The organism is Mycobacterium sp. 852002-51163_SCH5372311, from assembly GCF_001667115.1.
In the GTDB taxonomy this organism is placed as follows: domain Bacteria; phylum Actinomycetota; class Actinomycetes; order Mycobacteriales; family Mycobacteriaceae; genus Mycobacterium.
The window spans coordinates 1-42,876 of sequence record NZ_LZIJ01000029.1; the positions used below are offsets into that span (position 1 = coordinate 1).

A 42,876-nucleotide genomic window follows, 5' to 3' on the forward strand; every position below is an offset into this window, starting at 1 on the left:
ACATGGTCCTCGTCACCAAGACGGAAAAGTGTTGCCCGCAACGGGATCTCACACGCCAAATCAAAACTGTGCCGCGCCGCCGCGCCGATCGCCTCATCCAGCCGGCTAACCGGCCAGGCACTGGCATCAACCACATCGCGCAAGAAGTCGACCCGCTCTACAGGGACAACTACCTGTTGAGGTATCCCTTCGGGTGCGACGAACAGCGTGCGCAGGCTCTCATGGCGGCCCACCACATCACCGAGCGCAGCACCCAAGGCCTCGACGTCCAACTCGCCGACGAGCCGCAACGCGGTGGCCATGTTGTACACCGGGGAGGGCCCCTGCAACTGGTCGATAAACCACAACCGCTGCTGGGCATACGACAACGGCACCACCGCCGGCCGCGCCACCGCTACCAGCGGCTCACGCCGCCGCGAACCCACACCGACACGACACGCCAATTGGGCCACAGTGGGCGCCTCGAACACGGTGGGTACCGAAAGGTCGGCGTCCAGTGCGGTGTTGATCGCCGCGAACAGGCGCATCGCCAAGAGCGAATCCCCACCCAGGTCGAAGAACGAGTCATCGATCCCGACCCGCTCCAGTCCCAGCACGTCGCAGTAGATGCCGGCCAGGATTTCCTCAACGGCGCTGCCAGGGGCCCGGTAACCAGCAACATCCTGGGACTCTGGTGCCGGCAGGGCGCGGGTGTCCAGTTTGCCGTTGGGTGTCAATGGCAGCGCCTCGATGGCCACCACCGCGGCCGGAACCATATACGGCGGGAGCCGCTCGCCCAGCTGTGCGCGTATCTCGCTCGGGTCCGCCGTGCCGGTGACATAACCGACCAGGCGTTTGTCGCCGGGGCGGTCCTCACGGGCGATCACCACCGCCTGCGCCACCCCGTCCAGCCCGGCCAAGGCGGTCTGCACCTCCCCCAGTTCGATGCGATACCCGCGGATCTTGACCTGCTCATCGGCGCGCCCCAGATACTGCAGCTGCCCGTCAGCGCCCCAACGCACCAAATCGCCGGTGCGATACATGCGCTGTCCCGGTGCCCCCGCACCGGTGAACGGACACGCCACAAACCGCGACCCGGTCAACCCCGACCTACCCACATACCCCACGCCCACGCCGTGACCGGCCACATACAGCTCACCGACCCCACCGGCAGGTACCGCGCGCAACCAGCCGTCCATCACAAACAGCGCCGCCCCGGGTACCGGGGCGCCAACCGGCACCAACTCCGCGCCCGCCGTCAACGGCGCACTGATTGCCACGCACATCGTGGTCTCGGTGGGGCCGTAGGCGTTGACCATCACCCGTCCCGGCGCCCACCGATCCACCACCTCGACCGGGCACGCCTCACCGGCCATGACCAACGCCGCCGACTCCAACCCTTGCGGGGAGAGCGCCGCCACCGCCGACGGCGTCTGGGTCAGCACGCTGACCTGTTCGGCGACCAGCACCTCGCGGAAGTCCTCCGGTGAGCCCGCGACCGATTCGGGCACCACCACCAGCCGCCCACCGCGCAGCAGCGCACCGAAGATCTCCCACACGGACACGTCGAAGGCCAACGAATGACACAGCGCCCACACCCCCGCCGCCGGCAAGCCGGCATCCAACGATGCCAGCAACTGGGTCACGTTGTGGTGGGTGATGGCCACCCCCTTCGGCACACCGGTGGTGCCCGAGGTGTAGATCAGGTAGGCAATGTCATCGGGGGCCGGCGCCGGCAACGCGGTGCTGGGCTGAGTCTCAATGCGGGGATCGCTGAGATCGACGACGGTCAGCCCGGCGCTATCGAGCCGGCTGGCCAGCCCGGTGCTCGTGAGAGCGGTGGTCGGCGCGGCATCCTCGAGCACGAACCGCATACGGGCCGTCGGCACCGCAGGGTCGATCGGCAGATATGCCGCCCCGGTCTTGAGCACCGCCAACGTCCCCACGACCGCCTCGCCCGAACGCTCCGCCAGCAGCGCCACGCAGGCTCCCGGGCCCACACCCTGGCCAGCCAACAGGTGCGCCAACCGATTAGCGGCCTCATCCAGCTCGCGATAGGTCCACGAACACCCCTCGGATATCAGCGCCACCGCATCCGGTGTCTGGGCCATCCGCGCGGCGAACAACACCGGAACCGACACCGGCGCGGTCACCGGCTTGCTCAACACGGCTCGGTTACCGAGCTCATCCAACCGGGCATGGTCAGCCTCATCGAGTGGATCCACCGACGACAGCGGCCGGGTCGGGTCGGCGCTCATCGCCGCCAGCACCCGCTCCAACCGCTTCACTAAATCGCGGATATCACAATTTGAAAACAATTGCCCAGCACCCGCCGTGCTGAGAAAAAGCCGATCTTCGTCCCTATAAAAGAACAGTCCAAGCTGATCGACGAGGTTAGTATGGGTCAGGGTCCCCGATGCCGGAGCACCAGCAAAATCCATCAAATGAGTAGTCGGGATGTAATTGACAATTACGCGATTTGCCGCCTGCCCGGAGCCGCGGAGACGCGCCTCGTTTTCGAGAAGGCGCACCGGGAAACGCTGATGCTGCAGCGCTTCCCGCAGTCGTGTGTCGACATGTTCACAGAAACCAGCAACTGCAGACGCCGGCGAGACTTTCAGCACCAGTGGGACGTCCCCGGAAACCATTCCTGGCACCATCTGTATTTCCGGACGCGCACGCCTGCTTACCGCAAAATCGAGCACCACTTCTGAGCTCTCGTCGTCGAACCCACGCACCAGCAGCGCGCACGCCGCAGTAATCACCGACGAGCGACGCACCCGCAACGCCTGCGACAACTTCTGCATCCCTGCGACGACGACAGGGTCCAATTCAACTGGTACAGAAGACTCATACGGATCACGCTCGTCCGCGGCGGATGCCAACCGATAACGCGGTTCGCTGTCCGAAGGCAGGTTCTTGGTCCAATAAGCCTGATCATCAAGGTAATCGGTGGACGCAAGGTAATCCAACTCGCAAGCAATCAAATCACGCAGGGGCCCAAAAAAAGCAGGCGGAATCGGCGCGCCTGAAGCCATTGCGGAGTAGACATGTGCGATCCTATGACAAACAAGAGCAAGGCCGACCCCGTCTGCCACTATATGATGCCAGCAGACGAACCAATAAAATTCATCCACCCGCGTCTGTAACAACGCAAATTTGAACAGCGGCCCACTAAGCGGCATCAGCGTATGCTGAATCGAAGATGTCAGCCGATGGGCTTCCTGGACAGGATCTTGCGAGCCCGTCAGGTCATGGCAAGCAAGCTCAACTTCCGGGTAATCAACCGCTTTCTGGAAAACGTGGCCGTCCACTTCGAAAAAGGAAACTCTAAACGGTTCGGCTTCGCGCACCACTTGAACGATCGCGCGCTCAAGCAAACCAGGATCTACCCTGCCCTCGATTCGAAAAAGCTCGCCCATCTGCCACCGCGCAGCAAAGCGATCTGTTTCCTGCGCAAGCCAGATGTCTAACTGTGCGCGCGTCAGCGGTAAAGCTTGGCCGTGAGTTTCATCCATCTACCCACCCCGAAGATGAACTTGCCTTTGCCTAGGCTCCCCGCCATCCGCCCCGCGCAGATATGAGTCAGGCGATCCCAACCCTACTGCTGCCAAGGAGGTCGGTCCGGCGTTTCGGCAAACTTCCTGATAAAACCCTGAGATTTCGGACCCCGCCGATGCCACGCCGCAGGATTGTGCCGTTTGCGCTTTCCTCAAACCGCCTCGGGCGACTCGTCGCTGGTAGCGCTGCCCACCCGGGGGACGGAAACCCTTCCGACAGAGGAACATTCGGCGCTCGCTAATGCTGCGCTCGGACATGCCTGCCTTGTGCTGAAGGAGCCGGTCTCACCCGGGTCCTCGGCGCCCGAAGACCCTGCAATAAGCGAATCCCTCAGCGCAGGTGACTTACGCTCGGGGCGTGGAATCCCCGGTGCAAACCGCTCTCAGCCCCGCAATCCATGTCGAGGGTCTGACCAAACGGTTCGGGCGCGTCGTCGCAGTCGAGGACCTGAGTATGACCGTCGCCCCCGGCGAGGTGTTCGGGTTCCTCGGCCCCAACGGCGCAGGCAAGTCGACGACGATTCGCCTGCTGCTCGGATTGATTCGTCCCACCGCAGGCACTGCGGAGATCTTCGGTTGCCCTGCGGGTGACGTCCGTCGGTCCCATCGTCACATCGCATACGTGCCCGCGGATGTCGCACTGTGGCCAAGGATGACGGGCGCCGAAATCCTCGAGCTGCTTGGCTGCGTGGGTCCCGGTATCGACGCGGCGTACCGCGACGAGTTGGTCGACCGTTTCGATCTCGAGCTCAACAAGCCAGCCAAGACATACTCGACCGGCAACCGGCAGAAGGTGGCGCTTGTCGCGGCATTCGCGACACGGGCCCCGCTGCTCGTGCTCGACGAGCCGACAAGCGGCATGGACCCGTTGATGGAGCGAAGGTTTCGCGACTGCGTCGCAGAAGCACGCGAGCGAGGCCAGACGGTTTTCCTCAGCTCTCATCAGCTCGCCGAGGTAGAAGCCGTATGCGACCGCGTTGCGATTTTACGGGCCGGGCGACTCGTCGAAGTTGACAGCATCGCTGACCTACGCCAGTTGCACCAAACGGTGGTCGAGGTGACCTATCACGGCGTTCAACCTCGCCTGGAGCAAGTTGACGGTGTGTCGAGTGTCGAGCGGTTGGACGGCGAACGGTTGCGGTTCAACTTGACTGGTTCGCCGACAGCCGCGTTTCGAGCACTCGCGGCAGCCGACATTGTCGCGATCACTATGCACGAACCGAAACTCGAAGAGATTTTTCTCGCCTATTACGGACAAGCTGCACGATGACAACGGCCTCGCCGCCCGGTTCGCCGCTGGCCGGCGGGCCGCAACTCGGGCCGGGCCGGACTGTGAGCCGGTTAGCTGCGCGCCAGTTTCGCCTTGGTGCCGTGGTGGTCGCCTTGATTTGCGGGGGAATGTCCGTATTGGCCGCCAGCCAATACCGGTTGGTGAACAACTTGCTGGATGCCTCAGGTATGCGCGCCCTTGCCGACAATCCCGCCGTGAGGACGTTGGCGGGCCCGCCAGTCGCTCTCGACGATCCTGGCGGTTTCACCGTCTGGCGCACCGGCACAACTGTTTCGCTACTCGCGAGCGTATGGATCATGTTTGCCGTGACGCGTTTTACCCGCGGTGCGGAGGATGGCGGGCGATGGGATCTGCTTCTTGCGGGACGCCTGCGGAAGGCTGATTTGGTCGTCCGCTACCTGGCCGTCCTCATTGGATCCGCAATGCTGATCGGCGCGGCCGTCGCGGCGGCCCTATTGGCGGCCGGTACTCAACTGACCGGGGCGGTGATACACGCAGCGGGGATCACGGGCGTTGTTTTGACTTTCGCGGCAACAGCTCTGCTCGCCGCACAAGTGATGCCGAGGCAATCCAGTGCCACGGGATTTACGGTCGCGGCAATTGGGGTAGGCGTGCTGCTGCGCATGATCGCCGATGGCTCGCATCAGCTGGCATGGATGGCGTGGGCCACGCCGTTCGGGCTAACAGCACGCTCGGCGCCGTACGCCGACAATCGCATCGCTCCACTGATGGTGTTGGGCGCCTTTCCGATCGTGCTTTCCGCTGCAGCCCTCTTCGCGGCCCATCACCGCGATTTGGGCGACGGGATTGTGGCGTTGCGAAATACCCGAGCTCCACGAACCCGATTGTTGCAGTCGATCGGCGGGTTTGCCGTTCAGCGGACCGCGCGGACCACGCTGGGGTGGGCGGTGGTGATCGCCGCATATTACTTTCTGGTCGGCGCGATGCTCGCCTATCTCCTCGATTTGATCGAAAACAACCGGCGGTTCGCTGAACTCGCCGCGGCCGCCGGACTGCGCGGCCACGAATTGTTTGTCATCGCTGCGGCTCTGTTCGGCCTGCTCGCGGTCCCAACCGGGCTGTACGCCGCAATGCGACTTGCAACCATGGTCTTCGACGAAAGAGCCGGACGGTGGACCCTGCTGTTCGCCCAGCCAGTTTCGCGCGTACGTCTGATGTGCACCGAGACGGCGGCCACGGTTGGCGGGATGGTTGCCCTGCATTGCTCAGGCGCGATCGCCCTTTGGGGCGGTGCCAAAGTCACCGGCACCCCACTGCAGTTGAGCGATTCAGTGGCGGGTGCGCTGAATTCACTTCCGGTGGCATTGCTCGCCGCCGGGGCCACCGCGGTGGGTATCGGGTGGCTACCGTCCGCCGCCGGCGCGATCGGTGCACTGCCGCTGGTGGGCGGATTTCTGGTGAACATGATCATGCAGATCACGAAAGCCCCTCGCTGGATTATGAACCTGTCGCCGTGGGCGCACCTCGCACCCGTACCCGACACACCCCCCAATTGGCCGGCCACCGCCATTCTGTTGCTCATCGCCGCGACCCTGACTGGGCTCGGAGTGTATGGGTACGTCCGGCGCGATTTGGCAGCGTAACCGCGAGGACCGCCGAAATGCGGCGCGCTAGGCGCTGGTGTAGCCGGACTCGGGTTACACCGTCGCGTCCCATGCGTTTCGAGCCGCTATTCCGGTATATGCGCCGAGACGCCTAACATTCCTATTGTCTATTGCTAGGCGATGGAGGCGGATTGAGCGGACTCGAGAACCTCGATTTTTTTACCGACAAGTCCCTCGTCGATGACCCCAACGACTACTACGACGCGATCCATCGTTGCCCAATACGGCGTGAGCCAGCGCATGGCGTGGTGATGGTGTCAGGGTATGACGAGGCTGTCGCCGTCCAACGCGACGCCGAACAGAACTTTTCGGTGTGCAACATAGTCAGCGGACCATGGTCGGGGATTCCGAAGGAAACCGGCAGTGACGACATTTCGGATCTGATCGAACAGCACCGCCACAAGGTTACGTTCGGCGACTACTTCATAACGTTTGATCCCCCGAAGCACACGGCGCACCGCTCGCTGTTGAACAGGTTGTTTACGCCAAAGCAGCTCAAAAAGAACGAGGATTTCCTTTGGCGTCTGGCCGACCAACAACTCGACTGCTTCGTCGCGCAGGGCAAGTGCGAGATCGTCATCGACTACAACTTTCCGTTCACGCTCGTCGCAATCACCAATCTGCTGGGCGTGCCCGAGGCGGACCATGACCGATTCCGCCGCGCTGCGACGGCCAGCAGGCTCGAAGGCGAACGTAGCGGTTTTGTTGGCGTGAAAGAGGAGTGGTTCGTCGAGTACATCGAGGAGCGGCGGCGCACACCGCGCGAGGATGTGCTCACCGAGCTTGCCCTGGCAAAGTTTCCCGACGGCACGACGCCCGCCGCGATTGACGTTGCCCGCGTTGCCACGTTCATGTTCGCTGCCGGCCACGGCACCACGATCGATCTCCTGAGTCTCGCAATGCTAATGCTGGCGGAGCGACCGGACTTGCAAGAGCAGCTGCGCGAGGACCGCTCAAAGATCCCCGCGTTCATCGAGGAAATGCTGCGCTTCGAAAGCCCGATCAAATCGAACTTCCGCATGGCGCGGCGCACCACCAAAATAGGCAACGTCGATGTGCAAGCCGGTACCAGCGTATTGGTAATGAATGGTGCGGCAAACCGCGATCCACGACGGTTCGATGAGCCCAGAGAATTCCGCCTCGAACGCCCAAACATATTGCAACACATCGCATTCGGCCGTGGCATCCACACTTGTCCGGGCGCCCCGATTGCCCGCGCCGAAGCGCGGGTTAGTTTGGAACGAATCCTCGACCGGATGGCCGACATTCGACTTGCAGAAGCCCACCATGGTCCGGTAGGCGATCGTCGACTCAAATGGGACCGCACCTTCTTGTTCAGGCGCCTCAAGGAATTGCATCTCGAGTTCACTCCGGTTCAGTGAGTTGTTCTATTGCGACAACGCGGTTCATCGAATCGGTGTGCGGACACTCAGCATGAGCGCCGTCACGCCGCGACCATCAGATGGTTCGGCCGGGCGCCAGCTTGATCCCACACGCCGGCACTGTCGCTGCCGAGCCGACGGAAAGCAGGAGGCTGATTATCAGCCGCGACCGGTGACCGAAAATGTGTATCTGGTCCGGTTTGTGGCTAAGACTTCTTAAGGTTGCCGTAGGGTACCCGCAAAGCCGACTCTCAACGATGCAGGCAGTACTCCATTGGACGACACGTCGCGCGAAACGACCCCGATGCCGGTCGAACCGACCACGCAAGGCCGTAGCAGCAGAAACTTCTCGATGAGGCTGCCGCCTCGCTGGTTTATAGCCGCGGTTACCGCGATCGGCCTCATGCAGTTGATGGCAACGATGGACGGCATGATCGCGGTCGTCGCGCTTCCTAGGATCCAGAATGAGCTCGGCATCTCCGATGCCGCGCGCAGCTGGGTAATCATCGGCTACGTGCTGACCTTCGGCGGGCTGGTCCTGCTGGGTGGCCGCCTCGGTGACACGATCGGGCGCAAGCGCGCCTTCATCGTCGGCGTCGCGCTGTTCACCATCGTCTCGGCGATATGCGGCATCGCCTGGGACGGGACAGTTCTCGTTTTGGCGCGGCTGCTACAGGGCGTGGCCGCGGCGATCATCGCACCGACCGGTATGGCGCTGGTGGCGACCACGTTCGCGAAGGGGCCTTTGCGCAATGCTGCGATGGCGGTGTTGGGCACGATCGGGGGCCTGAGCTCGGTGCTGGGTCTCGTGGTGGGCGGAGCGCTCACCGAGGTGTCGTGGCGGCTGGTGTTTCTCGTGAACGTGCCGATCGGGCTGCTGGTGCTCTATCTGGCCCACAAGGCGCTGCGGGAAACGCAGAAGGAGCGGATCAAGCTCGACGCGACCGGGGCCGGGTTGGCCACGTTGGTCGTTACCGCGGCGGTGCTCGGCTTCTCGATGGGGCCGGAGAAGGGCTGGCTGTCGCCTACCACGATCGGTTCGGCTGTGGTGGCCCTGGGCGCTTCCGTGGCGTTCGTGGTGGTGGAGCGCAGGGCGGAGAACCCCGTCCTGCCCTTTAGTTTGTTCGTCGACCGCAATCGGGTGGCCATGTTTGCGGCCATCTTTCTGGCCGGTGGGGTTATGTTCACCCTGACCCTGCTGATCGGCCTGTATGTGCAGGACATCGTGGGCTACAGCACGCTGCGCGCCGGCGTTGGCTTCATCCCGTTCGTCATCGCGGTTGGCGTCGGGGCGGGCGCGGCGTCGCGGATGGTGATCTCGTTCCCGCCGCGGGTGGTGGTGATCGTCGGCGGCGTTATCGTGCTGGGCGCCGTGTTGTACGCCTCGACCCTCCACCGCGGCGTCCCGTACTTCCCTAATTTGGTGTTGCCCCTTGTCATCTCCGGTATAGGTATCGGCGTGATCAATGTGCCGCTCGCGCTCGCGTTGATCGCCAGCGTCGGGTTGGACCGGATTGGGCCAATATCGGCGATCTCGCTCATGCTGTCCCGTCTCGGCGGGCCGGTGGTGCTGGCCGTCGTCCAGGCCGCCATCACGTCGCGCGCACTGCACCTGGGCGGCACCATTGGCCCGGTGAAGTCTATGAACGCCGCCCAGTTGCACGCGCTGGACCAGGCGTACACCTACGGCTTCCGATGGCTGGCTGCGGTGGCCGTTCTCGTCTGTGGCGTGGCGCTGCTCATCGGCTACAGTGCGCAGCAGGTGGCGCATGCGGCAGAAGTCAAGAAAGCCTTCGACGCGGGGGAACTGGAGCCAAATACCAACCCGCCCAACAGCACCGACTCCACCGGGTGCCTTTAGCATCCAATTTCACAGTCCGCGGTCACCGGCTCACGGTTGGCAGCGCAACGCCATCGGCGGCACTGTCAGGTCCACGAAGTAACGCATCACCGCGCCGTCGACGCACGGATTGCCGCCCAACACCGCCGTGTGCTGGGTTCCGTCGTAGCTGATCAGGGGGGCGCCCAGCTGCCTTGCCAGGTTCACCCCGGCCTCGTACGGCGTGGCCGGGTCGTGGGTCGTCGAGACCACGACCACCTTGCCGAACGGGACCTGAGGCGCGGCGTGCGGGGATGTCGTCGCCGGCACCGGCCACAGCCCGCACAGGTCGCGCGGTGCGTGACCGGTGAACGGCCCGTAGCTGAGGAACGGCGCGGCCTGGCGGATCTGCTGGTCGGCGGCCACCCAGCTTTCCGCGTCCGTCGGCGACGGGGCGTCGACGCAACGGATCGCGTTGAAGGCGTCCTGGTCGTTGCTGTAGTGCCCGTGCTTGTCGCGGCCGTCGTAGTCGTCGGCGAGCATGAGCAGGTCCCCGGCGTCGGTGTGATTTTGCAGCCCGATCAGACCGCTGGTCAGGTACTTCCAGTGGGTCGGCGTGTAGAGCGCGTTGATGGTGCCGGTGGTCGCGTCGGCGTAGGAAAGACCGCGCGGATCCGACGTCGGGCCGGGCTTGGCGACCAGCGGGTCGACCAGTGCGTGATAGCGGTTGACCCATTGGGCCGGATCGGTGCCCAGCGGGCAGGCCGGCGAACGGGCGCAGTCGGCGGCATAGTCGTTGAACGCGGTCTGGAATCCCGCCATTTGCTTGATGTTTTCGTCGATCGGGCCCACCGTCGGGTCGATGGCGCCGTCGAGCACCATCGCCCGCACATGATCGGCGAACCGCTCCAGGTAGGCGGTGCCAAGCTCGGTGCCGTAGCTGAAGCCCAGGTAGTTGATCTGCTCGTCGCCCAACGCCTGGCGGACCATGTCCATGTCGCGCGCGGCGGACGCGGTGCCGATGTTGGCCAGGAACGCGGTGCCCATCTTGTCGGCGCACTCTTTGGCCAACTGCTGGTAGACCTGCTCGATGTGCGCAACCCCCGCGGGGCTGTAGTCGACCATCGGGTCACGACGGAAGGCGTCGAACTCGGCGTCGGTGCGGCAGCGCAGCGCCGGCGTCGAATGGCCCACCCCACGCGGGTCGAAGCCCACCAGGTCGAAGCGGCTTCGGAACTCGGTGCCATCCAGGTCGGGCGCCAAACCGGCCGCCATGTCGACCGCGGACGCCCCGGGGCCGCCCGGATTGACCAGCAGCGAGCCGATCCGCTGGCCGGTTGCCGGAATCCGGATCACCGCCAGCTTGGCTTGCGCGCCACCGGGGTTGTTGTAGTCGACGGGGACCGACACCGTCGCGCACTTCGCGGTGGGGATGTCCTTGGTGTCGCTCAGGAACTCGCTGCAGCTGCCCCAGTTCGGCTGCGCCATCGCCGGGGGCTGCGGGCTCTGCGTCTGGCCCGCACCGGGTTCGGGGGTGGCGCCGGCCACCGGCTGGACGCCAAATAGCAACACCAAAGAAAGAAGCGCCGAGCTCATTGGTCCGCGGCGCGACATGGCTGTCATCGTTGCAGCCACGGATTCCCGCCGCGACGCGAATCGGTCACGCCTTGATCACAGCCCCGGGGTGAGATGACGGCGCCAGCGCCGTCTAGCACTTGGCGCCGGACGGTGGCGTGGTGCCGTCGATGAGGTACGCGGTGATGTAGTTGTCGATGCAGTTCTCGCCCTGGAAGACCACCGTGTGCTGAGTGCCGTCGTAGGTGAGCAGCGAGCCGTGCAGCTGGTTGGCCAGGTCCACTCCGGCCTGGTAGGGCGTGGCCGGATCATGCGTGGTGGACACCACCACGGTCGGAGCCATTCCGGGCGCCGAGACGGCATGCGGCTTACTGGTCGGCGGCACCGGCCAGAACGCGCAGGTGCCCAGCGGGGCGTGACCGGTGAACTGCCCGTAACTCATGAATGGTGCGAGCTCCCGGGAGCGGCGATCTTCGTCGACGACCTTGGCCCGGTCGGTAACCGGCGGCTGGTCAACGCAATTGATCGCCACCCGCGCATCGGTGGCGTTGTTGTAGTGGCCTTTCGCGTCGCGGCGCATGTACATGTCGGCCAGCGCCAGCAAGGTGTCGCCGTGTTTGTCGCGCAACTCGGTCAGGCCGTCGGTCAGGTGGTGCCACAGCGTCGGCGAGTACAGCGCCATGATGGTGCCGATGATGGCGTCGCTGTAGCTGAGCCCACGCGGGTCCTCGGTTTTCGCCGGCCGGCCGACCATCAGGTTGTTCGGGTCGACCAGCGGATCAACCAGGCTGTGGTAGACGTCGACGGCCTTGGCCGGGTCGCTGCCCAGCGGGCAGGTCGGCTTTTTCGCGCAATCCGCCGCGTAGTCGTTGAACGCGTCCTGGAATCCCTTGGCTTGACGCAGGTCGGCCTCGATGGGATCGGCGTTGGGGTCGACGGCACCGTCGAGGATCATCGCCCGCACGTTCTGGGGGTAGGCCTCGGCGTAGGCCGAGCCGATCCGGGTGCCGTACGAGTAGCCCAGATAGGTCAGTTTGGCGTCGCCCAGCGCTGCGCGGATCGCGTCCAGGTCGCGGGCGACGTTGACGGTCCCGACGTTGCGCAGAAAGGTCAGGCCCATTTTGGTGATGCAGCGGGCGACAAACTCCTTGGTCTCGTCCTCGGTGTGCTGCACGCCGGCCGGGCTGTAGTCGACCTGCGGCTCGGTCCTCAGCCGGTCGTTGTCGGCGTCAGAGTTGCACCAGATCGCCGGCCGCGACAACCCCACCCCGCGGGGGTCGAACCCGACGAGGTCGAAGCGTTCGCGGACCTTCGGCGGCAATGTCTGGACGATGCCGAGCGCGGCCTGGACGCCGGATTCGCCCGGGCCGCCGGGGTTGATGACGAGCGATCCGATTCTGTTGCCCGTCGCAGCAAAGCGAACTAGCCCGAGCACCGCGACATCGCCGCTGAGATGTTCGTAGTCCACCGGCACTGCGAGCTTGCCGCACATTGCGCCGGCCGGCAGCTTGCCCGAACCCGTGGTCCGGCATGCCGACCACGCAATCGGCTGGCCGAGCCTGGGTCCGGCCATCTGAGGATGCCCGTCGACCACCCGGAGGCAGCCGGCGAGCAGCATCGCCACGCCGGCGGTCGCCATCGAGATCAGCAGCGTGCGCGCGATCTTGTCGCGGCGAGACAGGCACATGCCAACATATGCTGCCAGAGGACACGCACGGTGCCGGTTGGCGGCCTTACCGGGTAGCTGCGAGCAGTTCTTCCATTACGACGGCGAACTCGTCGGCCATCTCCCATAAGTCCGGCACCAGTTCCGGGCACGAAATCAGACCCATATCCAGCTTGCCGTTCAGCGACATCGCCGTCACGTTGAGCCCCGCGCCGTGGAAAATCGGCCCTAACGGGTACATCGCCTTGACCTCGCAGCCCAGCAGATACAACGGCGTCTGGGGGCCCGGCACGTTGGAGACAACCAGGTTGTGCACCGGGAGGCTTTCGGTAAACCGGGTCTTGGCGTAGACCCGCATCGCGATCCCGAACACTGCCGGCGCGGCGAACTGCGTCCAATCCTGCAGCAGCGTGGCGCCGATAGCCGAATTATGTTCTTTGGCAACAGAATTCGCTTGCGCGACGGCTTTCAAGCGTTCTGCGGGGTCGTCGATCTGGGTTTCCAGGCTGGAGAACATTCCCGAAACCTGGTTGCGCCCAGCGCGATCCGATTTGCCGTGCACCGACACCGGCACCGTCGCAACCAGCGATGTGGCGGGCAAAGCGTTGCGATCAGCCAGATATTGCCGCAGAACGCCAGACACCAAGCCCATCACGACGTCGTTGACCTTGACGCCGAAGTGGTTCTTCACCCTCTTCACGTCCTCAAGATCCAGCTGGGCGTAGGCGACGTTGCGTCGACCGGTGATGCTGGCGTTGAACACGGTTGGCGGTGCGGCGAAGGGACGCGCCATCGTCTGGCCGTCCAGCGCCCGCCTCACCGTCGTCACCACCGAGGACACCGTTTGCGGCATCACACTGGCCAGCTGCAATGGTCGGGAGGCGAACCTGAGGAGTCCGCCCGCTGCGATCTGCCAACCGTTGCCACCGCCGACGCCCTGCACCGGATCCGGGGCGGGTGCATCGGCTTCGGTGGTGCACAACTGAGACATCAGGTTGGCGCCGGTCACGCCGTCCACCCCGGCGTGGTGCACCTTGGTCATCACCCCGAGCCGGCCCCTATGGTGGCAATCGGTGCCTGCCACGCCCTCGATGACCCACATCTCCCACAGCGGTCGCCGGCGATCCAACGGCAAGGACGCGATGTGCCCACAGATCTCGGATATCTCCGCTCGCCCGCCGGGTGCCGGCAATCCGATGCGGTGCAGGTGGCGGTCGATCTCGAAGTTCTCGTCATCCACCCAGACCGGGTGGTCGAAGTTCAGCGGACTGTCGGCAAGCTTTTCGCGGAACTGCGGCATGGCTTTGATCCGCAGCGACAACGCCTCGCGCAGCCGGTCAAACGTGTAGCCGCCAGGCATGCTCGACGTGGCCAGCTCCATGACCGAGCAAACATGTAGGGGCTGTGATTCGGTTTCCAGATAGAGGAAGCTGGCGTCGAGTCCGCTGAGCCGCTGCATCCGACGATGGTATGTGTCACAGCGCCCCACGGTGACAGCGACGCATGTGAGATGGCAGACTGTGGAGGTCAGACGAACCCGGGGACCCGCAAGCCAGATTTTCTCGGCAGGGCCACGAGGATCGACCGGACTAAATCACTAGGGACAAAGATGTCTACTGAGCAACACGTCTATGGGGCCAACCCGTCCACTGCGGCTTGTTCGACTGCTGTCGCGCCGCCCGCGCCACGAGCCAAGATCCGCACCCACCACCTGCAGAAATGGAAGGCCGAAGGCCACAAGTGGGGCATGCTGACGGCCTACGACTATTCGACCGCGCGGGTCTTCGACGAGGCCGGCATACCCGTACTGCTGGTCGGCGACTCCGCGGCCAACGTCGTGTACGGCTACGACACCACGGTGCCGGTTTCCATCGACGAGCTGATCCCGCTGGTGCGGGGCGTGGTCCGCGGCGCTCAGCATGCGCTGGTCGTCGCCGATCTGCCGTTCGGCAGCTATGAGGGCGGACCCGCCGCCGCGCTGGCCGCGGCCACCCGGTTCATGAAGGAAGGCGGTGCGCACGCCGTCAAGCTCGAGGGCGGCGAGCGGGTAGCCGAGCAAATCGCGTTTCTGACCGCCGCCGGCATCCCGGTGATGGCGCATATCGGCTTCACGCCGCAAAGCGTCAACACCCTCGGTGGCTTCCGGGTGCAGGGCCGTGGCGACGCGGCCGAGCAGACCATCGCCGACGCCATCGCCGTCGCCGAAGCCGGGGCGTTCTCCGTCGTCATGGAGATGGTCCCGGCCGAGCTGGCGACTCAGATCACCGGCAAGCTGACCATCCCGACTATCGGCATCGGAGCCGGCCCCAACTGCGACGGCCAGGTTCTGGTCTGGCAGGACATGGCCGGGCTCAGCAGTGGCAAGGCCGCCCGCTTCGTCAAGCGGTATGCCGACATCGCCGGTGAATTACGCCGTGCCGCAACTCAATACGCGGAAGACGTGGCCGGCGGGGTGTTTCCCGCCGACGAGCACTGCTTCTGATCACTCGACCCGCAGCACGATCTTGCCGCGCAGATGCCCGGCGAAGCCCTCCTCGAACGCGGCGCGTGCCCGGGCGAGCGGGAAGACCGATTGGACCAACGGGCGGAGTTCGCCCGCGTCGATCAGCCGGGTCAGTTCGCCCAGTTCAGGACGGCTCGGCTCGACGATGAAGAACATCCCGGGCGCGTGGCCGGCCGGTGGCGGGCCCGGTTCCTCGACGATCGAGATCAGCCTGCCGCTGGTTTTCAGCACCGCCCACGATCGATTGAGCGTCTCGCCTCCGACGGTGTCCAGGACCAGATCAACATCGCCAACCGCCGTTTCGAAAGACTCCGCGGTGTAGTCGATGAACTGATCGACACCCAGCTCCCGCAGAAAGCTTTCGTGCCTCTGCGACGCGGTGGCGATGATGCGGGCGCGCTTCCACCGGGCGAGTTGCACCGCCAAGGATCCCACCCCGCCGGCGGCACCATGGATCAGCACCCGCTGACCCCCCTGCAGCCGACCGTGCCGGAACAGGGCCTGCCAGGCCGTCAGCCCGGACAGCGGCACCGCGGCCACCTGCACCGGATCGAGGGTTTGCGGTGCGGGCGCCAGATCCGCGGCCGGGGCGACGACGAATTCGGCGGCACAGCCGTCGCGGGGAAAATCGATCAGCCCGTAGAGCACATCGCCGAGCGCGATGTCGTCCACGTCAGTGCCCACCGCGTCGACCACTCCGCACAACTCGTGGGCCGGGATGCTCGGCAGCCGCGAGTTGCCGCTGCGGTCCTGGTAGGTCTCCGTCCAGGTGAGTTCGGTGGGCGTGATGCCGGCAGCCTGTACCCGCACGCGCACCTCACCGGCGGTCGGCGCCGGCGTCGGCGCGTCCTCATACCTGAGCTGCTCAGGGCCGCCCCGGGCATGCAAGCGAACCGCTTTCAACCGTAGATCCCCATCTTCGCCGGATATCCGGCGTGCCGCCGGCTCGGATCGCCATACCATATGCGGTCTCGGCACCCCGCGCGGACGAACTCAGCAGCAAAGCTGTTCGGGACTCCGTCGCTTTGATGTGGCACTCTATCAATGCTTCATCCTCGACCACGGAGCCAACGATGCCTGGAAATGCGCGCCATCTGGAGGTGGAACGCAAGTTCGACGTCGTCGATTCGACGGTGTCGCCGTCGTTCGAGGGCATCGCCGCAGTGACTCGCGTCGAGAAGTCGCCCATTCAATCGCTGGACGCGATCTACTTCGACACCCCGACGCAGGACCTGGCGCGCCACAAGATCACGCTGCGGCGCCGCACCGGCGGCGCGGACGCCGGTTGGCACCTTAAATTGCCCGCCGGCCCGGATGCGCGCACCGAGATCCACGCGCCGCTGACCTCCGGTAACGGCGTGCCCGCCGAGTTGCTCGACGTGGTGTTGGCGATCGTTCGCGACCGCCCGGTGGAGCCGGTCGCACGCATCACCACTCAGCGCGAAAGCCAGGTGCTGTACGGCGTGGAGGGCGACGCGCTGGCGGAGTTCAGCAACGACCACGTCACCGCGTGGACCATTGGTGACGGTTCCGATAATGGCCCTGCCCAACAAGATTGGCGAGAGTGGGAAGTGGAGCTCGTCAACGGAGCGGCCGGTGGCGAATTGTTGAACCGGTTGAGTAATCGGCTGCTGGATGCCGGCGCCGCGCCCGCCGGTCACGGCTCCAAGCTGGCGCGGGTACTGGCCGCGACGCTGGAGCACGACGTTAGCCGGCCACCCACCGACCCGGTGCATCGCGCGATGGCCGAGCAGGTCGACGAGCTGCTGGTGTGGGATCGCGCCGTGCGCGCCGACGCCGACGACGCCGTACACCAGATGCGGGTGACGACCCGCAAGATCCGTAGCCTGCTGCGGGACGCGCACGATTCGTTCGGATTGAGCGAGGGGGCGTGGATCCTCGACGAACTGCGCGAGCTGGCCGGTGTTCTCGGCGTGGCGCGCGATGCCGAGGTGCTTGCGGAGCGCTACGAGCGTCAATTGGGCCAGCTGGCGCCGGAATTGGTGCGCGGGCCCATACGCGAGCGTCTGGTCGAGGGAGCCCGGCGCCGGTATCAAACAGGGCTGCGGCGGTCGCTGATCGCGATGCGGTCGCCGCGATACTTCCGTCTGCTGGACGCCCTTGATGCGATGGTGGACGAGATCCCGGCCAGCCAGTCAGACGCGGAAGCGGAGCCGGTGACGATCGACACGGCTTACAGGCGAGTCCGCAAGGCCGCCAAAGCCGCCGCGGGCCAGCAATCCCCGCATGAGCGCGACGAGGCCGTGCATCGAATTCGCAAGCGCGCCAAGCGGCTTCGTTATACCGCAGCTGCGACCGGAGCAGAGAAAGTGTCCGAGCGGGCCAAAGAAATCCAGTCGCTGCTTGGCGAGCATCAAGACAGTGTGGTGAGCCGCGAGCATCTCAGTCAGCAGGCCGCAGCCGCTCATGCCGCGGGCGAGGACACCTTCACCTACGGCCTGCTGTATCAGCTGGAAAGCGACTTGGCCGATAGCTGTCGTCAGAAAGTGGGCGACGCACTGCACAAGCTTCACAAGGCGGTGCGCAAAGCGCGGCACTGACTCTCACAGTGGCGAGGCTCAGGCAGTCCCTATCGGCCAGTTGGCCATAACGCAGTTCACTTGCAGAGCGGCGACGTCCGGCTTGACTCCCATACCGACTAATTCCTGCGCTACGTCGGCACGCGATCTACCAGAATTGATCTCATTCTCGATGAATGAAACGAAGGGCAGATTCTTCGCTTCGGCCCCGGGCGGAAGCTCCGCATCGCTTTTTATGCAACGAAGGTAGCTGTGGGTGTCAGCGTGAGCAGGCGATGCCCCCATCAGCACAACCGGGGTCATGACCACCGCCGCGGCGACGTAGATGATGCGCATGCTTGCATCATCTACCCGCCGCCGCAGCCCGGCAATGGGTATGTGTGGGGGCCCATCGCGTCGAGGCGGGCGAGTTGGCCTGTAAGCCGGATTCTGTTATCTGGACGTTTGCACTGTTTGCTGTGTTGGTTGGTAGACAAACGTACAGGTCAGCGCGTTGGTTGTGTTGGCCCATGAGTGCTGTTGCTGAATCTACTGCGGACGCACTGCGGACGCGACCGTCCCGGTCTACACCCTTTCGTCGCGGTCCGCACGAATCGCCGAGCATCTATGTTGGCATCCCACCGACTGCACGCTGATAAGCCCGGATCACCGCGGCGCAGGCACGCCAGATTGCCCGTGCGCTGATGGCTGCGGCAGATGAGGTGGATGGGCTAGACGACGGACGGGCTGCGCCCGGTCCTAGGTGAGTGCGAGTTTCTTTTCTACTTCTCTGGTGGATGCTTCGCCCATGAGTGGCGCACCGTCGTCGTGTCGGGCCGCCTTCCCACCGCGACCCTGTCCATAGATGGGAAGGTGGCTAAAGTCACCACCGCGCTTGTGATAGATCGCGTCGACGATCATCCCGATGGTTAGCTCATTTTTGACGTTGTGAGCTGTCATGGCGTGGGCCGGCGGTGGCGGCGCTTCATCCGGCTTGTACGGCCCTCCGACCTGGATGAACATCATCCGGTGGTCGCGCGGGTAGTAGCAAGCGATCGTGGCCCCGCCCTCTGGGAAGTAATGGGCGACCTGGCCTTCGAGCACGTCGGAAGCCAAATCTGATTCGACGCAGACAACTGTGTTACGAACCCACGGAAAACGAGCGCCGAAATCCGGGTCTCTGCGCATTTGGGCGAAGGCGAACGTGGCGATGGTGTGCGCGTCAACCATCGATCCACCTCCGGACTCGCTGCGGCCACTCACGGCTGATCAGCTCCATCTGTTCGTCCCATGCCCTACTAACTTTAACCGCGTCGTTTGCAACGAGCGCCATGATGGTCCTGCGTTCGCCCAGTTCGTCGGCTGGGTCACTGCTTCGGCCGAACGTATGGCAGTGGACTTCGGAGTGGCAAATATCGATCCGTTCGACCGGTCTGCGTTCTGCTTTGGCGCCGTCGACCGCCGCACGAGCGTTGATCATGATGGCCCAGTCCACATTCAGACCCCTGTAGATGGCGAAGCGAAAAACTAACTCAAAGATCCACCCATCGATCGGTGTGTCATGGAGAACGCTGACGACGTGATCGCGGTAGGTGTCCGGATAGGCCTTCGGATCATATTCTTGCTGACTGGGCGGATATCCAGCATTGATTGAGTACACCTCGCGTCGCTTTCGAGCCATCCGCGTCCTTCAACCAGCGGTGTCATTTCAGTCCCGAAGGATCGATCCGACATTAGGCCCGCGCTGAATCGAGGACAACGGTTTCGGCTCGGGATCGATCCCACCGCAGCGGCAGGCTGTCCAGCAGCATTACCGATGACCCTTCCGACACCCTGTCGGAGATGGGCCGGCTGAATCTCGCGCTCGACGTGGGGTAGCACAGCAGTGAACCGAGTGGCACCGTCATTCGTTTACTGCTTGTCGGGGACCATCAACCGGAGGTACCGATCATGTTTGACGCGACCCGCTCACTCGTCTTTGCTGGGGCAGCAATGCTGACGCTGGGCTTCAGCACCCCCATCGCCAATGCCGACCCGCCAGCGCCCGGCTCCCCGTGCGGCCCCGACAAGGTGATCACGACCATCAACACCTGTGAGCCGCTCAACTCATCGTGCACGGGGTATGACGGCATGGTGATTGGGCGAGTGGCTGCTGACGGGCGGTGCGTGATTCCTGGGCAGGACGGCACCCGGTGGTAGCTTGATTGATCTGCTCGGGATTCATCTTGCGTCATTTCGCAACCTCCTAAATCTTCGTTCCCAGGGGCCTAGGTTGGTCCCGCGTGGCGGGCAGGGGAGAACGACCATGAACATGCCCACCCGCCACGCGGAAGCTGTCAGGCCGTCGTCGCGACGTTCAGCAGCCGGAAGGCGTTCGTAATCACCACATCTGAGCCGGTTCTGAACCACAGCAGCGCCCCGCGCTGGCCGGTCGGCCGCCGCGAGGAGCCGAACAAATGGGGCACCAGTTCGAGCGTGCTTCCGATCCGGTCGACGATCACGAACTGTGAGAAATCCCCGTACAGCAGTAGGTAATTATTCTCGGTCACGGCCGGGTTGTAGGTGCCGTCCATGTTGGAGTTCTCATACACCGTCCGGCCCAGCAACTGGGGCGGATTCTGGGCCAGCTCAGGGAATTTCAGCGCACCATTGCTGGTCTCGAACTGGCGCAGCGTGTTGATGAGCGCCAAGTTGGCGTTCCACACCGCGCGCGGTTGGAATCGCGGCGGCAACGCGTTCTGGACCGCGAACACGTCACCGGAGGCCAGCGTCTCCGGGGTGATCGGCGATACGACGCTGCCGCCAGTGCCGGCAACCCGCGTGATCACACCCGTCGGCTGGCCGGTACCGGAGCCGGTGGTGTACGCGGTAGCGGTGAGCTGGTCGGCGCCGTCCTGCAGCAACTTGCCCAACTCGGACATGAAGCCGAGCGCATCGCCCTCAACTTCAAAGCTGAACGGCACGAACGCATCACCCTTGTAAACAGGGATGGTCGGCTGGCCAAGCGTCGGGCTGGCGTCGGCCACCTCGGTAGCCTCTGCGATCCACTCCGCGGTGACACCGGCCGACGTAACTCCGTTCCACGAGTCGGTGGTGGTCTGCACAATCCGGCTGATTTGGCGCAGTGGGTTGGTCGAGCCGCTCGACGTGAGCAGAACAGTCGGGTCCAAGGTCAATGGCACCAGGAAGCCACCAGCCGAGTCGGTCAAGCTCATGGCGCGCTGCTCGGTCAGCACCGCGTCAGCGGCCCGGTAGGCGTCGGATTCCTCTGGCGTCCAGGTCAGGTGCCCATGGGTGGGGTCGGCCAGCAGCTTGGCGAACGCCCGCTCGTAGTGCTCGGAGCCGGCCGCGGCGGCATAGCGGCGCGTCCAGGACTGTGCCGGGGCCGGGCCTTGGTTCATCAAGTTTTCGACGAGCTCGGCGCCGCGCGCGGCCAACCTGTTGGCCTTCACGGCACTGTCCAGGGCGCGCATGCCAGCGTCGCGCTGCTGCAGCGCCGGGGGGCGGTCCTGGTCATCCTGACCGGACGGTTGCACACTGCCTGCCTCGACGCGCAGTTCACCAGAGGCCAAGCGCGCCACCATATCGCGGCTCGCGGTGACCCGCTGGCGCTGCTGCTCGCGCAGATGGTCGACGCGCTGGGAGAGCTGCTCGAACCGCTGCGCAGCCTCGCCGGTTAGATCACCCTCGGTGTTGTCGAGGAGCTGCTGTGCCGCACTGCGGCACTGCTCCACGGTCATCGTGTCGATATCGGTATCAGTCATGGGATTTTCACCAATCAAGGAGAGATAGCCGGGCCTCGGCTATCGAACGGGGAATGACAAGTTGAGACCGCACACCGTGAACCATGGCGCCGGCATAGGCAGGCAGCGCGGTCAGCGACACTTCGCGCAGGCTGGCCTCGGTGCGGACCACCACGCCGTTGTCGCGGTGTTCGCGAATACCGGTGAAGCCCACCGAGAAGCTGTCGACGGTGCCGCTGCGGACCAGCTCGAGCGCGTCGTCACCGTCGCGGGTCGCGACGATTTCGAACGCGGCGTGCAATCCGTCGCGTTCCTCGCGCAGATCGACAGCCTTGCCCACCGGGAACTGGCGAGTCGCGTGATTGCCGAAAAGCCGGATCTTGTGGCCGCGTTCGGCGATGCTGCGGCGAAATGCGCCGTACTCGAAGCGTTCCCGATACGTCGGGCCGCCGTCGCTGACCTCGGCGACCTGCCCGTAAGGGACAGCGATGCCGTGGACGGTGCGGCCGGCACCGGGCGTCAGTTCTGCAGTGCGATAAAGGATTGCGCTCACGGCGTCACCTGCTCATGCGGAAATATGCGGTCTCGCATGGCGACTGCCTGTCCGGGTTGGCCGCCTCTGCGGCTCCCGGCGCCGGAAGATACCGAGCTGCCGTTCATTGTACAAGGTGCGGACGACATTTCGCGTCACGCCGCGAACGGGTCGTCGTCATCGTCGGAGTCTGTCGGTAGCGACGCCAGCCGCGCCTCCGCTGCCGGGCTGAACCCGAACTCCCGCGCGAACTGCAGTACCTGGGCTCGGGACGCCCGAGCATCGGCCACTGCGGGGTGGGGGTGCTGATGGCCTGTCTTGGGATTGGTGATGATGCGTCCCTCGGCGCGCACAATCGCCACCGCCGCAGCGTGATCGGCGACCGCCTGGCAGTAGCAGGCAAGAGCCTCAGCGTCAGTCGTCTTCAGCATGTCCAACGGTTCCAGTTCCGCCGTAATGCGGTCCCATTCGACCCGTGCCGGCCCATCCAACCAATCCGGAGGATCAGGGGCCTCGCGCACAAACTTTGGCGTCGTCGGCACTTTCCGGCCGCCCGAATCCCTGCCCGGCGATTGGCCCCTCAGCAGCCGCACCTGCGCCGGGGCCGGAATCCGGCCGCTACCTTGACCACCCATCATTTACCTCCGATTTTTGGGTCCGGTTTTCTGAAAAGACAAAACTTTGGCTGTGGCGCCGGTCGCGTCGGCTGGGGTGGGCTTGATGTCCATCCACCCCCCCCATCAGCCTTCCCCGTCCTCGGTTTCGGGTTGGTTCATCGTCACTGCTACGCGCTCAAGTCGGGCCAGGCCGCCAGCCGTGGCCAGTTTTGAGCCGGGCGCGAGGCACGCCAGGTGCGCTGCGGCGATGATGAGCGCTGACAGACGGCCAGCCTTGTCCGCTTGGGCAAGGATGGCGTTGAGGCCATCACGGTCTCGGCGCAGGCGGTAGCGGTAGAACATGGCGCCGCGCTGGAAGTCCTTGCCGTGCGCGCGCTGGTCGTCATCTGGTCCTTCATCCGCGGTGCGCATGTCCATTGCGAAATGTCCGAGGTCTTTGACCCCTTGAGGGGTGCCAATCCTGCTGCCGGGCTCGGCGATGGCCGTGTCGACGATGGCCAGCAGCAGTGCGGCTAGGCGGTTGGCTTCCTCGGCGTGGCGGATGATCTCGTTTACGCCGTCGGCGTCGGCGCGAATGTGGTGGACAAGTAGCGCCGCAGCACGGGCGAAGTCGATACGATTCGGTGCCTGGTTGTCATTGGTCATTGCTGTCTAGTTTCTTCGGTGTTCGGCCATGGTTCAGTCGTTTCCGTCGAGGTCGAACCAGATGGCGCGCATGGGGTCACGGTCCAACAGTTCGTCGAGCCGCTGCTGCTCTGCGTCGAGCTGGATGCTGAGCAGTGCCAGTTCGGACTCTTCGTCGGATAGCTGGTGCGCGGCATGGGCTTCGCCTAGCCGTTGGCGCTGCTGGTCGAGGATGCGCTGACGTTCGGCGCGTGCGTTGTCTTGGCTGCTGTCAGGCATGGTCATCGACCTCGATGACGATGTACAAACTCTTGCAAGGCGCAACCCGGTAGCCGTCACCGGCGCCGACTGCACAGCTGCACTGGTTGTCGGGCAGGTCCACCTCACAGAAGTGGTACGGGCACCCGTTGCCCGGTTGGTGCCGGGCGTGCTGGTGGCTGCGCCCGCAGTTGGGGCACTGGTCGACGAGCACGTAGGCGCCGTCGGGGCTGCGCTTGCAGTCGACGACGCGCAGGGTAGGCAGGGTGGTCATGCTGTGGTTGGTCATTTGCTAGCTCTCCTCGCGTGTTTGCCTGCAGTGCAGTCGTTTCGGTGTTGGTGGTGGACGGCGTAATAGGTTCCGCATCCGGGACAGAACGGTCTGCGGGTAGCTCCCGCAAGCGGCGGCGGATGCTGCCCGTCTATAGGCGTGACAGGCGTGACAGCCGTGCCGTCGACGAATAATGCCTGATCAGTGGGCATTTCGGGTGTCACGCTTGTGTCACGGATGTCACGGCACGGCTCGCTAAGCGTGACGGGCTGACCTGCAATGTCACCGTTGTCACGGTTGTCACGCGTACAGACGGGCGGTAGGTATCGGCGCCACGCCTGAGCGAGTCCATCTTCGCCGTCGACCGTGTATCCCTTGGCCCTGCTGTCACCGATTCGGATGGTGTTCGACCGAACTCCGTACCGCTTCAATTCCTTTGCTAGCCGTTTCTGGTCGAGCGGTTTACCCCATAGGTCGCGCCACTCCGATTCCTCATCGGCGGTCAGTGATGTAACGAGGTCTACCGAGAACATTCGGTCGCGATCGCCGAATGCAGTGCGCACATCGCGGAGTAGTCGAGCGCCGAATGACAGTTCGTCAGGATCCGTATCAAGCACAAAATGGCGGCAAGCGACACGTGCCCGTTCCGGCCAGTCGCCACCAACGAAATCAGCGATCGCGAGAAGGGCTTCCCAGACTTCGGCCGGGCGGTCACGTACCCCGTCGGGCATGGTGGGCCGCATCTCCCGCAGGGCACTGATCGTCTCGCCATTCCAGGCCCAACTCATCAATCCGTTCCACAGCATGTAGGAGTCGGCCCTGGCGTCGCGTTCCCGGTACTCATCGACATGTTCGTCAGGGGCACGACGACGCATGTGGAGGATGATTGAGCGATCAAGAATGGTCCGCGGGATCTTGCCGGCCAGTCCCGCGAGCGCGACCGGTGCAAACACCGGGAATTCGCGGACTTCCATTTTCTTCGCGTCACCCTCGCACCGGTCAACGGTTGCGCCGCGACGGTAGCCAGAGTTGTAGAGGGTGCGAAGATCTTCAGCCTGAGGGTTGTTCGTGCGGCCAAACACGGCGTCCGCCTCGTCCTGCAAGATGGTCGGAAGCAGCTCAGCGAGGAACAGCTCCCCGCCGTCAGCAGCCGCTGGATCATCGACGCTGGCCTTCGCTATCCGCCGATACAGCGCCGCCGTGGTGGTGCTGATGGTGAGTTTGGCGTTCGGGCACAACAGCGCCAGCACTTCGAGAACGCGGGTCTTGCCTGAGCCGGGTTCGGGTGAGTCCAGCACCAGACGCGGCGTCACATAGAACGCGCTGACAGTCCAGGCGTGCGCGATCCACAGGACGATAACGACCAGGTGATGAACCGAGGGAAAAGCGAGGAATCGAGCGGCGAATTGCTCAATCCTGGTTAGCAGTTCGGCGCCGTCGGGATTGTCTTCGGCATACCACTCTGCAAGTTCGTCGGAGCGGTCGACATCGGTCATTGGTCCACCGCCCGCCGTAACCATGGGTGGGCTGCATAGAAATCGTTGCGGCGCAGAATTTCACGGCTCAGCGCCGCCCAGTCGAGAGCGCCAGATACAGCCTTGCTGGCCTCGGCCCGGCTTTCCTGATTTAGCTCGATCCGCAGCGCGTGGTGCTGTCCACCGTCAAGCACGGCCGCCCACTTTCGCGGGTCATCGCGGGCTAACGAGCACCAGGCCGGCGAGCCTAACAGCGGCCAATCATTGACCTGGTTGAGCACTGGCAGGATCAGCTCGTGAACCGACCACCATGAGACCTGTTGCGATTCGACCGCTTTCACGCCGCACCTGCCTTGGCCCGGCAGACCGGTCCCATGTGAGCCCGGACCGACGACGGCGCGACGATCCATTGGTTACACCGACAACACCTTGTCGCAAGCCGAAATCCCCGCTCGGCCGCGGCAATCAGCACATTGAGGTCTGCGCGGTCCTCAGCGGTCAGCGGCTCGTGTAGGTCGTGTCGCCACGGCGCGGTAAAATCGTCACTACCTTTAGCAGTAGAGGTTGCCGCCCCGTTCGCCGCGGGGCGGCTTTTTTCGTGGGTTGTCATGCGACACCGGAACTTGACTTCTCTTGCTCGGCTAACCACGCTTCGACGACCGAGCGCCGCCATACCCGTCGCCGGCCGAGCTTGAAACTAGCTGGCCCGTATCCAATGTGCGCCCAGTAGCGCCACGTGCTAGCGGGTGTGCCGGTCCATTTTTGAAGATCGACCGCGCCTTGAATTTCTTTGGCTAGTTCGTCGAGCGAACCGCTGGTTTCGTTGGTCATAGTTGGTAGAGTGCAGAGTTAATTGCACAGTTTCAACATCGCACCGACGTACCGAGATGAGAGGTTTGCGACAGAAATGCCAGGTAAGCGTCACCGGATCGGTGGCGAGTCCAGAACGATCGAGACCGAGGACCGCTCGATGAAGTGGGTAATCTCGGGCGACTACGTGTGGATCAGCGTGAGCGGCGCGCCCGTTTTCGATGAGGATGGCACGTTGATGCGTCACTTCGACTTGGACGTAACGCCACTGACGGACGGTGAGTGGAGTCCGTCGGCGAGGTTGTTTCCGACATGGGTCGAGTTTGAGCTGCGTGGCCGCGATTACCCCGACTTTCACTGCAAAGTGGAGCTTCGAGACGATGTTCCTCGGATGGTCGAATTTGGTTGGCGCGCAAGGGAGAACCAGGAGGAGATTCGTCAGAAGCATCTTCGTGCGATCGAGGTGTCAGCCATTCTCAGCATGGTCTACGGAATGTGGGTCGTAGAGCTCCGCGACGTCTGGCGCGACAAGGGCGGACTTGGCATCCCGACGGAGCTCGGCTCCGAGCAAGAGCGCGTCGTGCGGGGACTCTTATACGACATGCGAGCGGGTCGACGACATGTCAATGCCGAGCTGCTGAAGCAGGTGGCCGACGTTTACCGCGCCAACTTTCACAAAGCCCCGGCCGAGGCAGTCGCGCGGACATTCGGGGTCAAGCCGCGAATGGCTCACGAGTATGTGCGGCGCGCACGGGAGCGCGGTTTCTTACCTCCGACAACACAGGGAAAGAAGAAAATGTGAGCGGCAAGCGCAATCGTAGGGCTGGCGTCGAGGACCGCTGGACCAAGACAGTTCACGACGAGCACGGCAACGCACAGACTGTGCCGAGTTCCAGCCACGGCAAGGGCAAGCGGTGGCGGGCACGGTATGTCGACGATCTGGGCCGCGAGCACGCTCAGAGCTTCGCTCGCAAGATCGACGCACAGCACTGGCTCGATGAAGTCACGGCCGCGGTCGTCACCGGCCAGTATGTCGACCCGAAGGCCGGTCAAGTCACTTTCCGGAACTACGCGGAGCGGTGGCGCCAGATGCAGGTGCAGCGTCCCAGCTCCCGAGCACACGTCGAGACGATGCTTCGCAGACACGCCTATCCGACGCTAGGGGATCGTTGCCTCTCGTCGATCATGCCCAGCGACATACAGGCGTGGGTGAAGGGGCTGGAATTGGCGCCGGCCACGGTGGGCGTCGTCCACGGCCTCGTCTCCACAGTGATGAAAGCCGCGATGCGGGACAAACGGATCGCGTCGAACCCGTGCGACGGGACGAAATTGCCGAAGGTGCAGCGCAAGCAGATTGTGCCGCTGACGACCGAGCAGGTGGCCGCGGTCCGCGACGAGCTGCCACCACAGTTACAGGCGCTCGTCACGCTGGCGGCGGGTACTGGGATGCGGCAGGGTGAATGCTTCGGCCTGACAGTCGACCGTGTTCGGTTCCTTGAGCGCACCGTGACGGTCGACCGGCAGCTCGTCACAGTACAGGGGCAAGCGCCGACGCTGGCACCGCCCAAAACGCGAGCCAGCAGCCGCACCATCCCGCTCCCCCAAGTCGTTGTCGATGCGCTGGCCGCACATCTGGCGGAGTTCCCTGCCGCGCCGGATGGCCTGATGTTCACCCTGTCGGGAAAGCCGATCACCCGGTCGGTATTCGGACACAAGTGGCGCGCAGCAGTAGAGACCGCGGGGCTACCGGCCGGAACCGGCTTCCACGCGCTACGCCACTACTACGCAAGTCTGCTCATCCGGCACGGGGAAAGCGTGAAAACGGTTCAGGCGCGTCTCGGTCACGCCAGCGCGGTCGAGACGCTGGACACCTACAGCCACTTGTGGCCCGATTCTGACGACCGGACGCGGGACGCGATCGACTCGGTACTCGGAGCTACTGCGGACGCACTGCGGACGAAGGCGGCTCCGAGTGGCTGAATGTGCAGGTTAGAGAGTTTGCTGGGACGAGTTGGCCTGTAAGCCGGATTCTGTTCCTCACCGCCGCGGCGTAGCAACGGCGGCAAGGCGGCGACCATCCATCTGGGCACACCGTTGCCGGGTGCCTCGAGCGGTCCACCCGCAGGCATCGGGCGAGCAACCCTCGAACGCCTGCGCGGCCGCACCTTCCGGTGCAACCTTCTTGACCTTGCTTCGGGTGGGGTTTGCCTAGCCATCCCGGTCACCCGGGATGCTGGTGCGCTCTTACCGCACCGTTTCACCCTTACCACCGCGTGGGTGGCGGTCTGCTTTCTGTGGCACTTTCCCGCGAGTCACCTCGGATTGCCGTTAGCAATCACCCTGCTCTGTGAAGTCCGGACTTTCCTCGACTCGACGCCGGATCTCTCGAACCGGTGCGAGCCGCGGCCGCCCAGCCAACTCGTCCGCGACGAACACGGTACTCGCTGCGGGATGTTGCGGCCACTGGGCCGTGGAGCATGGTCCGTCGCGGATGTCGCGACCAATGGGTCGCCGGAAGAGAGCCGCCGATTCCAAAGCGCTATCACATGCGCTAGCAGTTTTCTGACTCGGTTGGTGCCATCGGGATCGGTGCTGAAGTGGCGCGTGTAACTGCGGGTCCACTTTCGTCCGATGTTGCTTACTGGTAGAACAGCCACAGACAGGACTGGAGTACCGATGGCTCAGTGGGAAAAGCGCGTCGACTCCGGCGATTGGGACGCGATCACCGCTGCGCTCAACGAATATGGCGGGGCCCTGTTGCCGAAGCTGATCACCACCAGCGAGGCGGCGCATTTGCGCAAGCTCTACGCCGACGACAGCTTGTTCCGCTCGACCGTCGACATGGCACCCAAGCGGTACGGCGCCGGACAGTACCGGTACTTCCAGGCGCCCTATCCCGAACCGATCGAACGCCTCAAGCAGGCGCTCTATCCCCGGCTACTGCCGATAGCACGCGACTGGTGGGGCAAGCTGCGGCGCGATGCCCCCTGGCCGGACAGCCTTGACGAGTGGCTGGCCAAGTGCCATGCCGCCGGCCAGACCAGATCTACCGCGCTGATGCTGAAGTACGGCACCGACGACTGGAATGCCCTGCACCGGGATCTCTACGGCGACTTGGTGTTTCCGCTTCAGGTGGTGATCAACCTGAGCGATCCCGCCCGCGACTACACCGGCGGCGAGTTCCTGCTCGTCGAACAGCGGCCGCGGGCCCAATCTCGCGGTACCGCAATGCAATTGCCGCAGGGCCATGGTTTCGTGTTCACCACTCGGGAGCGACCACTGCAGTCCAAGCGCGGGTGGTCGGCCGCGCCCGTGCGGCACGGACTTTCGACGGTCCGTTCCGGCGAACGCTATGCCATGGGGCTGATTTTCCACGACGCCGCCTGACGATTATCGTCGCGGCGGTGAACACGACCCCAGAACGGCTGAAGGTAGTCCTCGCGGGTGGCAGCGGATCGTTGGGCCGCCGCATCGCAGCCGACCTCGCCCCCGGCGGCCACGACGTGGTGGTCCTGACCCGTCGCGTCAACCCGGCACTGGACATCCGCCAAGTGCCGTGGGATGGCCGCACTCTGGGCGACTGGGCCGCCGAACTCGACGGAGCCAACACCGCCGTCATCAACCTGGCCGGAAAACTGGTGGACTGCCGGCCCACCCCCCGCAACATCGCCGAGCTCAGGGGCAGCCGAGTGCTGGCAACCAGAGCCCTCGTCGAGGCCAGCACACAGTTGAAATCCCCGCTGGCACACTGGATTCAGGCCAGTACCACCGCGATCTGGTCGGACGCGGGCGAGACCCGCTGCGACGAAACCACACCACTGCCGACCGGGCTACCGCAGATGACCGGCGTGGCAAAGCCGTGGGAACAAGCTTTTGCCGGCGCCAACACGCGCCACGGCGTAATCCTGCGCACCGCGGTAGTGCTCGACCCGGATTCCCCCGCCCTGACCCGACTGGTCGGGCTCACCAAATACGGATTGGGCGGACGGGTTGGCACGGGGCGCCAGTGGTTCTCCTGGATTCACTTGTCGGACTGGCTGGCGATCGTGCGGGCGTGTCTGGGCTTGACACCGGGAGTGACCATGCCGGCCGGCGTCCTAGTCGCGGCCGCCGATCACCCGGTGCGCAACCGCGAGCTGATGGCGACTCTGCGCCGGCAACTGCACCGGCCGGCAGCTCCGCCTACCCCCGCCGCGCTCGTGAAACTCGGCGCGGCGGTGCTGCGCACCGATCCCGCGCTGGGTCTGACCGGACGGCATGCTACGTCGACAGTGTTGCGGGACACCGGCTTTGAGTTCATGTTCCCAACGCTGGACGCGGCCCTGGCGGACCTGTTGAGTTAGTCGAAGCAGACCACGCTGCGTGCGCCCCGTCCGGCACTCATATCGGTGAACGCCGTCTCGACATCGTCGATCCCGATGCGACGGGTCACCAGCGCCTCGAGGTCCAGCCGGCCGCTTGAAGCAAGTTCGGCCAGCACCGGGATATCGCGGACCGGGTCGCTTGCCCCGTAGACGCTGCCCTGAATCTTCTTGCCATCGGACATCAACGACAGCGCGGGAAGCGTGACCTCATCTTTGAGACCGGCGGCACCCACCAAAGTGACCTTGCCGCCGCGACGGGTGGCCTCGTAGGCCGCGCGGATGGTCGCGGGCTTGCCCACCACCTCGATTCCGTGATCGACCCCGGCGCCGCCGGTGAGGTCACGCACGGCGGTCGGGAGGTCGACGTCACTCGCGTCGACGGTGTCGGTCGCACCATTGGCGACGGCCGCGGGAAGCTGGGCTGCCATCCGGTCGGCGGCGATGATCCGCGCCGCACCCGCTAACCGAGCCCCCTGGATAGCAGCCAAACCCACACCGCCGCAACCGATTACCAGCACACTCTCTCCCGGACGGACGGCCGCTGTGTGCATCACCGCGCCGACCCCGGTGGTAACGCCGCAACCCAGCAACGCGGCTTGATCGAGGGGCAATGACTCGTCGACCCGCACCACCGCCGCCGCCGGTAGCAGCGTCTCTTCGGCCAACGACGCGACGCCCATTCCGGGCCACACGGGGCCAGCGCCCTCGGCGTACGGAGTGCCGTAGACGTGGTCGTAGCTGTGCAGGCACAATTCGGTTTCGCCGCGCAGGCAATGCGGGCAGGACCGGCATGGCACGCTCCACGTCAGTACGACGTGCTCCCCCGGCTGGACGGTGGTGACGTCGTCGCCCACCTCGGTGACCACCCCGGCGCCCTCGTGACCAAGCGTGCACGGCAGCAGCGTCGGTATGGACCCGTCGCGCAGCGACAGGTCGCTATGGCATACGCCGCTGGCGGCCAGCCGAACCCGCACCTCGTGGCCGGCCAGCCGGCGTAGCTCAAGCTCCTCCACAGCGGTGGGCTGCCCAACTTCACGCAGCACGACAGCCTTCATATCGACTTACGATGGCTGGACGACCGCGCCGGGTCAAGGAGCTGGGTTATGACGGGTTCAACGACGACAACGCAACCGGTGTTGACGATCGGCGGACAGCCCCAGCCGGGAGGCGCCGGCAGCTACCCGGTCCACAATCCGGCCCGGCCGGCCGAGGTCGTCGGCCACGCCCCGACCGCTGACCTCAGCCAGCTGGACACAGCGGTGGCCGCCGCGCGGCGGGCGGCTCCCGGATGGCGAGCGCTCAGCGTCGCCGAGCGCGTCGCCGTCATATCGGCCGCCGCGAACGCTGCCGCTGAATACCTGATCGGACATGACGGCGCGCCGTTGTACACCCGTGAGCACGGCAAGGTGCTCGCGGAGGCGACGTTCGAAATCAACACCGCACCGGGCCTGGCGGGATTGATCGGGTCGATGGCCGAGGCCGCGCTCGCGCCCGAGCCAATCGACCCTCCGGCGAAATACCCGCGGCTGCAACGGGAGCCGTTCGGGGTGGCCGCGCTGGTGCTGCCGTTCAACTGGCCGCTCGCGCTGACGATGACCAAACTCACGTCGGCGTTAGTCGCCGGCAACACGTGCGTCGTCAAGGTGCCCCCGACGTGTCCGCTGGCGGCGTTGGAGCTCGCCGGAGCGATGGCTGGCGCACTGCCGCCCGGGGTGGTGAACGTCTTGTCCGGGCCAGGCAGCGAGCTGGCGCAGGCGCTGGTGACCCATCCGGGCATCGACCTCATCTCGCTGACTGGCGGCATAGCCACCGGGCGTGCCGTGATGGCCGCGGCCGCGGCGCGGCTCACCCCGGTGCTGCTCGAGCTCGGCGGCAACGACGCGGCGATCATCGGTCCCGACATCAAGGTCACCGACGAGCTGGTGGAGCGCCTGGTGACCGCGACGTACACCACCGGCGGGCAGGTCTGCATGGCGATCAAGCGGCTGTATGCGCCCACGAATCTGGTGGGCGACCTCGCCGAGGCGGTGCTCACCCGCTGCGAACGCGAAGTCATCGGCGACGGGCTCGCCGAGGAGACCACCCTTGGGCCGCTGCACACCGCGGCCGGACGAGACCGCGTCGCCAGGCTGCTCGGCGACGCCGAGGCGCATGGCGCCAGAATCCGGACTGCCGGACGGATCCGGGAAGCCGACGCCGACGCGGGCGGCTACTTCGTGCTGCCGACCGTCGTGACCGACCTGGCCCCAGACTCCGCGTTGGCCACCGAGGAGCAGTTCGGCCCGGTGCTGCCGATCTTCGGCTACGAGGACATCGACAATGCTGTAACTGCCGCCAACGCAACCGAATTCGGGCTTACCGCGTCGGTGTGGACCGGTGACGACACGCTTGCCGACCGGATCGCCGGGCAGTTGGTGGCCGGCACGGTGAGCATCAACTGCCACGGCATGGCCGCACAGGATCCGCGGCTGCCGTTCGGCGGCTGCGGTCAGTCGGGCATCGGCCGCGAGCTCGGAGTCGAGGGGATCCGGGCGTTCACCCAGCCGCGGACGTTCGTCCGGCACCCGGTTCCCGGTTAGCGGCCGTATCGCGTAGCCGGCGACGTTTTGACCGCTACCCCAACGGCATGCGGCAGAGCTATTCGCAGGCGATGCCGTCGTTGTCACGATCAAGACCGGGACGGTAGCCCGGATCGCCCTTATGGATCGGTGCCACTCCGGCGGCGCGGGCCTCAGCGCAGTTCTTGTAGTAAGGATCGGCCTGGGCCGTCCCGACTCCCAATAGTGCACCGCTGAGGAGCGCACCGCCGATGGCGGCGACAATCATCTTCTTCACTTGCTTTCTCTTTCTCCAGGGGCCACTTGCCCCAAGTCTTGTTATGCCGGACAGCCAGTCGGCGACCACAACCCGCGTTCCTGGGCTCGGGCATCGCTCTGGGCGGCCTTGAAGTCCTGCTGATAGCGATATGGCACGTAGTAGGTGTATTCGTGTGCATAGCCATCGGCGATCATGTCCAGGTTGAACAGCCGCCCTGAGCTGGTCCAGACGTAGGCCAGGGTGCGCCCGTATTTGTCGACGACGTCCTGCGAGGGGTCAGTCTCCAGATACACGGACTGCCCGCCGAGTATCGCCTGGGCCTGCACTGAGGCTTCTAAAGCGAAGCACTGCACCGGCTTTCGTGGATTCACTGTCTCGGGAGTATCGATGCCGATCATCCGGACCTTCTGACGTTTGCCGTTGTTGTTGACCCAGATAGTGTCGCCGTCAACGACTTTCGTCACCGCGACTGGACCCTGGAGACCCGGCGGCATCAGTGGGTAAGCGTGAGCCGGGGTGGCCTTCGCCACCCCTCCCATCAGGACCACTACGATCGCGACTGCCGTGAGCAGGCTGCGTCGGTGTGGCACACTCGCCGCCATCGTCATGCTGAACTTCCCTGTATTCCATTCGGATTCGTCGGTCTGGCCCTCCAGGAGCGCATCGGGCAAAGTCATCCACTAGAGCACTGTCAGACGGAGCTGTAGGGGTGGTACTGCCACGGACACAGCGTGAATACCGCATCCATCACCCACATCTGAGCCGACGCGATGGTCGGAATATTCGAGGACGGCGTGTTGAGGTACAGCCAGCGCGCCGTGTCGTCACCGTTCTCATAGTTCAGCCGAGTGCAGATGGTGTGCCCGGTCTGGATAGCCGTGGCGGTGTCGTAGATGGTGAACCCGTGCTGGTTCAGCGCCTGCAAGTAGGCGACCTCTCCGGTGGCGGCATGGGCCGAAGGAGCCAGCCCGGCGGCGCCAACAATCCCGGCGGCGACCAGACCACCGACAGTGGCGACCGCCTTTCTGGAAATGCTGCTCATTCCAGGCCTCCGTTCGCTGCGCCTGCATCAGGCGGTGGTGTCATGGCCGTCCTTCGCGTAGCCGGACTGAACGCGCACCAGCACGGTGTCCTCGTAGTGGCGTAGCTGAACCAGGTGTTGCCAGCCGCATGCGCGAGCCCGCCCCGATCGGGCCACCGGCGCGGCCCACGACGCTGATATTGAGTGATTGCTGGTGTGCACTCAGTAACATCCGCTTGCGGACACGACGAGTGATTTTCCCCGGGCATCAATGTATTCGGAGATTTGCCAGGTCGCCATCCGCCGAACGGATGACAGGGGCTGTAGCACCCGTTGGTGAAATTCCATACTTAGCTCGTGCAGATGGTCTGGGTTTACCGGGTGCTGCAGGTTTTGAGCCTTGTCGCGTAACTGATGCCCGGCATATGTATCGCGACTTCTGGGAGCCGGTATGTGGTCGCGTTGCCGATCCCGCCGCTAATCCCTCACGGGCCTCCCTACCCGCTCGATCACAGATCGTGGACGCTGAGGATGCCGTCTTGGATCGCTCTGGCAACGAGTGCCGACTTTGTCGGCGCTGGTCTGCCGGCCGCCGCGTATTTCGCTCGGGCTCGTTGCAGGTGTGTACGGACCGTCGTCGGCTCGATAAAGAGCCTCTTGGCTACCTGTTCTTTGTTCTCGGTCTGAAACCACGCGATGAGGACTTCGCGTTCGCGAGTGCTTAGACGCGGCCGACCCACGGTCCTATCCCTGAGAAGCGCTTTGGCCATCGTCGGGGCAACGTAGGGCGTATCTGTGCGTGCCGAGCAGATCGCCTCGAACAAATGATTGCCGCTTTCAGACTTGGCCACGTAGCTCACAGCTCCGGCATCGAGGCTGTTCAGGATGATTTCGTCGCTGACGAGGTACGAGTACACGATGACCCGATTGCCTGCCTGGCAGAGCTGACGAAGAGCACCGAATTCGGGACCGTCGTCGTACTGCAGTGCAAATAGAACCGCGTCCACCTCTGATGTCGCTGCCGGGTCAACGGACATGAATTCCGCCGGATACGAGTAGTTGCCCACGACCTTGATGGGGGGCTCGGTCCCGCTCAGCCACGCTTCGATACCGGCATGCACGACGTACTGGCCGTCGATGATGACGATTGATATCTCTGGCCGAACCCCGCCTGCCGCAGACACCGCTGAACCCCTGCTAACCGATGTGCCGCACTTCCGATCCCGACGAGTTCCCATTTCGATGAGGTTTGCAAACATCACCGGAGGCGAGCCATTTGCTGCTTCATCCGCCGGACAAATCCGCGTCAAAGGGACTTCGAGGCAGCGTGCAGTTCTGCTCGCGCCTGGTCGATCTGGTCGAAGGCGTACCTGGTGATGGCGGCGGCACTCATTCCCGCGCCCTTACGGGCGAGCGACTCGTATGTCTGCTCCCCAAGGACCTCGCGTAGGTGCGTGATCGCGGCGTTGATCTTGGGAAACGACGCGGCAGTCAGTGGGCTGACAGCGAAACCCGCGATGGTGGCCGCCGGTTCGTAGTGTTCGAGCCGGTCGAGAAGGATTGCCAGGTTCGTGAAGCGCGAGCGAAGAGTGACGATGTTGCCGGAATCGTGCAAGTGCCGAATCGCCAGACTGATGTGATCGAGCGCTGACAGCGGATCGTCGCGTTCCACTTCGACTTGCGCGAGATTGGCGGCTATGTGCGATTCATTGAAGCGGTTACCGCTGTCGTGAGCGACCGACAGCCCACGGCGCATCGCTTCGAGAGCGCGGTCGGGGTCGGCACTGCGCCATGCAAAGCCATAGGCCATCAGCGCCAACGAGATGGTGTGAGGGTTGCAGGTGGCCTCGGCGGCATCAACGAGGCCGTCAACGGTGGCGATCGCTTCGCCGTCGGAACCCGCAATCGTCAATAACGTGGCCAGGTATGCCGTCAATCGGGGCTCTGCTGCGCGCTGTGTTGCAAGCCGGGCGCGACACCACTCGACCGCTCGATCTGGCTGACCGATGGTCAGGTACGAATTGGCCAGCACGCCCTCGACGCCGAAGGGGACTTCACCGCGACCTGCCCGCATCGCAGCCTGCCCGGCGTCGCTGTATTGGAGAGCCTCCTCGATGCGTCCGACGATCCAGCACTGCGCCGCCATCGCGTACAGAAACACCAGCCGCGGGTGGTCGACAGCGCGGGCGGGATCGACCGTCTCTTCGGCCCAGGCGGTGGGCTCGTAGTTTTCGAGCCAGAAGCCGAGGAATGCCGCGTAAGTGGCGATCGCGGCGCTCGCGTCCAGGTTGCCGTGGTCGGCGGCCCACCGAAATGCGGTGCGCAGGTTGGCCAACTCGGTTGTGAACCAGTCGTACGCCTCCAGCTGTCGGGGGCTATCCCACAGAGCCAGGATGTCGGCTTCCTTTCCGGCGAAATGGTGGGCGTGCGCGGTACGAACCTTTTCCACCTCGCCGGTCGCCGCGAGTTGCTCCTCGGCGAACTGGCGAATGGTCTCCAGCATCGAAAACCTGGACCGCCCCGCCGATCGGTCGACCACGAGCAGCGACTTGCGCACCAACGCATCGAGCCGATACAGGACCGCGTACTCGTCATTGCCATCGAATCCAGCTGCGGCACAGGCGCTTTCGAGGCCGAAACCACCAGCGAATACCGAACAGCGATGCAACAACATCTTTTCCGCGTCGTCGAGCAGGTCATAAGACCACGACACCGCGTGGCGCAATGTTTGGTGACGTTCCAGTCCACGCCGTGAACCGACCAGCAGCCGAAATCGATGATCAAGGCGGTCTCGTACTTCACTGGCGGTCATGGACGCCATCCGCGATGCCGCGAGTTCGATGGCCAACGGAATCCCATCCAGACGCTGACAAATCTCGGTGACCGCGGCAGCTTCATCGCTGTCGACCATCGAAAAGCCCGGCGCAATCCCTTGTGCGCGTTCGACGAACAGAGTTACCGCCGGAGAGTCGATCCCTGCTGCCGCGTCCAGCGACCGCACAGGCCGCACGCGTTCCTGGGCGAGCCCGAGGCCTTCTCGACTGGTGGCTAATACTCGCACCGTCACGGAATGCTTAAGGATGGTGTCGATCAAATCGGCTGCGGCATCGAGCACGTGCTCGCAGTTGTCGAACACCAACAGCCGGATTCTGCCCTCCAGGGCGGCGGCTATCGACTCGCTCACTGTCTTACTGGGTTGCTGGTTGACGCCGAGCACGGCGGCCACCGCGTCAGGCACCGCCGCGGGATCGGTCACCGCCGCAAGCTCGAAAACCCAAACGCCGTCAGCGAACTCAGAAGCCAGTCGCGCAGCCACTTCCAATGCCAAGCGGGTCTTGCCGACGCCGCCTACCCCGGTCAACGTCACCAACCAATCGGACCTCACCGCGGTGCCGAGCTCCTCGACCTCGGCCTCGCGTCCGATCAGGCTGGTAGTCACAGGCCGCAGATTTCCGGCAACCGTATCTAAAGCCCGCAGCGGCGGAAAGTCGGTGCGAAGTCCGGTCGCCCGTAGTTGAAAGAGACCAACCGGCACCGGTACATCTCGCAGGCGTCGCGGTCCCAGATCAATCAGGTCCACTCCATGGAGCAGACTCGCCGTCGACTCGGCTAGCAGGACCTGGCCGCCATGGCCTGCGGCCATTACCCTTGCGGCCCGGTTGAGCACCACGCCGAAGTAGTCACCGTCGCGCAGTTCGGCCTCCCCGGTCGCGATGCCCATTCGCACCGGCAACTCAAGTTCCAATTGGGCTTGCACGGCGGCGTCGACAGCCGAGCGTGGGGATGCAAACGCAGCGGCAACACCATCACCGGAATGGCTGAAGACAAATCCACCGTTGTCCTCAATCGCTGTGCGCGGCACGTCGTCATGGACGGCCAGCGCGTACCGCATGCCGTCCGCGTCTGCCTCCCACCGACGAGTCGAACCCTCGATATCGGTGAACAGGAAGGTCACCACCCCCGAAGGGGCCATCCCCGCGGACACCCGATCAGGATGACACACAAAACTCATATCAAGGCAACGTCGGCGAATCGAATCTCGAGACACCGCAGGCGGCCGACCGGCGCCGGCGCGTAAGTGTCGTCGGTTCGCCTGCGCGACAAAGCGTTTGCGGTCACTCACGGCAACGCGAGTACAGTAACTCCGATGGCTGTCGCTTCGTCGAATGAGCGGATGATCGCTGGCGTCGCCTCCGCGTCCCTCTCGCTCGGGGTGGCCCAGCTGGTGGGCATCCCGTTCGGTGCGCAAGCCGATGCGCGTACCGCGATCGGCTCTGCCGTTGTCGACCTGACACCGGGTCCGATCAAAGAGTGGGCGATTCAGACTCTGGGCTCATTCGACAAACTGTTCTTGGCCATCACCGTGCTCGTGGCGATCGCCGCGATTGCCGCAATCGCCGGGTCTCTCGAGACTCAGCGCCGTCCGTTCGGTAGCGCGGTGATTGCCGCGGCGGGCGTCCTCGGATGCGTCGCGGTGCTCTCGCGACAGGGTGCGACGGCACTTGACACAATCCCCACCATCGCGGGCGCCATCTCCGGCGTCGCGGCCCTGCGCCTACTCACCCGACGGTACTGGTCCCGACACGAGGACAGGCCCGACCCCGACGAGCCGGATGCCGACAGGCGCAGATTGGTAATCTTCGGATTGCTCGGCTTCGGAGTCGTCGGTGGCGTGGCGGGTGCCGTCATCACGCGATTGGTGCACTCGGTGGCCGCTGACCGAAACAGCGTCGCGCTTCCCCAGCCCAGCAGGCCGGCGCCACCGATACCTGCCGAGGTGCAACCGAATGGCATTGCCCTGCCGAGCTTTATCACCTCAAGTGCCGACTTCTATCGGGTGGACACCGCACTCATCATTCCTCAACTCAGCCACCGCGATTGGCGACTGCGCATCCACGGCATGGTAGACCGCGAAACCACCTACAGCTTCGACAACCTCGCCAAGTTCGACGTCGTGGAAAAGGCGGCGACGTTGACCTGTGTCTCGAATCCCGTTGGCGGAAACCTGATTTCGACGGGCATCTGGACGGGCTACCGGGTGGCCGATCTACTGGCCGCGGCAGGTGTGCACGCCGGTGCGGACATGGTGCTCTCCACATCGATTGACGGGTTCACCGCCGGCACGCCGGTGCAAGCGCTCACCGACGGCCGGGACGCGCTTTTGGCAGTCGGACTCAACGGTCAACCGCTACCGATCGAGCATGGCTACCCGGCCCGGCTGGTAGTACCGGGGCTCTACGGATATGTGTCCGCCACCAAGTGGGTCGTCGAATTGGAACTGACCCGCTTCGACAGAGCAAAGGCGTACTGGACGCGGCAGGGCTGGGCTCCGCGTGCACCCGTCAAGACCGAGTCGCGGATCGATGTGCCCAAAGGTGGTCAGAAGGTGCCGATCGGGCCCGTCATGTTCGGCGGAGTCGCGTGGGCACAGAATCGTGGTGTGCGGGCGGTAGAGGTCCTTATCGACGACGGCGGGTGGCAGCCCGCTGAACAGGGCGCGAGCTATTCCAACGAGACGTGGCGGTTGTGGAGGTTCCCTTGGCAGGCGAAAAACCCTGGGAGACATACCATCACCGTGCGCGCCACCGACAACACGGGAGCTGTCCAAACCTCCGATCAGGCTGGCAGCGTGCCGGACGGCGCCACCGGCTGGCACACGGTGGACTTCACCGTGGTGGGTACGTGAAGCGCTATCTCAGCGTCCTTTGGAAGGGAGCTTCCGCCAACTGACTACCGCAATCATCAGACCGATCAGCACTGTGATCGGACCGATGATGGACCAGGTCGTGGTGTTGCTCATCGGGCTGCCTTGAAGCACTCCGAAGCCCTGCAATGCCCAGATCAGACCGAACACCGCGACCAGCAGCCCGAATGCGAATGTGACGACGAAAGTCCTTCTCATATGGGGATGTTATGCGGCCGGAGAGCGAGATGTACGCCTCGCCGCGACCACCCTCACTCGAGAACGCTGCCGGGCTAGGCTGCGCGGACCGAATCCCTCATGGGGTGCGACCAGGCGGGCTCACCGTTCGCGGTTCACGATTACCATTGTCACCGACACGGTCTACAGCAGGGGTATTCATGAGAGTCGCTGGCACGGTTATTCGTTTCGACGACGTACGCGGGTACGGGTTTATTTCTCCTGACGCGGGCGGAGAAGACGTATTCCTGCATGCTAATGATCTCGAGATCAATAAAGCACGTGTCCGGCCAGGCCTCAAAGTGTCATTCGAAGTCGAAGAGGGCGCTCGGGGAAAGTTCGCAACAGCTGTCCGTCTACATACGCCGGCCACGGAGGCTAAACCGGCGAGCGATGACGCGTCAAACCCCTCAGACGGCGATTACTTCGATGTTCTCTCGGTCGACGATTTTAAGCGAATTGTCACGGAAATGCTTTTGCATATCGATCACCCACTCAACGGAGACCAGATTCTCGAAGTGCGCACAGGTCTAGAGACGCTCGCACATAAATATGGCTGGATTGAATCTTTGTAATCGAGCACAGCTGCCTTCAGTTGTGTGAGTAGTGCTGATCAACAATTCCCGCCATCCGCTGACCGTTGTCTCGTTTATGGTCCATTTCGAGACAGCTTCCAGTTCTATTCGGGCGGGCGTCCGCCAGTCGCAGCGGGCGCGAACTTACGCCGGCCTTGACCTAGCACAGTGGGGGTGGGACAACTGGCGGTGTGACTCGCATCATCGACTCGGACCAGCACCTCTATGAGAGCCGCACGATGTGGGCCGACCACATCGACCCCGCTGCCCGCAACGACGCGTTGAGTCTTATCGACGACGAACTCGGCTACACGTGGCTCAGCTGGCGCGGCGCTCCCCTCGGCCTAGCCGACGTCCACCTTCCCGGCAACACCGCGTCCTGCGGCGAACACCGCAACCGTCAGCGGGCCGGCGAGCCCGCCTCCTACCGGTACGACGAAGCCTTGCCCGCCGCTTACTGGCAGCCCGCGTCCCGCCTACGCTGGCTCGACGAGGCGGGACTCGATGAGGCAGTCCTGTTCCCCAATTTCGGGCTGCTCTGGGAACGCCGCCTGTCGCCATCGCTTCCGGCGTTGACCGCCAACATGACCGCATGGAACCGGTGGTGCGCGGTCGTGCGAGCCGAAGGTGCAGGGCGACTGCATCCGGTCGCGCATCTGACGTTGCGCGACCCGCACTGGCTCGAGGCCGAGCTGGATACGCTGGCGGGCGCGGGCATCGAGCTGGCGATGATCGCCGCCGGGCCAGTGGACGGCCGGGAACTGTCGCACCCTGAGCACGACCGGATCTGGTCCGCATTCGTCGACCATGCCGTCACGCCGTTGTTTCACGTCGCCGATCAGGTGCGGGTCTTCGACGATTGCTGGTATCCCGGCGATCAACGGGGCGACTTGGCCGCGGTCACCGAGGCGGTATTTCTGTGGGTGCCGCCGGCACTGGCGTTGTCCGATCTGATCCTGCACGGCGTCTTCGACCGTCATCCAGGTCTGCGGCTCGGCGTGGTCGAGCTGAGCTCCGCCTGGGTGCCGCAGTTCCTGATGATGTTGGACGGTGCGTCCGCCTTCACCACCCTGCTCAACGGCGAGCCGGTCGCGAAATTGTCACGGCGGCCGAGCGAGTACTTTCTCGACCATGTCCGGGTGTCCTCTTTCTCCTACGAGAACCCCAAGCAGCTGGCCACGATGAGCGGCGACGTGTTCATGTTCTGCAGCGACTATCCGCACTCCGAGGGAACCGCGACGCCGATGGACGATTATCGGCAAATCGGTTGCGAGGCAAAGCAAATGCCCGGTTTATTTCACGCAAACATCGACTCGTTGCTCAACCGATAGCCGGCCCGGTCTCCGAACTCCTCAGGCGACGGGCTCGGGCGTGCGCGCGCCGCCGCAAACCTGACTTGGCTGGGGCGACCGCGCTAAACCCCGCGCAGTTCGTGTGGTTTTCGCGTGTCGAGCATTTCTTCGCTGATGCGGGCGGCATATCCGCTGGTGCGGACGAGGCGGCCCGGATTTGTCGTAGGTGGCTGCAATGATGCGGTTATGTCGTCGAGCGCATCGTGTGGCACTGCGGGGTTGCGCCCTGATCAGCATCTTGAGGTGCTGTTTGAGGAGTTGGCGGAGTTGACGGGTCAGCGCAATGCGATTGATGGGCGCATTGTCGAGATCGTCGCCGAGGTGGATCGCCAGGAGTTGTGGGGGTCTACCGGTGCGCGGTCGGTGGCGGCGTTGGTGGCCTGGAAGACCGGGGTGTCACCGGGAAACGCTGCGACGATCGCGACCGTGGCGGGGCGGCTGGAGGCGTTCCCGCGCTGCGCGCAGGGCATGAAGGAGGGCCGGCTGTCGCTGGATCAGATCGGGGTGATCGCGCATGGGGCGGCCGAGGGATCTGATGAGCACTATGCCGAGCTGGCCCGGGTGGCCACGGTCAGCCA

At 64.4% G+C, this 42,876-nt stretch carries 42 protein-coding genes and 1 other RNA gene; 16 read left to right on the plus strand and 27 right to left on the minus strand.

Annotation, left to right across the window (positions count from 1 at the left end; all coding sequences use genetic code 11):
- A partial coding sequence (locus tag A5791_RS04095) for a non-ribosomal peptide synthetase (RefSeq protein ID WP_156660983.1) occupies positions 1-3,497 on the minus strand: 3,497 nt, incomplete at its 3' end.
- A gap of 496 nt (positions 3,498-3,993) precedes the next feature.
- Between A5791_RS04095 and A5791_RS04105 the strand changes: the two genes are divergently transcribed.
- From A5791_RS04105 to A5791_RS04120, 4 genes are all read left to right on the plus strand, one after another.
- On the plus strand, positions 3,994-4,809 hold the full coding sequence (locus tag A5791_RS04105) for an ABC transporter ATP-binding protein (RefSeq protein WP_082966726.1): 816 nt from the start codon (positions 3,994-3,996) through the stop codon (positions 4,807-4,809).
- On the plus strand, positions 4,806-6,434 hold the full coding sequence (locus A5791_RS04110) for an ABC transporter permease (RefSeq protein WP_067231541.1): 1,629 nt from the start codon (positions 4,806-4,808) through the stop codon (positions 6,432-6,434). The genes A5791_RS04105 and A5791_RS04110 overlap by 4 nt, the downstream gene beginning before the upstream one ends.
- A gap of 152 nt (positions 6,435-6,586) precedes the next feature.
- Positions 6,587-7,837: a cytochrome P450 gene (locus tag A5791_RS04115; protein ID WP_067231544.1), complete on the plus strand. Its 1,251-nt coding sequence runs from the start codon at positions 6,587-6,589 to the stop codon at positions 7,835-7,837.
- Positions 7,838-8,141: 304 nt separating this feature from the next.
- Positions 8,142-9,698 (plus strand): MFS transporter, encoded by a 1,557-nt coding sequence (locus tag A5791_RS04120; protein ID WP_067231633.1) that lies wholly within the window; start codon positions 8,142-8,144, stop codon positions 9,696-9,698.
- 30 nt (positions 9,699-9,728) lie between these two features.
- Here the strand turns inward: A5791_RS04120 and A5791_RS04125 are convergent, their stop codons facing one another.
- The 3 genes from A5791_RS04125 to A5791_RS04135 all read right to left on the minus strand — a co-directional run bounded on the left by A5791_RS04125 (position 9,729) and on the right by A5791_RS04135 (position 14,356).
- Positions 9,729-11,279 (minus strand): alpha/beta hydrolase, encoded by a 1,551-nt coding sequence (locus A5791_RS04125; RefSeq protein ID WP_156660984.1) that lies wholly within the window; start codon positions 11,277-11,279, stop codon positions 9,729-9,731.
- 85 nt (positions 11,280-11,364) lie between these two features.
- Positions 11,365-12,918, minus strand: a complete 1,554-nt coding sequence (locus tag A5791_RS04130; RefSeq protein WP_067231548.1) for an alpha/beta hydrolase — start codon at positions 12,916-12,918, stop codon at positions 11,365-11,367.
- 46 nt (positions 12,919-12,964) lie between these two features.
- A complete protein-coding gene (locus tag A5791_RS04135; RefSeq protein WP_067231552.1) occupies positions 12,965-14,356 on the minus strand; it encodes a wax ester/triacylglycerol synthase family O-acyltransferase in 1,392 nt (463 codons plus the stop codon).
- A 150-nt stretch (positions 14,357-14,506) separates the two neighbouring features.
- Between A5791_RS04135 and panB the strand changes: the two genes are divergently transcribed.
- The gene (panB, locus tag A5791_RS04140; RefSeq protein WP_067231556.1) at positions 14,507-15,379 is read left to right on the plus strand and encodes a 3-methyl-2-oxobutanoate hydroxymethyltransferase; all 873 of its coding nucleotides are present in this window, start codon (positions 14,507-14,509) and stop codon (positions 15,377-15,379) included.
- On the opposite strand, the gene A5791_RS04145 is transcribed toward panB, so the two are convergent.
- Complete coding sequence (locus A5791_RS04145; RefSeq protein ID WP_067231642.1) at positions 15,380-16,303, minus strand: NADP-dependent oxidoreductase; 924 nt, start codon at positions 16,301-16,303, stop codon at positions 15,380-15,382.
- Positions 16,304-16,473: 170 nt separating this feature from the next.
- On the opposite strand from A5791_RS04145, the gene A5791_RS04150 reads away from it, so the two are divergent.
- Positions 16,474-17,961: a CYTH and CHAD domain-containing protein gene (locus A5791_RS04150; protein ID WP_067231560.1), complete on the plus strand. Its 1,488-nt coding sequence runs from the start codon at positions 16,474-16,476 to the stop codon at positions 17,959-17,961.
- 18 nt (positions 17,962-17,979) lie between these two features.
- On the opposite strand, the gene A5791_RS04155 is transcribed toward A5791_RS04150, so the two are convergent.
- From A5791_RS04155 to A5791_RS04165, 3 genes are all read right to left on the minus strand, one after another.
- Positions 17,980-18,276, minus strand: coding sequence for a hypothetical protein (locus A5791_RS04155; protein WP_067231563.1), 297 nt, complete (start codon positions 18,274-18,276; stop codon positions 17,980-17,982).
- Between the two features lie 402 nt (positions 18,277-18,678).
- A complete protein-coding gene (locus A5791_RS04160) occupies positions 18,679-19,149 on the minus strand; it encodes a hypothetical protein (protein WP_067231567.1) in 471 nt (156 codons plus the stop codon).
- Positions 19,142-19,600, minus strand: coding sequence for a hypothetical protein (locus A5791_RS04165; RefSeq protein WP_156660985.1), 459 nt, complete (start codon positions 19,598-19,600; stop codon positions 19,142-19,144). The genes A5791_RS04160 and A5791_RS04165 overlap by 8 nt, the downstream gene beginning before the upstream one ends.
- A 269-nt stretch (positions 19,601-19,869) precedes the next feature.
- Here A5791_RS04165 and A5791_RS04170 point away from each other — a divergent pair, with 269 nt between their 5' ends.
- The gene (locus tag A5791_RS04170) at positions 19,870-20,118 is read left to right on the plus strand and encodes a hypothetical protein (RefSeq protein ID WP_067231574.1); all 249 of its coding nucleotides are present in this window, start codon (positions 19,870-19,872) and stop codon (positions 20,116-20,118) included.
- Between the two features lie 137 nt (positions 20,119-20,255).
- On the opposite strand, the gene A5791_RS04175 is transcribed toward A5791_RS04170, so the two are convergent.
- The 10 genes from A5791_RS04175 to A5791_RS04215 form a co-directional block, all read right to left on the minus strand.
- Positions 20,256-21,683 (minus strand): phage major capsid protein, encoded by a 1,428-nt coding sequence (locus A5791_RS04175; protein ID WP_067231577.1) that lies wholly within the window; start codon positions 21,681-21,683, stop codon positions 20,256-20,258.
- Positions 21,684-21,690: 7 nt separating this feature from the next.
- The gene (locus A5791_RS04180) at positions 21,691-22,215 is read right to left on the minus strand and encodes an HK97 family phage prohead protease (RefSeq protein ID WP_067231580.1); all 525 of its coding nucleotides are present in this window, start codon (positions 22,213-22,215) and stop codon (positions 21,691-21,693) included.
- Positions 22,216-22,349: 134 nt separating this feature from the next.
- Positions 22,350-22,829, minus strand: a complete 480-nt coding sequence (locus tag A5791_RS04185) for a phage terminase small subunit P27 family (RefSeq protein WP_082966727.1) — start codon at positions 22,827-22,829, stop codon at positions 22,350-22,352.
- 105 nt (positions 22,830-22,934) lie between these two features.
- Positions 22,935-23,456, minus strand: a complete 522-nt coding sequence (locus tag A5791_RS04190) for a hypothetical protein (protein ID WP_067231587.1) — start codon at positions 23,454-23,456, stop codon at positions 22,935-22,937.
- A gap of 33 nt (positions 23,457-23,489) precedes the next feature.
- Complete coding sequence (locus tag A5791_RS04195; RefSeq protein WP_067231590.1) at positions 23,490-23,714, minus strand: hypothetical protein; 225 nt, start codon at positions 23,712-23,714, stop codon at positions 23,490-23,492.
- Positions 23,707-23,982, minus strand: a complete 276-nt coding sequence (locus tag A5791_RS04200) for a hypothetical protein (RefSeq protein WP_067231593.1) — start codon at positions 23,980-23,982, stop codon at positions 23,707-23,709. The genes A5791_RS04195 and A5791_RS04200 overlap by 8 nt, the downstream gene beginning before the upstream one ends.
- Positions 23,979-25,460, minus strand: coding sequence for a DUF3631 domain-containing protein (locus A5791_RS04205; protein ID WP_082966721.1), 1,482 nt, complete (start codon positions 25,458-25,460; stop codon positions 23,979-23,981). The genes A5791_RS04200 and A5791_RS04205 overlap by 4 nt, the downstream gene beginning before the upstream one ends.
- Positions 25,457-25,780, minus strand: a complete 324-nt coding sequence (locus A5791_RS04210) for a DUF2742 domain-containing protein (RefSeq protein ID WP_067231646.1) — start codon at positions 25,778-25,780, stop codon at positions 25,457-25,459. The genes A5791_RS04205 and A5791_RS04210 overlap by 4 nt, the downstream gene beginning before the upstream one ends.
- A complete protein-coding gene (locus A5791_RS27620) occupies positions 25,777-26,112 on the minus strand; it encodes a DUF6011 domain-containing protein (protein ID WP_369828014.1) in 336 nt (111 codons plus the stop codon). The genes A5791_RS04210 and A5791_RS27620 overlap by 4 nt, the downstream gene beginning before the upstream one ends.
- Positions 26,046-26,270 (minus strand): hypothetical protein, encoded by a 225-nt coding sequence (locus tag A5791_RS04215; protein ID WP_067231597.1) that lies wholly within the window; start codon positions 26,268-26,270, stop codon positions 26,046-26,048. Before A5791_RS04215 ends, A5791_RS27620 begins: the two co-directional genes overlap by 67 nt.
- A gap of 22 nt (positions 26,271-26,292) precedes the next feature.
- On the opposite strand from A5791_RS04215, the gene A5791_RS04220 reads away from it, so the two are divergent.
- Both A5791_RS04220 and A5791_RS04225 read left to right on the plus strand, forming a co-directional pair.
- The gene (locus A5791_RS04220; protein ID WP_156660987.1) at positions 26,293-27,051 is read left to right on the plus strand and encodes a hypothetical protein; all 759 of its coding nucleotides are present in this window, start codon (positions 26,293-26,295) and stop codon (positions 27,049-27,051) included.
- Positions 27,048-28,229, plus strand: a complete 1,182-nt coding sequence (locus A5791_RS04225; protein ID WP_197504592.1) for a site-specific integrase — start codon at positions 27,048-27,050, stop codon at positions 28,227-28,229. The genes A5791_RS04220 and A5791_RS04225 overlap by 4 nt, the downstream gene beginning before the upstream one ends.
- 23 nt (positions 28,230-28,252) lie before the next feature.
- Here A5791_RS04225 and rnpB read toward each other — a convergent pair.
- Positions 28,253-28,671: RNase P RNA component class A (rnpB, locus tag A5791_RS04230), an RNA gene on the minus strand.
- A 254-nt stretch (positions 28,672-28,925) separates the two neighbouring features.
- Here rnpB and A5791_RS04235 point away from each other — a divergent pair.
- Both A5791_RS04235 and A5791_RS04240 read left to right on the plus strand, forming a co-directional pair.
- Positions 28,926-29,636, plus strand: a complete 711-nt coding sequence (locus A5791_RS04235; protein WP_067231602.1) for a 2OG-Fe(II) oxygenase — start codon at positions 28,926-28,928, stop codon at positions 29,634-29,636.
- A gap of 17 nt (positions 29,637-29,653) precedes the next feature.
- Positions 29,654-30,592, plus strand: a complete 939-nt coding sequence (locus A5791_RS04240) for an epimerase (RefSeq protein WP_231995796.1) — start codon at positions 29,654-29,656, stop codon at positions 30,590-30,592.
- Here A5791_RS04240 and A5791_RS04245 read toward each other — a convergent pair.
- Complete coding sequence (locus A5791_RS04245) at positions 30,589-31,668, minus strand: Zn-dependent alcohol dehydrogenase (RefSeq protein WP_067231605.1); 1,080 nt, start codon at positions 31,666-31,668, stop codon at positions 30,589-30,591. The two genes, A5791_RS04240 and A5791_RS04245, sit on opposite strands and share 4 nt — an antisense overlap.
- Before the next feature lie 48 nt (positions 31,669-31,716).
- Here A5791_RS04245 and A5791_RS04250 point away from each other — a divergent pair, with 48 nt between their 5' ends.
- A complete protein-coding gene (locus A5791_RS04250) occupies positions 31,717-33,192 on the plus strand; it encodes an aldehyde dehydrogenase family protein (RefSeq protein ID WP_067231608.1) in 1,476 nt (491 codons plus the stop codon).
- Positions 33,193-33,250: 58 nt separating this feature from the next.
- Here the strand turns inward: A5791_RS04250 and A5791_RS04255 are convergent, their stop codons facing one another.
- The 6 genes from A5791_RS04255 to A5791_RS04275 all read right to left on the minus strand — a co-directional run bounded on the left by A5791_RS04255 (position 33,251) and on the right by A5791_RS04275 (position 38,463).
- Positions 33,251-33,439, minus strand: a complete 189-nt coding sequence (locus tag A5791_RS04255) for an excalibur calcium-binding domain-containing protein (protein ID WP_067231657.1) — start codon at positions 33,437-33,439, stop codon at positions 33,251-33,253.
- Between the two features lie 50 nt (positions 33,440-33,489).
- Positions 33,490-34,107 carry a thermonuclease family protein gene (locus A5791_RS04260; protein WP_231995797.1) on the minus strand — a complete coding sequence of 206 codons (618 nt, stop codon included), beginning with the start codon at positions 34,105-34,107 and terminating at the stop codon, positions 33,490-33,492.
- A 14-nt stretch (positions 34,108-34,121) separates the two neighbouring features.
- Positions 34,122-34,472 carry a DUF732 domain-containing protein gene (locus tag A5791_RS04265; protein ID WP_067231612.1) on the minus strand — a complete coding sequence of 117 codons (351 nt, stop codon included), beginning with the start codon at positions 34,470-34,472 and terminating at the stop codon, positions 34,122-34,124.
- Positions 34,473-34,499: 27 nt separating this feature from the next.
- The gene (locus tag A5791_RS26340) at positions 34,500-34,673 is read right to left on the minus strand and encodes a hypothetical protein (RefSeq protein ID WP_156660988.1); all 174 of its coding nucleotides are present in this window, start codon (positions 34,671-34,673) and stop codon (positions 34,500-34,502) included.
- Positions 34,674-34,960: 287 nt separating this feature from the next.
- Positions 34,961-35,635 (minus strand): response regulator transcription factor, encoded by a 675-nt coding sequence (locus tag A5791_RS04270; RefSeq protein WP_067231616.1) that lies wholly within the window; start codon positions 35,633-35,635, stop codon positions 34,961-34,963.
- Positions 35,636-35,757: 122 nt separating this feature from the next.
- Entirely contained in the window at positions 35,758-38,463 is a 2,706-nt protein-coding gene (locus tag A5791_RS04275; protein ID WP_082966724.1) for an NB-ARC domain-containing protein, read from the minus strand.
- Positions 38,464-38,598: 135 nt separating this feature from the next.
- Here A5791_RS04275 and A5791_RS04280 point away from each other — a divergent pair, with 135 nt between their 5' ends.
- Positions 38,599-40,137 (plus strand): molybdopterin-dependent oxidoreductase, encoded by a 1,539-nt coding sequence (locus tag A5791_RS04280; RefSeq protein WP_067231624.1) that lies wholly within the window; start codon positions 38,599-38,601, stop codon positions 40,135-40,137.
- Between the two features lie 9 nt (positions 40,138-40,146).
- Here the strand turns inward: A5791_RS04280 and A5791_RS04285 are convergent, their stop codons facing one another.
- Positions 40,147-40,353 carry a hypothetical protein gene (locus tag A5791_RS04285; RefSeq protein WP_067231627.1) on the minus strand — a complete coding sequence of 69 codons (207 nt, stop codon included), beginning with the start codon at positions 40,351-40,353 and terminating at the stop codon, positions 40,147-40,149.
- A 179-nt stretch (positions 40,354-40,532) separates the two neighbouring features.
- Here A5791_RS04285 and A5791_RS25780 point away from each other — a divergent pair, with 179 nt between their 5' ends.
- The 3 genes from A5791_RS25780 to A5791_RS04295 all read left to right on the plus strand — a co-directional run.
- Complete coding sequence (locus A5791_RS25780; RefSeq protein ID WP_082966725.1) at positions 40,533-40,946, plus strand: cold-shock protein; 414 nt, start codon at positions 40,533-40,535, stop codon at positions 40,944-40,946.
- 191 nt (positions 40,947-41,137) lie between these two features.
- The gene (locus tag A5791_RS04290; RefSeq protein WP_067231631.1) at positions 41,138-42,277 is read left to right on the plus strand and encodes an amidohydrolase family protein; all 1,140 of its coding nucleotides are present in this window, start codon (positions 41,138-41,140) and stop codon (positions 42,275-42,277) included.
- A gap of 207 nt (positions 42,278-42,484) precedes the next feature.
- Positions 42,485-42,876, plus strand: a 392-nt coding sequence (locus A5791_RS04295; protein ID WP_156660989.1) for a DUF222 domain-containing protein, incomplete at its 3' end; no start/stop codon positions are given.

What these genes read in the sequence shown, in the direction of transcription:
- A5791_RS04175 (WP_067231577.1), bottom strand. Translation starts at nt 21,683, where the DNA reads ATGACTGATACCGATATCGACACGATGACCGTGGAGCAGTGCCGCAGT.
- A5791_RS04120 (WP_067231633.1), top strand. Translation starts at nt 8,142, where the DNA reads ATGCCGGTCGAACCGACCACGCAAGGCCGTAGCAGCAGAAACTTCTCG.
- A5791_RS04260 (WP_231995797.1), bottom strand. Translation starts at nt 34,107, where the DNA reads ATGACTTTGCCCGATGCGCTCCTGGAGGGCCAGACCGACGAATCCGAA.
- A5791_RS04135 (WP_067231552.1), bottom strand. Translation starts at nt 14,356, where the DNA reads ATGCAGCGGCTCAGCGGACTCGACGCCAGCTTCCTCTATCTGGAAACC.
- A5791_RS04245 (WP_067231605.1), bottom strand. Translation starts at nt 31,668, where the DNA reads ATGAAGGCTGTCGTGCTGCGTGAAGTTGGGCAGCCCACCGCTGTGGAG.
- A5791_RS04125 (WP_156660984.1), bottom strand. Translation starts at nt 11,279, where the DNA reads ATGACAGCCATGTCGCGCCGCGGACCAATGAGCTCGGCGCTTCTTTCT.
- A5791_RS04235 (WP_067231602.1), top strand. Translation starts at nt 28,926, where the DNA reads ATGGCTCAGTGGGAAAAGCGCGTCGACTCCGGCGATTGGGACGCGATC.
- A5791_RS04215 (WP_067231597.1), bottom strand. Translation starts at nt 26,270, where the DNA reads ATGACCAACGAAACCAGCGGTTCGCTCGACGAACTAGCCAAAGAAATT.
- A5791_RS04205 (WP_082966721.1), bottom strand. Translation starts at nt 25,460, where the DNA reads ATGACCGATGTCGACCGCTCCGACGAACTTGCAGAGTGGTATGCCGAA.
- A5791_RS04165 (WP_156660985.1), bottom strand. Translation starts at nt 19,600, where the DNA reads ATGGCTCGAAAGCGACGCGAGGTGTACTCAATCAATGCTGGATATCCG.
- A5791_RS04170 (WP_067231574.1), top strand. Translation starts at nt 19,870, where the DNA reads ATGTTTGACGCGACCCGCTCACTCGTCTTTGCTGGGGCAGCAATGCTG.
- A5791_RS04255 (WP_067231657.1), bottom strand. Translation starts at nt 33,439, where the DNA reads ATGATTGTCGCCGCCATCGGCGGTGCGCTCCTCAGCGGTGCACTATTG.
- A5791_RS04130 (WP_067231548.1), bottom strand. Translation starts at nt 12,918, where the DNA reads ATGTGCCTGTCTCGCCGCGACAAGATCGCGCGCACGCTGCTGATCTCG.
- A5791_RS04265 (WP_067231612.1), bottom strand. Translation starts at nt 34,472, where the DNA reads ATGAGCAGCATTTCCAGAAAGGCGGTCGCCACTGTCGGTGGTCTGGTC.
- A5791_RS04150 (WP_067231560.1), top strand. Translation starts at nt 16,474, where the DNA reads ATGCCTGGAAATGCGCGCCATCTGGAGGTGGAACGCAAGTTCGACGTC.
- A5791_RS04190 (WP_067231587.1), bottom strand. Translation starts at nt 23,456, where the DNA reads ATGACCAATGACAACCAGGCACCGAATCGTATCGACTTCGCCCGTGCT.
- A5791_RS04280 (WP_067231624.1), top strand. Translation starts at nt 38,599, where the DNA reads ATGGCTGTCGCTTCGTCGAATGAGCGGATGATCGCTGGCGTCGCCTCC.
- A5791_RS04185 (WP_082966727.1), bottom strand. Translation starts at nt 22,829, where the DNA reads ATGGGTGGTCAAGGTAGCGGCCGGATTCCGGCCCCGGCGCAGGTGCGG.
- panB (WP_067231556.1), top strand. Translation starts at nt 14,507, where the DNA reads ATGTCTACTGAGCAACACGTCTATGGGGCCAACCCGTCCACTGCGGCT.
- A5791_RS27620 (WP_369828014.1), bottom strand. Translation starts at nt 26,112, where the DNA reads ATGGCGGCGCTCGGTCGTCGAAGCGTGGTTAGCCGAGCAAGAGAAGTC.
- A5791_RS25780 (WP_082966725.1), top strand. Translation starts at nt 40,533, where the DNA reads ATGAGAGTCGCTGGCACGGTTATTCGTTTCGACGACGTACGCGGGTAC.
- A5791_RS04195 (WP_067231590.1), bottom strand. Translation starts at nt 23,714, where the DNA reads ATGCCTGACAGCAGCCAAGACAACGCACGCGCCGAACGTCAGCGCATC.
- A5791_RS04200 (WP_067231593.1), bottom strand. Translation starts at nt 23,982, where the DNA reads ATGACCAACCACAGCATGACCACCCTGCCTACCCTGCGCGTCGTCGAC.
- A5791_RS04285 (WP_067231627.1), bottom strand. Translation starts at nt 40,353, where the DNA reads ATGAGAAGGACTTTCGTCGTCACATTCGCATTCGGGCTGCTGGTCGCG.
- A5791_RS04275 (WP_082966724.1), bottom strand. Translation starts at nt 38,463, where the DNA reads ATGAGTTTTGTGTGTCATCCTGATCGGGTGTCCGCGGGGATGGCCCCT.
- A5791_RS04160 (WP_067231567.1), bottom strand. Translation starts at nt 19,149, where the DNA reads ATGGTTGACGCGCACACCATCGCCACGTTCGCCTTCGCCCAAATGCGC.
- A5791_RS04250 (WP_067231608.1), top strand. Translation starts at nt 31,717, where the DNA reads ATGACGGGTTCAACGACGACAACGCAACCGGTGTTGACGATCGGCGGA.
- A5791_RS04155 (WP_067231563.1), bottom strand. Translation starts at nt 18,276, where the DNA reads ATGCGCATCATCTACGTCGCCGCGGCGGTGGTCATGACCCCGGTTGTG.
- A5791_RS04105 (WP_082966726.1), top strand. Translation starts at nt 3,994, where the DNA reads ATGACCGTCGCCCCCGGCGAGGTGTTCGGGTTCCTCGGCCCCAACGGC.
- A5791_RS04110 (WP_067231541.1), top strand. Translation starts at nt 4,806, where the DNA reads ATGACAACGGCCTCGCCGCCCGGTTCGCCGCTGGCCGGCGGGCCGCAA.